53 protein-coding genes (2 of these 53 cut by a window edge) are annotated in these 57,671 nt (G+C 31.0%); 34 read left to right on the plus strand and 19 right to left on the minus strand.

From position 1 onward, the window contains the following. From Q1B05_RS04825 to Q1B05_RS04935, 23 genes are all read left to right on the plus strand, one after another. Positions 1 to 1,005, plus strand: the 3' portion of a protein-coding gene (locus Q1B05_RS04825) for a polysaccharide pyruvyl transferase family protein (RefSeq protein WP_299778160.1). It extends 126 nt beyond the left edge of the window; the window shows 1,005 of its 1,131 coding nt (coding positions 127-1,131); its start codon lies off the left edge, out of view; its stop codon occupies positions 1,003 to 1,005. A gap of 118 nt (positions 1,006 to 1,123) precedes the next feature. Continuing rightward, entirely contained in the window at positions 1,124 to 2,338 is a 1,215-nt protein-coding gene (locus Q1B05_RS04830; RefSeq protein ID WP_299778162.1) for a glycosyltransferase family A protein, read from the plus strand. A 132-nt stretch (positions 2,339 to 2,470) separates the two neighbouring features. Continuing rightward, a complete protein-coding gene (locus tag Q1B05_RS04835; RefSeq protein WP_299778164.1) occupies positions 2,471 to 3,262 on the plus strand; it encodes a glycosyltransferase family 2 protein in 792 nt (263 codons plus the stop codon). Positions 3,263 to 3,266: 4 nt separating this feature from the next. After that, the gene (locus Q1B05_RS04840) at positions 3,267 to 4,391 is read left to right on the plus strand and encodes a glycosyltransferase family 4 protein (RefSeq protein WP_299778165.1); all 1,125 of its coding nucleotides are present in this window, start codon (positions 3,267 to 3,269) and stop codon (positions 4,389 to 4,391) included. After that, entirely contained in the window at positions 4,392 to 5,402 is a 1,011-nt protein-coding gene (locus tag Q1B05_RS04845; RefSeq protein WP_299778166.1) for a glycosyltransferase family A protein, read from the plus strand. Between the two features lie 100 nt (positions 5,403 to 5,502). Next, on the plus strand, positions 5,503 to 6,369 hold the full coding sequence (locus Q1B05_RS04850; RefSeq protein ID WP_299778168.1) for a glycosyltransferase family A protein: 867 nt from the start codon (positions 5,503 to 5,505) through the stop codon (positions 6,367 to 6,369). Then, positions 6,369 to 7,118 carry a DapH/DapD/GlmU-related protein gene (locus Q1B05_RS04855; RefSeq protein WP_299778170.1) on the plus strand — a complete coding sequence of 250 codons (750 nt, stop codon included), beginning with the start codon at positions 6,369 to 6,371 and terminating at the stop codon, positions 7,116 to 7,118. The genes Q1B05_RS04850 and Q1B05_RS04855 overlap by 1 nt, the downstream gene beginning before the upstream one ends. Then, positions 7,118 to 8,092, plus strand: a complete 975-nt coding sequence (locus tag Q1B05_RS04860; RefSeq protein ID WP_299778172.1) for a glycosyltransferase family 2 protein — start codon at positions 7,118 to 7,120, stop codon at positions 8,090 to 8,092. Before Q1B05_RS04855 ends, Q1B05_RS04860 begins: the two co-directional genes overlap by 1 nt. A 10-nt stretch (positions 8,093 to 8,102) precedes the next feature. Continuing rightward, a complete protein-coding gene (locus Q1B05_RS04865; RefSeq protein WP_299778174.1) occupies positions 8,103 to 9,392 on the plus strand; it encodes a hypothetical protein in 1,290 nt (429 codons plus the stop codon). A gap of 11 nt (positions 9,393 to 9,403) precedes the next feature. Beyond that, on the plus strand, positions 9,404 to 10,651 hold the full coding sequence (locus tag Q1B05_RS04870; RefSeq protein ID WP_299778176.1) for a hypothetical protein: 1,248 nt from the start codon (positions 9,404 to 9,406) through the stop codon (positions 10,649 to 10,651). A 5-nt stretch (positions 10,652 to 10,656) separates the two neighbouring features. Continuing rightward, positions 10,657 to 11,817, plus strand: a complete 1,161-nt coding sequence (locus Q1B05_RS04875) for a glycosyltransferase family 4 protein (RefSeq protein WP_299778178.1) — start codon at positions 10,657 to 10,659, stop codon at positions 11,815 to 11,817. 72 nt (positions 11,818 to 11,889) lie between these two features. Further along, entirely contained in the window at positions 11,890 to 12,873 is a 984-nt protein-coding gene (locus tag Q1B05_RS04880; protein WP_299778180.1) for a glycosyltransferase, read from the plus strand. A gap of 3 nt (positions 12,874 to 12,876) precedes the next feature. Continuing rightward, complete coding sequence (locus Q1B05_RS04885; RefSeq protein WP_299778182.1) at positions 12,877 to 13,683, plus strand: sulfotransferase; 807 nt, start codon at positions 12,877 to 12,879, stop codon at positions 13,681 to 13,683. A gap of 220 nt (positions 13,684 to 13,903) precedes the next feature. Then, positions 13,904 to 14,902 (plus strand): acyltransferase family protein, encoded by a 999-nt coding sequence (locus Q1B05_RS04890; protein ID WP_299778184.1) that lies wholly within the window; start codon positions 13,904 to 13,906, stop codon positions 14,900 to 14,902. 78 nt (positions 14,903 to 14,980) lie between these two features. After that, on the plus strand, positions 14,981 to 16,381 hold the full coding sequence (locus tag Q1B05_RS04895) for a hypothetical protein (protein WP_299778186.1): 1,401 nt from the start codon (positions 14,981 to 14,983) through the stop codon (positions 16,379 to 16,381). A gap of 17 nt (positions 16,382 to 16,398) precedes the next feature. Next, positions 16,399 to 17,394, plus strand: coding sequence for a glycosyltransferase family 1 protein (locus Q1B05_RS04900; protein WP_299778188.1), 996 nt, complete (start codon positions 16,399 to 16,401; stop codon positions 17,392 to 17,394). Next, complete coding sequence (locus Q1B05_RS04905) at positions 17,387 to 18,526, plus strand: glycosyltransferase (RefSeq protein WP_299778190.1); 1,140 nt, start codon at positions 17,387 to 17,389, stop codon at positions 18,524 to 18,526. Before Q1B05_RS04900 ends, Q1B05_RS04905 begins: the two co-directional genes overlap by 8 nt. A 10-nt stretch (positions 18,527 to 18,536) precedes the next feature. After that, positions 18,537 to 19,484 (plus strand): UDP-glucuronic acid decarboxylase family protein, encoded by a 948-nt coding sequence (locus Q1B05_RS04910; protein WP_299778192.1) that lies wholly within the window; start codon positions 18,537 to 18,539, stop codon positions 19,482 to 19,484. 1 nt (position 19,485) lies between these two features. After that, positions 19,486 to 20,025 carry a WcaF family extracellular polysaccharide biosynthesis acetyltransferase gene (locus Q1B05_RS04915; RefSeq protein ID WP_299778194.1) on the plus strand — a complete coding sequence of 180 codons (540 nt, stop codon included), beginning with the start codon at positions 19,486 to 19,488 and terminating at the stop codon, positions 20,023 to 20,025. Between the two features lie 4 nt (positions 20,026 to 20,029). Then, complete coding sequence (locus tag Q1B05_RS04920; RefSeq protein ID WP_299778196.1) at positions 20,030 to 20,785, plus strand: glycosyltransferase family 2 protein; 756 nt, start codon at positions 20,030 to 20,032, stop codon at positions 20,783 to 20,785. A 218-nt stretch (positions 20,786 to 21,003) separates the two neighbouring features. Continuing rightward, the gene (locus tag Q1B05_RS04925) at positions 21,004 to 22,152 is read left to right on the plus strand and encodes a glycosyltransferase family 4 protein (protein WP_299778198.1); all 1,149 of its coding nucleotides are present in this window, start codon (positions 21,004 to 21,006) and stop codon (positions 22,150 to 22,152) included. A 60-nt stretch (positions 22,153 to 22,212) separates the two neighbouring features. Beyond that, positions 22,213 to 22,974, plus strand: a complete 762-nt coding sequence (locus tag Q1B05_RS04930) for a polysaccharide biosynthesis/export family protein (protein WP_299778200.1) — start codon at positions 22,213 to 22,215, stop codon at positions 22,972 to 22,974. Between the two features lie 5 nt (positions 22,975 to 22,979). Then, positions 22,980 to 25,370: a tyrosine-protein kinase gene (locus Q1B05_RS04935; RefSeq protein WP_299778202.1), complete on the plus strand. Its 2,391-nt coding sequence runs from the start codon at positions 22,980 to 22,982 to the stop codon at positions 25,368 to 25,370. Between the two features lie 317 nt (positions 25,371 to 25,687). Here the strand turns inward: Q1B05_RS04935 and Q1B05_RS04940 are convergent, their stop codons facing one another. The 8 genes from Q1B05_RS04940 to Q1B05_RS04975 all read right to left on the minus strand — a co-directional run bounded on the left by Q1B05_RS04940 (position 25,688) and on the right by Q1B05_RS04975 (position 35,947). Beyond that, positions 25,688 to 26,275: an outer membrane beta-barrel protein gene (locus Q1B05_RS04940; RefSeq protein WP_299778204.1), complete on the minus strand. Its 588-nt coding sequence runs from the start codon at positions 26,273 to 26,275 to the stop codon at positions 25,688 to 25,690. A 163-nt stretch (positions 26,276 to 26,438) separates the two neighbouring features. Then, positions 26,439 to 27,101 (minus strand): ribulose-phosphate 3-epimerase, encoded by a 663-nt coding sequence (rpe, locus tag Q1B05_RS04945; protein WP_299778206.1) that lies wholly within the window; start codon positions 27,099 to 27,101, stop codon positions 26,439 to 26,441. 133 nt (positions 27,102 to 27,234) lie between these two features. Further along, on the minus strand, positions 27,235 to 28,098 hold the full coding sequence (locus tag Q1B05_RS04950; RefSeq protein ID WP_055435630.1) for a sigma-70 family RNA polymerase sigma factor: 864 nt from the start codon (positions 28,096 to 28,098) through the stop codon (positions 27,235 to 27,237). Positions 28,099 to 28,359: 261 nt separating this feature from the next. After that, positions 28,360 to 30,591 (minus strand): polyribonucleotide nucleotidyltransferase, encoded by a 2,232-nt coding sequence (locus tag Q1B05_RS04955; protein ID WP_299778208.1) that lies wholly within the window; start codon positions 30,589 to 30,591, stop codon positions 28,360 to 28,362. A 147-nt stretch (positions 30,592 to 30,738) separates the two neighbouring features. Beyond that, a complete protein-coding gene (gene rpsO, locus Q1B05_RS04960) occupies positions 30,739 to 31,008 on the minus strand; it encodes a 30S ribosomal protein S15 (RefSeq protein WP_159022689.1) in 270 nt (89 codons plus the stop codon). Positions 31,009 to 31,152: 144 nt separating this feature from the next. After that, entirely contained in the window at positions 31,153 to 32,010 is an 858-nt protein-coding gene (gene accD, locus Q1B05_RS04965) for an acetyl-CoA carboxylase, carboxyltransferase subunit beta (protein ID WP_299778212.1), read from the minus strand. A 233-nt stretch (positions 32,011 to 32,243) separates the two neighbouring features. Then, positions 32,244 to 33,311, minus strand: coding sequence for a class II fructose-bisphosphate aldolase (fbaA, locus tag Q1B05_RS04970; protein ID WP_299778214.1), 1,068 nt, complete (start codon positions 33,309 to 33,311; stop codon positions 32,244 to 32,246). A gap of 134 nt (positions 33,312 to 33,445) precedes the next feature. Further along, positions 33,446 to 35,947: a BamA/TamA family outer membrane protein gene (locus Q1B05_RS04975; protein WP_299778216.1), complete on the minus strand. Its 2,502-nt coding sequence runs from the start codon at positions 35,945 to 35,947 to the stop codon at positions 33,446 to 33,448. Between the two features lie 130 nt (positions 35,948 to 36,077). Between Q1B05_RS04975 and Q1B05_RS04980 the strand changes: the two genes are divergently transcribed. Then, complete coding sequence (locus Q1B05_RS04980; protein ID WP_299778218.1) at positions 36,078 to 36,812, plus strand: RNA methyltransferase; 735 nt, start codon at positions 36,078 to 36,080, stop codon at positions 36,810 to 36,812. Here the strand turns inward: Q1B05_RS04980 and Q1B05_RS04985 are convergent. Next, the gene (locus Q1B05_RS04985; protein ID WP_299778220.1) at positions 36,799 to 37,569 is read right to left on the minus strand and encodes a porin family protein; all 771 of its coding nucleotides are present in this window, start codon (positions 37,567 to 37,569) and stop codon (positions 36,799 to 36,801) included. The two genes, Q1B05_RS04980 and Q1B05_RS04985, sit on opposite strands and share 14 nt — an antisense overlap. 1 nt (position 37,570) lies before the next feature. Next, positions 37,571 to 38,299 carry a bifunctional demethylmenaquinone methyltransferase/2-methoxy-6-polyprenyl-1,4-benzoquinol methylase UbiE gene (gene ubiE, locus Q1B05_RS04990; protein WP_299778222.1) on the minus strand — a complete coding sequence of 243 codons (729 nt, stop codon included), beginning with the start codon at positions 38,297 to 38,299 and terminating at the stop codon, positions 37,571 to 37,573. 137 nt (positions 38,300 to 38,436) lie between these two features. On the opposite strand from ubiE, the gene trkA reads away from it, so the two are divergent. The 3 genes from trkA (at position 38,437) to Q1B05_RS05005 (ending at position 41,657) form a co-directional block, all read left to right on the plus strand. Continuing rightward, positions 38,437 to 39,786: a Trk system potassium transporter TrkA gene (gene trkA / locus Q1B05_RS04995; RefSeq protein ID WP_299778224.1), complete on the plus strand. Its 1,350-nt coding sequence runs from the start codon at positions 38,437 to 38,439 to the stop codon at positions 39,784 to 39,786. A 3-nt stretch (positions 39,787 to 39,789) separates the two neighbouring features. Next, positions 39,790 to 41,283 (plus strand): potassium transporter TrkG, encoded by a 1,494-nt coding sequence (locus Q1B05_RS05000; RefSeq protein ID WP_299778226.1) that lies wholly within the window; start codon positions 39,790 to 39,792, stop codon positions 41,281 to 41,283. A gap of 101 nt (positions 41,284 to 41,384) precedes the next feature. Then, complete coding sequence (locus Q1B05_RS05005) at positions 41,385 to 41,657, plus strand: hypothetical protein (RefSeq protein ID WP_299778228.1); 273 nt, start codon at positions 41,385 to 41,387, stop codon at positions 41,655 to 41,657. Positions 41,658 to 41,709: 52 nt separating this feature from the next. Here the strand turns inward: Q1B05_RS05005 and Q1B05_RS05010 are convergent, their stop codons facing one another. Together Q1B05_RS05010 and Q1B05_RS05015 are read right to left on the minus strand one after the other, a co-directional pair. Next, positions 41,710 to 42,897 carry a pyridoxal phosphate-dependent aminotransferase gene (locus Q1B05_RS05010; RefSeq protein ID WP_299778230.1) on the minus strand — a complete coding sequence of 396 codons (1,188 nt, stop codon included), beginning with the start codon at positions 42,895 to 42,897 and terminating at the stop codon, positions 41,710 to 41,712. 11 nt (positions 42,898 to 42,908) lie between these two features. Then, on the minus strand, positions 42,909 to 44,009 hold the full coding sequence (locus Q1B05_RS05015) for an acyl-CoA desaturase (RefSeq protein ID WP_299778232.1): 1,101 nt from the start codon (positions 44,007 to 44,009) through the stop codon (positions 42,909 to 42,911). Between the two features lie 136 nt (positions 44,010 to 44,145). Here Q1B05_RS05015 and rsmG point away from each other — a divergent pair, with 136 nt between their 5' ends. Further along, positions 44,146 to 44,775: a 16S rRNA (guanine(527)-N(7))-methyltransferase RsmG gene (rsmG, locus tag Q1B05_RS05020; protein ID WP_299778234.1), complete on the plus strand. Its 630-nt coding sequence runs from the start codon at positions 44,146 to 44,148 to the stop codon at positions 44,773 to 44,775. Here rsmG and Q1B05_RS05025 read toward each other — a convergent pair whose 3' ends face one another. The 4 genes from Q1B05_RS05025 to Q1B05_RS05040 form a co-directional block, all read right to left on the minus strand. Continuing rightward, positions 44,776 to 45,897: a lactonase family protein gene (locus tag Q1B05_RS05025; protein ID WP_299778236.1), complete on the minus strand. Its 1,122-nt coding sequence runs from the start codon at positions 45,895 to 45,897 to the stop codon at positions 44,776 to 44,778. Positions 45,898 to 46,013: 116 nt separating this feature from the next. Next, positions 46,014 to 47,642, minus strand: a complete 1,629-nt coding sequence (gene pruA / locus Q1B05_RS05030) for an L-glutamate gamma-semialdehyde dehydrogenase (RefSeq protein ID WP_299778238.1) — start codon at positions 47,640 to 47,642, stop codon at positions 46,014 to 46,016. Positions 47,643 to 47,812: 170 nt separating this feature from the next. Beyond that, positions 47,813 to 48,199: a Co2+/Mg2+ efflux protein ApaG gene (gene apaG / locus Q1B05_RS05035; protein WP_299778240.1), complete on the minus strand. Its 387-nt coding sequence runs from the start codon at positions 48,197 to 48,199 to the stop codon at positions 47,813 to 47,815. Positions 48,200 to 48,305: 106 nt separating this feature from the next. Continuing rightward, positions 48,306 to 49,559 carry a DUF5103 domain-containing protein gene (locus Q1B05_RS05040; RefSeq protein ID WP_299778242.1) on the minus strand — a complete coding sequence of 418 codons (1,254 nt, stop codon included), beginning with the start codon at positions 49,557 to 49,559 and terminating at the stop codon, positions 48,306 to 48,308. A gap of 193 nt (positions 49,560 to 49,752) precedes the next feature. Here Q1B05_RS05040 and Q1B05_RS05045 point away from each other — a divergent pair, with 193 nt between their 5' ends. Genes Q1B05_RS05045 through nqrF form a run of 6 tightly spaced genes read left to right on the plus strand, consistent with a single transcriptional unit; the run spans position 49,753 to position 55,794 of the window. Further along, entirely contained in the window at positions 49,753 to 51,108 is a 1,356-nt protein-coding gene (locus Q1B05_RS05045; RefSeq protein WP_299778244.1) for a Na(+)-translocating NADH-quinone reductase subunit A, read from the plus strand. 2 nt (positions 51,109 to 51,110) lie between these two features. Then, positions 51,111 to 52,310 carry an NADH:ubiquinone reductase (Na(+)-transporting) subunit B gene (locus Q1B05_RS05050; RefSeq protein WP_299778246.1) on the plus strand — a complete coding sequence of 400 codons (1,200 nt, stop codon included), beginning with the start codon at positions 51,111 to 51,113 and terminating at the stop codon, positions 52,308 to 52,310. Between the two features lie 2 nt (positions 52,311 to 52,312). Next, positions 52,313 to 53,065 carry a Na(+)-translocating NADH-quinone reductase subunit C gene (locus Q1B05_RS05055; RefSeq protein ID WP_299778249.1) on the plus strand — a complete coding sequence of 251 codons (753 nt, stop codon included), beginning with the start codon at positions 52,313 to 52,315 and terminating at the stop codon, positions 53,063 to 53,065. A gap of 3 nt (positions 53,066 to 53,068) precedes the next feature. Further along, on the plus strand, positions 53,069 to 53,716 hold the full coding sequence (locus Q1B05_RS05060; protein ID WP_299778251.1) for an NADH:ubiquinone reductase (Na(+)-transporting) subunit D: 648 nt from the start codon (positions 53,069 to 53,071) through the stop codon (positions 53,714 to 53,716). Between the two features lie 44 nt (positions 53,717 to 53,760). Beyond that, entirely contained in the window at positions 53,761 to 54,477 is a 717-nt protein-coding gene (gene nqrE / locus Q1B05_RS05065; protein ID WP_299778253.1) for an NADH:ubiquinone reductase (Na(+)-transporting) subunit E, read from the plus strand. Between the two features lie 6 nt (positions 54,478 to 54,483). Beyond that, positions 54,484 to 55,794 (plus strand): NADH:ubiquinone reductase (Na(+)-transporting) subunit F, encoded by a 1,311-nt coding sequence (nqrF, locus tag Q1B05_RS05070; RefSeq protein ID WP_299778255.1) that lies wholly within the window; start codon positions 54,484 to 54,486, stop codon positions 55,792 to 55,794. Positions 55,795 to 55,842: 48 nt separating this feature from the next. Here nqrF and Q1B05_RS05075 read toward each other — a convergent pair whose 3' ends face one another. The 3 genes from Q1B05_RS05075 to Q1B05_RS05085 form a co-directional block, all read right to left on the minus strand. Continuing rightward, positions 55,843 to 56,292, minus strand: coding sequence for a Na(+)-translocating NADH-quinone reductase subunit F (locus Q1B05_RS05075; RefSeq protein ID WP_299778257.1), 450 nt, complete (start codon positions 56,290 to 56,292; stop codon positions 55,843 to 55,845). A gap of 93 nt (positions 56,293 to 56,385) precedes the next feature. After that, positions 56,386 to 56,778 (minus strand): response regulator, encoded by a 393-nt coding sequence (locus Q1B05_RS05080; protein ID WP_299778259.1) that lies wholly within the window; start codon positions 56,776 to 56,778, stop codon positions 56,386 to 56,388. Then, positions 56,771 to 57,671, minus strand: partial view of a PAS domain S-box protein gene (locus tag Q1B05_RS05085; protein WP_299778261.1) — the 3' portion only. Its footprint extends 572 nt past the window's final position; 901 of the gene's 1,473 nt are visible here — the last part of the coding sequence; its start codon lies off the right edge, out of view; its stop codon occupies positions 56,771 to 56,773. The genes Q1B05_RS05080 and Q1B05_RS05085 overlap by 8 nt, the downstream gene beginning before the upstream one ends.

Raw genomic sequence — 57,671 nt, forward strand, 5'->3', positions numbered from 1 at the left:
CTAATGCCTTTGCCTGAGGTAAGAGAAAAAGGGTTTTATATTTTAAAAGATATAAAAGGCGGAAAATATAATCTTATACCAAATAAACTTACTCATTTTTTAGGTGTTATTAGACCCTCAGATATTGATTTAGTTATAGATGCTGGAGGATTTCAATTTTCTGATCAATGGGAGAAATCTTATTCGAAAGAAAATAACATAATCTTAGATAAATATTATAGTAATTTAAAATCAAAAGGTGCTAAAATAGTCTTTTTACCTCAAGCATTTGGGCCTTTTACGCAACCATTAGCTCTAGAACGAATTAAAATAGTTTTTAAAAACGCCGATTTAATTTATGCAAGAGAACAGGCATCTTATCAATTCTTAGTCGATGTATTTGGCGAAAGTTCGAAAATTAAAATGTCTCCAGATTTTACAAATATTTATAAGCCAAAAGTGCCAATGGTAAATTTATTGGCTAATAAAGAATATGTAGGTGTTATTCCAAATCAAAAAATGATTACGCATACAGATACAAGCCAATCTAACCAATATTTTGATTTTATACTTAAGCTTTGCAAGGCTGTTATTCAGAGAGGAGAAAAATTAATTTTAATTAATCATGAAGGTACTGGTGATTATGAAATAATAAAAAAACTACAAGATCAATTACCTGAAGATGTGGTCGTATTATCAGATTTGAATTCATCAGAAGTTAAGGCTGTTATTAGTAGATTAAAACTACTGGTCTCTTCAAGATTTCATGGTGTAGTTAGCGGTCTGTCTCAAGGCGTACCTACCTTCTGTACAGGGTGGAGCCATAAGTATCAAGAACTGCTTAGAGATTATAAAGTTGAAGACAATTACTTGCTTTTGGATGATTATTTAAATGCTGTTCAAAAAATTGAAAGTGTTCTAGATACTCCAAATAATAATAGTCATATTCAAACAGAAGAAACAATTAATCAATTAAAAGAGCAGGTAGAGCATATGTGGATGGATATTAAAAAGTTGTATTTTTAATATATCGATAGCATAAGATTTTATAGAAAATAACCTTTAGGATTTGCTGCTTTATAAGTTGAAAAAAGATTAATAGTACATAATTTATTGATAAATCAATTTACTTATTAGTTTATAAATGACAGAAAAAATAAACAAAACGGGAAACATAGCAATAGTTATTCCCACCTTTAATAGAAAAATATCATTTCAACGTTTATTACATAGTATTGATAATGCTTTTTTTTCTAAAAACCGGAAAGTAGATCTGATTATTAGTATAGATTACTCACAAGATAATTCTTGTTCTATAATTGCAGAAGAATTTAATTGGGAATTTGGAGAAAAAAAAATAATTAAACATGAATTTAATTTAGGATTAAAAAAACACATATTATTTTGTGGAGATTTAGTTAAAGATTATGATGCAATTATTATGTTAGAAGATGATTTATGGGTGTCTCCGAATTTTTATAATTATGCAACTCAGTCTTACGAATTTTTTAAAGATGATCCTGGAATCGGACAGATTTCACTATACGCTTATCAATATGATGAAAATAGTTTTTCGAAGTTTTTTCCTATAATAAATGGTAAAGATAATTACTTCATGCAAATTCCTAGCTCATGGGGTCAGCTATGGACAAAAAGCCAATGGGAACGATTTAGAAAGTCTTTTGACCAAGGAGAATTAGATATCATGGAAGATGACTTGTTACCTAATAAGGTAATTTATAAATGGTCAAGTGCATCATGGAAAAAACATTTTTATAAGTACTTAGTACAAAATAATCTTTACGTAGTTTATCCATATTATTCATTAACCACCAATTTTGCCGATGCAGGAACAAATTTTTCAGATTCTGTGTCATTTTATCAGACTCATTTAAATTCAAATTTAAATAAATTTGATTTTTGTGTATTGGATGAAAAATCAATAATTTACGATTATAATTTTGAACTATGTTTTAATTCTGTTAAACATTTTGTTAACTTCGATTCGGACATAACTTCTGTTGAGTTAGATTTAAATGGTCAAAAAGATTTATCCAAAGTACAAGCTGAATATTTAATATCTACCAAAAAGTGTAATAAACCTATAAAGAGTTTTGGTAGTTATTTGTTGCCTCAGGAATTAAATATATTTTATAACACGAAAGGAGAATTTTATGTTTTAGCTAAGACTTCTGATTTTGTTAATGAAATTACTTGGGATAAAGTCAATGAAAGAAATATTCAGTTTATCCCAACATCATTAAAGAATTTTATTTCAAAAAAAATTAAATTTAAATATGAGAGTTCATTTTTGATAAGAAATTTTTTAAAAATGAAAACAATTTTAAGAATGAATTAATAAACTAGTTTGATGAAATATCACATAAAAAATAAATGTTGTAATGTGAATATTTAATAAATAGATTGTTAATCAGGTGTTTGCAGTTAATTAAGTTATATCTCATTTTAGAGATTAAATGAAAAGATTTAAATGAAATTATCAATAATCACAATTAATTATAACGATATAAACGGGTTAGAAAGCACCTTTAAAAGTGTATTTAATCAAACATACCAAGAGTTTGAATACATTGTAGTAGATGGAGGCTCTACAGATGGAGGGAAAGCTTTAATCGAAGAACACTCGGATAAGATTAATTATTGGATTTGCGAACCCGATAATGGGGTCTACGATGCCATGAATAAAGGTATTAACGAGGCTACAGGGGAATATCTTTATTTTTTAAATTCAGGAGATACATTTTATAATAAAGATGTATTATCTAACATTTCAAAACTAATAACTAAGAATGCTCCAGATATAGTGTATGGTGATGTAAATGATGTAGATGAAAAAACGGGAGATTCGAAAATTAGACCAAAAAAGCATTTAGATAAGATTGCATTGTTTAATAAAATGGTATGCCATCAAGCTCTATTTTGTAAAAAAACATTGTTCGTAAATAATCTTTTTAATACAGATTATAAGATAAAAGGCGATTACAATTTTTTATTAAAAGCATTTACATTATATCAGCCAATGGTACTACAAATAGATTTAATAATTGCAAATTATTTGATGGGAGGTCTTAGTGATGTTCAATATAATACTTATAGTGTGAAGGAAATTCCTCAAATTAGAAACGCACACTTCTCACAGAAAGAACAGCAATTGTTAAGACGTTATATCTTTAATCCTAAAATTGAAAGTTTACCTTTAGGTCATATTATTAAGAACACATTAAAGTATATTTTACAAATTAAACATCCAAATCTTAGTTAAAATTTTGAAACTTATTATAGTAGCCCGACAATTAGGTATTCAATCAGAGCACTGGTTAAAACGACAAATTGAATTGTTAAAAGATCAAATAGAACTTGTTGTAGTTTTAGGGAAGAGTTCTGTAACTCATGTCTCTGGAGTACCAGTTAAGTCTTTGGCCTTTGAACATGAATTAAAGTATAAGGTTTTAACAAAAATATTTAGTAAAGATATTTTAGAGTATAAGAAAACTAAATTACAACATATTATTGAGCATTCTAATGCTGATTTGGTAATGTTTCATTATATCGATTTTGCTCTAAATTTTAAAGATATCATACAAAACACAAACAAACAATGTTATGTCTATTGTCATGGTTATGATGTTACTTGGGATTTAAGAAAGCATAACAACCCAAATGAAAAAGTCTTTCTTTCAGAATATACAGATAAAGTATTAGAGTTATCTCATGGTGTACAATTTATAGCAAATTCTAAAAGCACTCAAAATAAATTAACTTCAATTGGAGTGAAACATGAAAAAATTAAAACTAAATATTTTGGTGTAGAGAAAAATGAATTTAGACCTATTCCATCTGAATTTACCTTATTATTTTTAGGGCGTTTAGTAGATTTTAAAGGACCGCATTTGGTATTGCAAGCTTTTGAAAAAGCATGTGAACTAGGTATGAAAGGAAACATGATTTTTGCAGGGGATGGCCCCTTAAGAGAGACTATTGAATTATTGCGTCAGAATTCAAAGTATAAAGATAGAATAGAAATCTTGGGAGGTGTTAATTATGATACTGCGCAAGAATTATTTCATAAAGCTTCTGTCTTCGTCGCTCATAATTGTAATGGTCAACTCACTTTGCAAGAAGAAGCTTTTGGTGTTTCAATAATTGAAGCCATGAGTTTTGGTATACCTGTAATTACAGGAGCGTCTGGAGGAACTAAAGAGACTATAGTACATAATGAAACGGGATTTTTATTTGATCCATTTGATGTTGATGCACAAAAAGATTATTTTTTGAAATATTATAGCGATAATAAATTATTGCTTACACATAGTGAAAATGCTCAAAAGTATGTGCGTAATAATTTTAGTTTAGAACAAGAGTATAAATGGTACCAACAAATTTTAAGTTAAATGACTAAAGTTAGTATTGTAGTACCTGTATATAATAGGGCAGACGTAATTTTAGATACTGTAAATTCGATAATAAATCAATCGTATACAGATTGGGAATTGTTATTGATAGATGATGGTTCTACAGATGAGACTAGAAAGGTTCTAGCAGAAATAGACAACAGTGAATTAAGAATACTAAACTTTAACAGAGAGGCGTTTAGAAAAGAAAAAGGTGCACCAGTTTGCAGAAATATAGGCCTTGAGAAAGCATCTGGAGAATACGTTATGTTTTTAGACTCTGATGATCTTTTATCTCCGTCATGTTTAAATGATAGGGTCGCTAAATTAAAAGAATTTCCAGAGACAGATTTCTTAGTGTTTTCAGGAGCTTTTTTTGCAAAGAATATAAATGACTCAGATAGACTTTGGAATAGGTTTACAGAGGAAAACGATCTTGGTCGTTTTTTAAGAGGTGATGTTGTTTGGCAAACCACAGGTCCAATTTGGAAACGGAATTTTTTATTAGATAATCAACATAAGTTTGATGAAGAAGCTAACAGTTCTCAGGACTGGGAATTTCATATAAATATTTTATTAGAGAAACCAAACTATTTTAAGATAGAGGGTAAACCTGATTATTTTGTAAGAAGGGATGAGGATGACTCAGGAAGAATTAGTGGAGGACATAACTCTTACGAAAAATATAAGAATAGAATTGATTTAATACTTAAATTATTGAATTCTATTTCTAGCAAAAATGAATTGAATGCACTACATAAATATTTAGTTAGAGATACTATTTCGTGTCTTAGAAAAGAAGCATCAAAAGATGTTTTAGATCTGTTTTTACTTGTAAATAAGCAATTTCCCAAGAACATTAAGAAATATTGGCCGATATTTATAAAACTAAGTTATTGGAGTTTTAATGTAAAAAGTGATATCGCTTATAGGATTATAGCTAAATTAATAGATTTTGCATATCCTGGATATTTTAAAGGATTCAAAATGAGTTATAGATCTAAGTATTAAATTTTATAAAATATTAAAGAAATTGATGATTTCTTAAATAAATTCATTTTTTAATACAAATGTTGATAAAGAGTAATTACAAATTAAATTTTTTTTAAGCATGGCACCATTAGTTTCCGTTTTAATGACGGTTTATAATAGAGAAAAATACATTGCAGAGGCTATAGCGTCTGTGATGGCTTCTACATACCAAAATTGGGAATTAATAATTGTAGACGATCGTTCTAAAGATACTTCAGTTGAAATTGCCAAATCATTTCAAGTTAAAGATGATCGCATTAAGGTTTATATAAATGAAGTTAATCTAGGAGACTATCCCAATCGAAATCAGGCAGCATCTTATGCTAAAGGTAAGTATATAAAGTATGTTGATGCAGACGATATGATTTATCCTCATGGTCTAGAACTTTTGGTTTATTATATGGAACAATTTCCAGACGCCGGTTATGGCTTATGCTCTTTACCTCAAGATAAAGCAAGAATGTTTCCTTTTCAATTGAGTACTACTGAAGCTTATAAAAGACACTATTTTGAGCAACAATTATTTCATAAAGCACCATTATCAGCTATTATTAACAAGTCTGCTTTTGATAAATTGGGTGGGTTTAGTGGAAAACAACATTTAGGTGATTTTGAAATGTGGCATATGCTATCTCAAAAATTTCCGGTGGTATTAATGCCTCATGGAATTGTATGGTATAGAGAGCATGATGATCAGCAGATGAATGACAATCGTACAGATCCATATGTTCCGTTTAAATATATTTTAGCAGCAGAAGAATTATTAAACAGTGATAAATGTCCTTTAATGGATGAAGATAAATCTCGTGCTATAAAGAAAGTTAGAAAACAACAAGCTGTTTCAATTTTATCTGCCGCTAAACATCATTCCATTGCTAAAGCGATGGAAATGAAAAAAGCTTGTTCTTTAAGTTATATAGATGTTATTAAAAATAAATTAGGTTAATGGGGATTGTTTTAATATTCATAAAATATCACATTAACCAATGTGTGCGTCAATTGTTTTGGTTGTTAAAGCTGGCTAAATCTAATATAGGTAAAGGCGTGTCAATTCAATTTCCTGTTATTAGAGAAGGTAATGGTACATTTAGTTTAGGAGATAAAAGTAAGCTTGAAAAACGTACAAATATTGGAGTTGGAGATAAAGCTATTTTAGACGTGGGAAAAGATGCTCTTTTTGAAGAAGCATCTACAATATTGGTGAATAAACATCATGCATTAAAGATTGGAAACCAATTTAAATTAGGTGCACATGCTCGATTATATGTAAATTCAGATTGGAATTTTGGGAATGCAGTGAAAATTGAAACGCATTGTGCAATTTTTGCTCGCGAATCTGGTTTTGCAGGAAAACTTAGCATAGGAGATCATTCTCATATAGGTGATTTTACTATTATAGATTTGGTAAATGATGTTGTTATAGGTTCAGATGTAGCTATAGGGCCTAATTGCACATTGTACACTCACGATCATGAGTATAAAGATAAAACTGTAGCAGCTTGGAAAGGCGGAATTCTTTCTAAACCGATTACAATTGAAGATGGAGCTTGGATAGGATCTAATGTAACGATATTACCAGGTGTTACTATTGGAGCACGTGCTGTTATTGCAGCAGGTTCTGTGGTTACAAAAGATGTCGAGGCTGAAACAATTGTAGGAGGTATTCCTGCAAAATTAATAAAAACGATAATGTAATGAATGCACTTAAAGTTTCAGTAGTTATTCCGCTGTATAATTCAGTGTCTTTTATCGAAGAGACTTTGCAATCTGTCTTAAATCAATCCTACACTAATATTGAAATTATTATTATAGACGATCATTCTACAGATGATTCTTTTAATAAAGCATTAGAGTTTCAGTCTGATAACGTTATCATTAAACTCAACAAAGGAAAAGGGGCATGTGCTGCGCGTAATTATGGTTTTGAATTAAGTTCTGGAGATTATATACAGTTTTTAGATGCCGACGATATTTTAAGTCCAGATAAAATTGAAAAGCAAGTCGAGGCACTTAACGGTTCAAAAACAGAATTGGCGGTGTGTAATACGGTCCATTTTTTAGGAAAACTAGAAGACGGGAAGTGTGTGGATCAAGCCTATGTGTATTCCTCACCAAAACCAGAGGAGTTTTTTATTAATTTATGGGGAGGTAATCATTTACCGATGCATATGATACAAACCAGTGCGTGGTTAACGCCTAGAACATTGATTGAAAAAGTAGGGTTATGGGATGAAACTTTAGCAAAAGATCAAGATGGTGAGTTTTTTGCACGAGTTGGTTTACAAAGTTCAGGCATTATATATGTTCCTGATGTTAAAAATTACTACAGAAAACATAACACAGGTAAAAATATAGCCTCACAAAAAAATGAAATTCATTTAGATAGTCTTCTTAAAGCTACAAATTTAAAAGCTAAATATTTGTTTTCTAAAACGGAATCTGATGCTTCAAAACAAGCTATTGCAACGCAATATAAACATGTGGCCATAGATGCTTGGCCACAATATAAAACAGTTTATAACACAGCAATTAGTAAATGTAATGCTTTAGGCGGAAGTAAATACAACCCAGTTTTGGGAGGGAGAGCAATAGAATTTATTAAGAATACTTTAGGATGGAGAACGGCCAAGTCAGTTGCATTCTATGGTAGAACATTTTTAAACAGATAATCTAAGTAATTTGAAGCACTTACTATTCCTTACCACCAATAATTTAGCCACTAATCCGCGTCTTGTAAAAGAAGTGCAGTTGGCTTTGCAACTTAAACATCGCGTAACTATTATGATGTTTAAGCTTAATAATTGGAGCGATGCTAAAAGTCTTCAGTTAAAAGATCAATTATTAAAAATTAATAATAACGACGAAAGTTATTTAACTATAGAAGAAATTGAAGCTATTCCTTCAAATAAATTAAAATGGATTTATTTAGGAATTTCAGAAAAGTTAGCTAAAAAAATATCTGGTTTAATTTCAACACATTTTAAATTAAATGCTTTAGCGAATAATAGAAGGTCTTTACAGATCTACGATTTAGCAAAAAAAAATAAAAATATACCCGATTTAATCTGTGCCCATAATATGGGGGCTTTATATCCTGCTCATGAGTTAAGTGAGTTGTGGAACGTGCCTTTTGTTTTCGACGTAGAAGATTATCATCCTGGCGAAATCGTTTCGACAGATGGAGAAACGGCCAAGAACCGTACCGAGTTTTTAATGAAATCATTTTTACCGAAAGCAAAAAGTATAACATTTGCTAGTCCGCTTATAGGTAAGTATACTCTAGATTTAATAGGAGGGCATCCTAGTCATGCTGCCGTGTTAAATGGGTTTAATGATAATGAATTCAGTTTGTTATCGAGTTTAGAACATGATTTAAATAAAAAAGAAACAGCTTTAAAATTGGTTTGGTTTAGCCAAAAGATTAGTTTTGGACGCGGTTTAGAACAGTTATTTAAAGCTTTAGAAGTGATTTCAAAATCAGACACTAACATAGACCTAAGTTTAACGCTTATAGGTGAATTAGATTCAAATTTTGAGACACAAGAACTTTTAAAAATTTGTAAAGAATTAGAACATACAAATTTGAGTATAACCATAAATGAACCTTTAGGACAACAAGAGCTACATGCTACATTAAATCAGTTTGATATTGGTTTGGCACTAGAATTTAATTCTAGAGACCTAAACAGACAAATATGCTTAACCAACAAAATTATAACGTATGCTCAAGCAGGATTATATATTTTAGCAACAAATACAAAAGCGCAAGAACAGTTTATAACGGATTATCCTGAACTAGGTGTTTTGAGCGATCAATCTGAGTTTGAAATTTCAGAAACCATAGTAAAACTGTATCAGCATAAAGATCAAATTAAAGCGAATAAACCATCTAGATTCCAAAAAGGAAAAACTTTAAGTTGGGATGCAGAACAAATTAAAATTCAAGAACTTTGGAATCAAATACTATAAAAAATAACGTTTTGAAAACAGTACTCATTATATATCCGCATTGGGTTCCTGCAAATTTAGCAGGAGTGCAAAGACCACGTTTAATAGGTAACTACTTAAAGCAATTTGGTTGGAAACCCTTATTACTTACCGTAGATTCTAAATATTATGAGGAAACTCCAGATCCGCATATTTCTAAAACAGCTTCAGAAGATATTGAAGTCATATATACAAAAGCATATAAGGTTTCAAAACCAAGAATTATAGGAGATATTGGCTTAAGAGCATATCCTTTTCTTAAAGAAAAAGCGTTACAAATATGTAAAGAGCGTAAGATAGATTGTATTTGGATTCCGATACCATCATTTTATACTGCTATTTTAGGTCGTGTAATACATGATAAAACAGGGATTCCTTATGGAATTGATTATATCGATCCATGGGTTCGTGATATCACAAATCAAAACGATACTAGAGCAAAACTTAGTCAAACAGTGGCTAGAACTTTAGAACCTTATGCTGTTAAAAAAGCAGCGTTTATAACAGGAGTATCTACACCGTATTACTGGCCAGTAATTGAACGTAATTTTAAGACACCACCGGTGCATGCAGGTATGCCTTATGGTTTCGACCCAAACGATCATAAATTGAAATTAGAGGGGTTAAAAATGCCATGGGATGGTATAGAGAATTGTAAGCCTTGGATTTATGCAGGGGCCTTTCTTCCAAATTCACATTTGTTTATGGATTGCTTTTTTAATGCCATTAAAACATTAAAAGATAATGGAAATTGGGATGCAGATATTAAACTGTTTTTTATAGGAACAGGTCCATATCCCGCTAAGCGTATAACGGCTTATGCAGCAGATTATGGACTAGAAGATATTGTTGTAGAGCAAAGAGAACGTCAGCCATTTTTAAATATTTTAAACTATTTATCGCAGGCAGATCGCGTAATGTTATTTGGAAGTACAGAGAAACATTATACAGCTTCAAAAACATTTCAATGTTTGTTAAGCGAACGTCCGTTGTTTACTGTTTTACACGCAGAAAGTTCTGCGGTAAAGGTTATTCAAGATGTTAAAGCTGATGCCTATTTGGTGCCATACCATGAGGGAGATACTAAACCTAAAATTGTAGATGAAATGGTGAAAGTTTTAAATCCATATCAAAATGTTGAATCTTGGACTCCAAAGTTGCAATCTTTAGATCAATATTCTTCAAAACAATCTGCAAAAGTATTAGCTGAAGCTATGGATAAAGTTTTAAACCAAAACTAAATAGTTTGAAAAAATTAGCAATAGTCACGACGCATCCTATACAATATTATGCACCTTGGTTTAGATTAATGGCTGAGAGACAAAATGTAGCCATTAAAGTGTTTTATACATGGTCTCAAGCTGCAGAAGAAGTAAAAGATAAAACATTTGGTAGAACTATTAAATGGGACATTCCATTATTAGAAGGATATACTTACGAGTTTATAAATAATATTTCGGCAGATCCAGGAACACACCATAAAAACGGAATTGATTGTCCAGAATTAAATGATAAAATTAATAACTGGAAACCAGACGCTATTTTAATCTTTGGATGGTACTTAAAAAGTCACTTAAATGCGATGACCTATTTTAAGGGAAAAATACCCGTTTGGTTTAGAGGCGATTCTACATTGCTAGATGATAGCCCTGGAATTAGACAAGTATTACGAAAATATTATTTAACATATATATACAAGTCAATAGATAAAGCATTTTATGTAGGTTCTCAGAATAAAGCCTATTTTAAATCCGTAGGATTAAAAGAGAGTCAATTAATATTGGCCCCTCATGCGATTGATAACGCTAGATTTAATGATTCGGAAAATGATAATTATGAGGGTTTAGCTTTAAATTGGCGTAAAGAGCTAGGCTATGCTTCAGATGATTTAGTCGTGTTATTTGCGGGTAAATTTGAGTCTAAAAAACAACCTGACTTCTTATTAAAAGCCGTTCAAAAGGCTAATGAAACCCGCCAAACCCCATTAAAGTTGTTAATGGTTGGTCACGGTCCTCTAGAAAATGAATTACTGGTTTTAGCCAAAAATGATTCCAATATAAAATTTATACCATTCCAGAATCAGAGTAAAATGCCTATTTTGTATCGTTTAGGAAATGTGTTTTGTTTGCCATCTAAAGGTCCAGGAGAAACTTGGGGACTAGCCGTAAATGAAGCTATGGCATCTTCTAGACCGGTAATTGTAAGTACTAAAGTTGGTTGTGCATCAGATGTCGTGAAAATAGGTGAGAATGGTTATGTTTTTGACTACCACGATGAGCCCGCTTTATTAGATATATTTAATACCTTGTCAATTAGTAATTTAAAAACGATGGGAGAGGTAGCTCAAAAAGATATAAAAAAATGGAACTTTACAGCTATTGTAGAAGCTTTAGAAGATGCATTCTAAAAGTATAATTCTATTTAGGATTATGTATTAATAATTAATAGACCCTATTTACAAAATAATTTGAATTAGTATATGGAAACTCAAAAAGCAGTAGATATTACTGTAATAGTACCCTCATATAAGGGGATGCCTTTATTTAAAGTCTCTTTAGAATCTGTTTTATCTCAAATAGACGTGTCTTTTGAAGTATTGGTTGGTAATGATAGCCCGTCAGATGATGATACTAGAAATTATTTAGATCAACTTCAAAACAAAAATTTAAGAGTTTTTCATAATGAAAAAAATTTAGGACTTTTTGGGAATTTGAATAATCTAATTAAACATGCCAAAGGAGAAATAATACATTTATGGTCTCAAGATGATATTATGAACCCTAATTGTTTAATAGAAACGGTAAAGTTTCATAACGCTCATCCAAATATTGCATATGCATTTTCAAGAGTTGAAGTTATTAATGAAAATGATGTAATTATTGATAAAGCTCCTTTGTCAAATAATGATAAGATGAGTGCTTTAACGCATACATTAACATCTTTGGTAGCAGGGAGTGTTCCTGGGAATATAGCCAATGTTTCAATTAGAAAACATATTTTTGAAAGGTATGGCTATTTTGACGTGAACTTAAAATATTCCGGTGATTTTGAATTTTGGTGTCGTATTACAGAACATTTACCGGTAGGGATTATCCAAAAGTATTTGATTAAATTGAGAAGGCATACAGGGCAGTTAAGTAGAAACCCTAAGATGTGGATTTACAGAATAGAAGAGAATGATGCCATAATAAATACATTATTGAAAAGAGTTCCAGAAAATAATTTAAAATACATTAAGCGAGGTCTTAAATGGCGTGTTTATAATCAATATTTTGGTTTGTATTTAAATCTATTACGAACTGGAGATAAAAAAGAAGCTAAGCATTTTCTTAATGTTATAAAAAAATATAGTACAGTTTCTGGTTATTATTTTAGATATGGGGTTCTAAAAGCGCTAAGTATTGTGAAATTAAATAAGCCTTTTTTAAGGAAGTTATATTATAAAAAGGCATTTAAAAATTAGTTTATGATAGAAAGTAATAATGTTATTTTAATAGCAGGTATGCATAGGTCTGGAACTTCTTTAAGTACTAATTTGTTAAGAGAATCAGGATTGTTTATTGGAGATAATTTGATGGATGGGGGATTTGATAATAAAAATGGTCATTTTGAAGATTATGATTTTGTAAACCTTCATGAAAAAGATTTAAAAGAAAAAGGATATGATAGTACAGGGTTAAAGGGAATACATGATTATAATTTAACGTTTTCTGAAGCTCAAATACCACTAATAAAAAAATTAATCAAGGACAGAGAAAAACATAAAATTTGGGGTTGGAAAGACCCTAGAAGCACATTGTATTTAGTAGAATGGAAGAAAATTATTCCAGATTTAAAAGTCATTGCAATTTATAGGGATTATGATGAGGTTGTAAATTCATTGGATAGGAGATATTGGTATAAAATAAAGAATAAAGTAAATTATGATAAACTTAGGCGTTTTATGCATCTACTCATTTATCCTGTTTATAGCCAGTATTTAAAGTATAATCATTATAACGCATGGAGTGTTTATAATGAAAGTATTTTAAAATTTAAGGAACTTTATCCTCAAGATATTGTGATTTATAATTTAACAGATTTTATAAATAATTACAACACTAATATTGATAATATTAACGAGAAGTTCGATATAAAGTTAAATCATTTTAATACAAATAAAATTTTTGAATCAGATACCATTAAACATAAGACAAATAATGGTATTAAATTTTTTAGTAATAAAAGACTGAAGAATATTATTGAAAAATTAAATCATTCAGCAGATAAATAAAATTCTAAAGAATCTTAAGTCTTAAGTGAAAGTTTTAACGGAGTTCTATTAGTTGCTTCTTTCTATAATCCTTTAGGATTAAGATTATTATTACATAAGCAAATAAATGTAGATGTCTAGTGTTTTATTTTGCTGTTTTATAGGGATTTAATTCTGTTTATTTATAAAATTAAGGAATAAGTTTAATTCAATGTTATTATAGAAGTAAAGTAGTTCTTTTATGAGTTTAGAAAGAGATAAAAGCTTAGATATTATATCCGGAATTATGATAATTTGGATGGTGATTTTGCATGCTTTTCAGTGGGGGGATTTAACAGAGTCAATTATTTATATTTTTCTGTTAAAATGTTTATATTTTTTTATGTCCTGGTTTTATTTTAAGACAGGTTTCTTGCACAAAAAAGGTAAAGGATTAAATGTAACTTTTAGAAAGGGTATAGATCAACTAATTATTCCAATGTTAATTTGGACTGCGGTAGGTTACCTGCTAACAGTACCTGAATTATTAACAGAAGGCTATCCTTTATGGAAAATGCCAATAGCTCCATTGTTTTTCCTAATCTCAAGTGGAGATACAATAGGAAACTCACCACTTTGGTTTTTATTATCTCTTTTTTTTATTAAAATGATATTTCCTTTTATCGCACGTTTAAATTTCAATTTCAAAATAATTATAGCCATCTCTTTATTGTTTTTAAGTTGGGTTCTTCAAAAAAATAATATCAAAATGCTACTGGGGTTACATAGTTTTCCCTTAGGACTTTTTTTTACGTTATCAGGATTATTATGTGGCGAATTTAAAGTGCCAGATAGAATTATTAAAATACGATTATGGTTAGTTTTACCATTTATAGTGATGTCTATATTTTTTGCTAGTTATATAGATTTTCATAATAATAAATTAATGTATGGTAATTATTTGTTATTTATCTTAAGTGCCTTGTTTGCTATAAATCTATGTTTGATGTTTTTTAGAGATGTTAATCTGAAAATTTTATCATGGATAGGTGAAAAATCATTGGTATACCTTGTAATACACTGGCCCATATTTTATTTAATAAAAATTAGCTTTTTATTTTTAAATATTTCTACTGAAACTTATTTATACGTGGTTAGTTTAAATGTTGTTGCCATTTGTATTTCTACACTTATAGCTAAATTTATACCATATAAATATTTAGGTTTGCAATCATCGTTAATAGTAAACTTTAAAACATAAGTTATTTCTTGAAGAAGTACAATACATTAAAGTTAATTATAGTAAAGTAAGATATGCAAAATACAAATCGATATTTAAGTGAATAAAGAAGCATCTAAAATTATAGGCTTTTTAGCAATTCCATGGTTATTGTTAGCTCTAATAGGCCCGCATTTCATGTCCAGTTTATTGGCCTTTTTCTCATTGGCTGTTTTATTTCAATTGTTTTTTAGATTAAGAAACCCAATATATGCAACACTTTTTTTTGCGCTACTTTTTCAATGGTTGGCCATAAATATTAAAATTGTATATGGAAACATTGTTAATATTCCATTAGAAGAGCAGTTTAGTTTTTATCAAAATATTTATAGGTTGTATAATGCTAACACCATAAGTAATATTGGGTTAATTTGTTTTGGCATAGGGCTGTATTGGATGACTAACAAAAAAATGAGTCATTTGACAGTTGATAAAATGATAGATCCGAGTTATTCTGTTCGGAAAATATTAATTTGTTATTTAATATTAACCTTTGGATTTTCATTTTTATTTATATTAAAAAATTATATACCTGGATTAAATACCATTCTAATGGCTTTTTCTAAATTAAAGTGGGGAGTTTTTCTTTGGGCTTATGTTTATGCAAATTATTATAAAAGAGATTTAAAATTATTATACCTTGTTATTTTAGTTGAAATTTTAATAGGTTTTACTGGATATTTTTCATCATTTAAAGATATTATTATTATAACCTTTATTGGTATGTTAAGTGTTGTTTATCAAATTGATACATCAAAGTTGTTGAAGTTTTTTATGCTAGGTATAGTTACTCTAATGCTTGGTCTAGTTTGGACATCTGTTAAGTTTCAGTTTAGAGATTATTTATCTGGAGGTGGAGGACAAAAAGTTATTGTATCGCAATCTGATGGTGTTAACAAAATGATATCTCTTTTAGAAGACTTAACATTAGAAGATATGGACGATGCTGTTGATGATTTATTAGATCGTATTAGTTATATCGAGTTTTTCTCAATTACATTAGATAATGTTCCAGATAAGATACCATATCAAGATGGTGATATTTTTACAAATGCAGTTTCTTTCTATTTTAAACCTAGAATATTTTTTCCTAATAAAGGAATAATTGATGATTCTGCGCATACTAATAAATATACTATGTTAGGCCTAATGGGGGGAGGGAAAGCATCTCATAGTATTGGTTATATGACTGATGCCTATATTGATTTTGGGCCTATAAATATGTTTCCTTTTTTGGTGTTTCTAGGTGCTATATTTGGATATGTTATAAATTTATTTTTTAATAAATCTAAAACTATATTTTGGGCCGTTATTTTTATTATCCCTTTCTATTTTTTAATTAGTGTTTATAGTTTTAATATGATCAAAGTAATGGGGAATATGATCACGTATTTTGTTCCCGTTTATCTTATGAGAAATATATTATATAAGCAGTTTGATAGGTATTTCAGGAATGTTTAATAATGATTAAAGCATAAATGCGACAACGAATAAATTACATCTTCAGAAAACGACTACCACAATACAATAGTATTGAAGAGCTGTTTGGAGCCATTCAAACCAGACTTAAAGATAAGGTAGAAGTTGATACCCAGGAACTAGAGTTTTCAGGAGGCAGTCCTATAGTTATTTTAAAAAATATTTTAAGTTTTAAAAAGAAGTCTCTTAATCAAGTAAATCATATTACTGGAGATGTCAATTATATGGCATTGGCGACAGGAAAAAAATCAGTGTTAACTATTCATGATATTGGTTCCATTTTGAAAGGTAATATTTTAAAACGTACATATCTTAAGCTTGTTTGGTTTACGTTACCCGCTATTTTCGTGAAGAGAATTACTGTAATTTCTGAATTTACTAAAGCAGAACTTTGCAAAGTAATACCCTTTGCAAAGGATAAAATTAAAGTCGTTTATAACCCCGTTAACACGGAACTTAGCTATTCGCCAAAAGCAAAAAATACAATTTGTCCAAATATTTTATTAATAGGAACTAAGCCTAATAAAAATTTAGAACGTACTTTTGAAGCGTTAAACGGAATAACTTGTAAATTAACGATTATAGGAAAATTAACAGAAGATCAATTAAGGCTTTTAACACGGTATAAATTAGAGTATAAATCGATGTTTCAAATTCCTTATAACGACATTATTGAAGCCTATAAAGCCTGTGATTTGGTTTTGTTTGCATCTACTTATGAAGGTTTTGGAATGCCTATTATAGAAGCCCAGGCTGTTGGTAGACCCGTTATTACGTCTAATATAGGAGCAATGAAAGAGATTGCAGGAGATACGGCTTATTTAGTAGATCCATATAATATTGAAGAAATCAGAAAGGCTGTGCTAACGATTACTTCTAATGTAGAGATGCAAAATGAATTAATAAATAAAGGCCAAGTAAATGTCGAAAGATTTCATATTGATAAGATTGTAGAAGATTATTTAACTATTTATAAGGACGTTGTTAATGCCTAAAAAAGAAAAAATATTAATTTTTATAGATTGGTTTCTACCAGGTTATAAAGCAGGAGGACCAATTCAATCTGTAAATAATATTGTATTTCACCTTCATGATGAGTTTGATATATCGATAGTGACTTCAAATAAAGATTTAGGAGAATCTGTTCCTTATGATAATTTAGAATTTAACACGTGGCAAGTTAAAGCGAATTATAAAGTGATGTATTTAGATGAGAATCATCAGAATAGTACACGTTATAAAAAGATAATTGAAGAAGAACATTACGATTATGTGTATTATAATTCTTTGTTTTCTGTAAAATTCACCTTACTTCCTTTATGGACATATAGAAAAACAGCATTAAAACAAGTTTTAGCCCCCAGAGGGATGGTTGGTAAAGGAGCTCTAGCCATAAAACCTTTAAAGAAGAAAATATTTATTTCATTATTTAAATTAAATGGATTGCATAAAAAAGTGGTTTGGCATGCAACGTCCAGTTTAGAAAAGGAAGAAATCGAAATGCAGTTCGGACATGAGTTAGATACTCGTATAGCTCCAAATCTATCTTCTAAAATGGGAGTATATCAGGATAAAGAAAAAAGAGAAAAGTGTCTAAATGTGTTTTTCCTTTCTAGAATTGCACTCAAGAAAAATTTATTAAAGGCTTTGGAATATTTGTCTAAAACTAATTCTGAATATAAAATTAGTTTTTCAATAATAGGTCCGATAGATGAATCTGAATATTGGCAATCTTGTGAAGAATATATTAAAAAAATGCCCAAACATATTGAGGTTTCTTATTTAGGAGCAATTCCTAATTATAAATTAAAAGATACATTAAAAAATCAGCATATATTGTTATTACCGACTATGCATGAGAATTTCGGGCATGTAATCATGGAATCTTGGCAAAATGGGTGTCCTGTAATTATTTCAGATCAAACGCCCTGGGAAAAACTAAAAGAAAAATATATTGGATATTCAGTACCTTTGTCCGAAACAGATAAGTTTGTGGATAAAATCAACCACTTTGCGGAAATGGATAAAGTTAGTTTTAATACATGGTCTAAATCTTCATATGATTTTGCTGAGACCTTTACTCAAAAACCACAACTTGTAATCGATACTAAGAAATTATTTAAATAGAAAATATAAAATGAAAAGAATACTAATAACCGGAGGAGCAGGTTTCGTAGGTTCGCATTTATGTGAACGCTTATTAAATGAAGGTAATGAAGTTATCTGTTTAGATAATTATTTTACAGGAAGTAAAAAGAATATTGAACATTTAATGGATCATCATTATTTCGAGTTGGTTCGTCACGATGTTACTCAACCTTACATGATTGAGGTCGATGAGATTTACAATATGGCTTGTCCAGCATCTCCAGTACATTATCAATACAATCCTATAAAAACGATTAAAACGTCGGTTATGGGAGCTATAAATATGTTAGGATTAGCAAAACGTGTTAAAGCTAAAATATTGCAAGCTTCTACAAGTGAAGTGTATGGAGATCCAGCTGTGCACCCACAACCAGAATCCTATTGGGGAAATGTAAATCCAATAGGATTACGCTCTTGCTACGATGAAGGAAAGCGTTGTGCAGAAACGTTATTTATGGATTATCATTTGCAAAACGAGGTAGATATTAAAATTATTAGAATTTTTAATACGTATGGTCCAAATATGAATCCTAATGATGGGAGAGTTGTGTCTAATTTCATTGTTCAGGCATTAAAAGGTGAAGATATTACGATGTTTGGAGATGGAAGTCAGACGCGTTCTTTTCAGTATGTTGATGATTTAGTAGAAGGATCTATTCGTATGATGGGCAGTCGCGATGGTTTTACAGGACCAGTAAACATTGGTAATCCAGTAGAATTTACTATGATGGAATTGGCAAGTAAAGTTATAGAAATGACTAATTCTACGTCTAAAATTATTCATTTACCATTACCTCAAGACGATCCTTTACAACGTAAACCGGTAATAGATTTAGCTAAGAAAGAATTAAATGGATGGGAACCAAAGATTCATTTAGAAGAAGGTTTGGTAAAAACAATCAGTTATTTCGATAATTTACTTAAAGCTGAACACTAATTTGAAAACGGATTTATCAACTTATAATAATAATTGGTATCAGCCAGGAGGTAAACTTAAAATCTTACTCTGGTATTTTGTTAATGTGTTGTTTTTTATAAATCCTTTAAATCCTGTTTCTAGTATAAAAGTGTTTCTTTTGAAACGTTTTGGAGCTAAAATAGGAACAGGAGTAGTCATAAAGCCTGGCGTGAATATAAAATATCCATGGTTATTAACTATTGGTGATTATTCATGGATAGGAGAGAAGGTTTGGATCGATAATTTAGCAAAAGTGACTATAGGTAATCATGCTTGTATATCTCAAGAAGCCATGTTATTATGTGGGAATCATAATTATAAAAAATCGACTTTCGATTTAATGGTTGGAGAGATTCTAATTGAAGATGGTGCTTGGTTAGGTGCAAAATCTGTGGTTTGCCCTAATGTAAAAATTGAATCTCATGCTATTTTAACAGTGAATTCTGTTGCAACAAAAACATTAGAAGCTAATTACATTTATCAAGGAAACCCAGCAAAACAAATACGAAAAAGAAAATAGACTAATGAAAGTTTCAATAATCACGGCCACATATAATAGTGAAAAAACTATAGAAGATTGCTTAAAATCTGTTTTAAATCAAAATTATAATAACATAGAATACATTATAATCGATGGCGCATCTACAGATGACACGTTAAGCATAATTGAAAAGGCTAAGCTTAAGCATGAAAATATAATTAGTGTGTCAGAAGCCGATAAGGGCATCTACGATGCATTGAATAAAGGAATAGAAAAAGCGACTGGTGATGTTGTAGGCTTTTTGCATTCTGATGATTTTTTTGCTTCAAATGAAACCATTAATCATATTGTTGAAGCATTTAAATCTAATAAAGTAGATGGGGTTTATGGTGATTTACACTATATAAACTCAACAAACTCAGATAAGATTGTTCGAAACTGGAAAAGTCAACCATTTTCAGAAAAATTATTAAAACAAGGTTGGATGCCCGCTCATCCAACTTTATTTTTAAAGAAATCAGTCTATTTAAAACATGGTTTATTTAATTTAAATTTCAAAATAGCCGCAGATTACGATTTAATGTTGCGTATTTTTAAAGATGCTTCTCTTCGGTTTAATTACCTTCCTGAGGTGATTACTAAAATGCGTGTTGGAGGAGCAAGTAATAGAAGTTTGAAGAATATTTGGTTAAAAACAAGAGAAGATTATATGGCTGTAAAAGGTAATAAAATGGGAAGCCCAGTGTTAGTGATTTGTTCTAAAAACTTATCTAAGATTCCTCAATTATTTAAAAAGTAAAATCTATTTTTGCAAAACAAACTCATAGGGATGCTTAAACGTGTTTTTTTTAAAGAAGTTTTGTATATTACTATATTAAATAGAAATTTATATCAATAATAAAAATTATTGATAATAAGTCATTGATATTCTATGTTATAGAATTTTATTTTTTTATTAAACCAACCCCAAGTTGTACGATTTTTTAAAGTTGTATAATTATATTTAAATCGCTATTAATGAATTTATTAACCTCAATTATTGACAGTGGAAATGGAACTGTTTTATTATTATTTCCTTTCTTATTAGCATTAATTACTGCTTTTTTAGCTTTCCCAACAATCATTTTTATAGCTCATGCCAAACAATTAGTAGATGTTCCGGATAAACGTAGTGTGCATTCTAAGACAGTGCCAACACTAGGTGGAATTGGGATATTCTTTGCCGTTGCTATAGTCTTAACATTATCAGGAGCCTTTTTAGATGCTAAATTATTAATGCCAGTTGTTGGAGCTTTAATCATTTTGTTTTTTTTGGGAGTAAAGGATGATATCTTGATACTTTCTCCGAAGAAAAAAATGCTAGGACAAATTATAGCTGCATTGATGGTTATTTTAATTACAGATCTAAGAATTATAACCTTTTCAGGTATTTTAGGTCTAGGTGAATTACCTTATTTCTTATCTGTTGGATTTACATTGTTCGTGTTTATTTTAATTATAAATGCTTATAATTTAATTGATGGATTAGATGGTCTAGCTGGTTCAGTCGGACTTTTAGTCTCTTTGTTTTATGGTTTTCTGTTTTTTAAAATGCAGGAGATGTCTTTAACGGTTGTTTCTTTGGCTTTAGTAGGGGCTTTAATTCCATTTCTATATTTTAATTTTTCAAAGGTTAGAAAGATTTTTATGGGCGACACTGGGTCAATGGTTGTCGGCTTTTTACTTGCATTTCAGTCAATTGCATTTATTCATATTAATCAATTAAATGTAGCGGCTCAATTTCATTTGAATGCGCCTTTATTAGTCTTAGCAATATTGTTTTTTCCTTTATTAGATACGCTACGTATTTTTTACGTTCGAGTAGTTATATATAAAAAACACCCTTTTAGTCCCGATAAAAATCATATTCATCATCAGATGTTACAATTAGGTTTAAAGCATTGGCAAGTAACAATTGTTATTGCAATTGCTTCAACTTCTGTGTTAATTATAGCTTTATTGTTTCAAAATTTAAATGTTAATTTATTATTATCAATAGTTATTGTTTCAGGTATATTTATGTTTTGCTTACCTTTTTTTATTAATTATAGTGTGTTCAACAAACGAATTAAGATGAATAAATTACTTAAAAAGCTACATTTAATTAGTTTTTCTAAAGCAAAATAAAACATTTGTGATTGAGTGTATTACGCTTATATTTGTAAATCAAACTAAAATAAAGTTTAAATGAAATTATTTAGATTGCTAGGAGTGTTCTTAGCTTTTCTTTTTGCAACCTCTTGTGCTACTAAGAAGGAAATTTTATATTTTCAAGATTATGAAAATATACCAGAAGAAGTTATTCTTAATACAACCAAAATTCAAATTAATGATATATTAAGTATATCGGTTAAGTCTTTAGTTTCTGAAGCTGCAGAACCCTATAATAGGAGTAATACGACAGGTTCTAGTAACAATTCAGATATGATGAAATTGCAAGGATATTTAGTCTCTTCTACAGGTGAAATTACATTTCCTATTTTAGGTAAACTTCAAGTGAAAAATAAATCTACAAAAGAACTTGAAGATTATATTAGACAAATTTTAATTGAGGATGGCCACTTGAAAGATCCTACTGTGATAGTAAGAATCGTGAATGCAAAGTTTACTGTTTTAGGGGAAGTAGGTAGTCCTGGTACTTATGATTATAATGAAGAAACAATAACGTTACCCCAAGCATTAGGTATGGCAGGAGATTTATCTATCAATGGTGTTAGAGAGGATGTTATGATTATTAGAGAAGTTGATCAAGTACGTACAGTAGCACACATCGATATGACAAAAACAGATTGGTTTACTAGCCCGTATTATTCAATAAAACAAAATGATATAATTGTTGTCAACCAAAATGGACCAGGGGTTAAAAAAGCAGGTTATATTACAAGTCTAACAGGAGTCTTTAGTGTTGTTTCTTTTGCTCTAACCTTAATTTTATTATTAAATAATTAGAAGTAATGGCAGAAGAGTTTTTAAATAATAACTTAGAGGAGAGTAACTCTAGTATAAATATAAAAGAAGAAATTTTAAACTATTTACATTATTGGAGATGGTTTGCGTTATGTTTAATAATTGGAGTTATATCTGCATTTATATACTTAAGGTATACTCCAGAAATATATAGTTCATCTGCTCAAATTAAGATTTTAGATGAATCTAAAGGATTAGAATTATCTCCTAAAGGTGGAGCAATGTTCTCTGACACTAAGAGTTTAGAAAATGAAATTCAAATTATTAAGTCTAAACGTTTATTAGCTAAAGTTGTTGATAGTTTAGATTTACATATTAGATATTTTATTGAGGGACAATTTACAACTAAAGAACAATGGAAAGGGCCATTAAAAATAGTGTATTTAAAACCCAATGATCAAATCCTTGGTGCGACTTTTAATATTGAGATAAAAGAAAATGGTTTAACTATAAGTAAAGGTGAAGATCATTTAGATGAATTTTCTGTCAATGGTTATAATTTAAACTCTCCAAGAGATGGGTATCCTTTTTTAGTTCAAACTGAAAATTGGATTAAACAACATATTGGATTAACTTATATAGTGACTGTTCAACCTATATCATCAGCGGCTAGTAGTTTATCTAATTCAATTTTAATAAGTAAAGTTGGATTAACAGATATTTTACAAATATCCATTGCAGGAGAAAACAAAAAAAGATCTGAGGATGCTTTAAATAAGATTGTAGAACAATTTAATGAAGATGGAGTGATTGATCGTCAATTAGTATTTCAGAGGACTATTGATTTTGTTGATGATCGTTTTATTTATCTAGCTGAAGAATTAGATTCTATTGAAGTAGGTAAAAAGGATTTTCAACAAGATAATAATTTAGTCACTTTCAGTTCTGATGTTGGGTATAGCATGGCAAAACGTACTTCCTCAGAAAATGCAGTATTTGAATTAGAAAATCAAATAGCTTTGGCTAAATTATTAGCAGAACCTTTATCTAGTAATGATTTAAGTTCTTTAATGCCTGAGAACTTAGATTTGCAAAGTGCTAATACAAGTGGTATTATAGATCAATATAATAAAATCGTTTTACAACGCGAAAATTTAATTGCTAGTGCTGGTATTAAAAATCCTAAAGTTGTGGCTTTGGATGCTCAGCTTTTGGATTTGAGAAGTAATTTAAAAACGTCTTTAGAATCTTATTTTATACAATTGAATACGTCGTTGAACCGTTTACAAAATGAAGAAAGTAACGCCAAAGGTTTAGTTAAGAGTATGCCTCAAAAAGAAAAAGTGCTACGTTCAATTGAAAGACAACAGAATATTAAGGAAAACTTATATCTATTGCTACTTCAAAAAAGAGAAGAAGCTGCTATTAACCTAGCCATTACTTCTCCTTCTGTAAAAGTTGTAGAGTATGCTTCAAGTTCTGGTAGACCGGTAAGTCCTGATGCTAAGGGTATCTATATGAAAAGTATTTTAGGAGCATTATTGTTACCCTTCGGTATTTTGTTTCTTATGTTTAAATCTGATACTAAAATTCATGATAAATCGGATGTTTTGAAGCAATCAAAACGTATTCCAATAATTGGAGAAATACCTGAAGTCAAATCAGAACATAAATTATTTGAGAATCCGCATGATAGAACGATACTTGCAGAATCATTTAGAATTTTAAGCGCTAATTTAAAATATGCGTTAGCTCGTAAACCAAATGATGAAGCTCATATTGTTTATGTGACTTCGACTATAAAAGGAGAAGGGAAAACTTTTGTTTCGGTTAATTTATCGTTAGCTTTTTCTAGTATTAATAAAAAGGTTTTGTTGATCGGTGCCGATTTAAGAAATCCAAAAATTGCAGTAACGGATGGGCCAAAAAAAGCAAAAGGTCTTTCAAATTATCTTTTTGATTCAGATGTTAATTGGAAAGATAATTTACAAAAAAGTAGTTATAATGTAAATTATTTAGATGTTTTAACTGCAGGTACAATTCCTCCGAACCCAACGGAATTGTTATCTAATGGTAGATTAGAAGGTTTAATAGATGAAGCAAAACTGTTGTATGATTATATAATAATTGATACAGCTCCAATTATTCACGTTTCAGATACTTTGTTAATTTCTCAATATGCTGATGCTACTGTTTATGTGACTAGAGCTGGATTCACTGAAAAAAAATTATTAGGTTTTTCTAGTGAATTATACGATAATAAAAAACTTAACAATATGGTTTACGTAATAAATAATATTAGTGAATCAAAAACATCAAGAGGTTATGGCTATAATTACGGTTATGGTTATGGTTATAATAAGGAAAAAGCTGTTCTTAAAAGGTTCTCATGGAACTGGTTTAAAGAGGGAATTAAACAGAAAATAAGAAAGTTATAGTTTTTATATTTATAAAGATATATATGTTTATTAAACATCCTAAGCTAACAAACGTTTAGGGTGTTTTTTAGTAATTATCGAGAAGAAAGATGAATTATATTCAGATTTATTTTGAATAGTCTTAAAATTAGCTAAAAGCCTTTTTATTTACCTAAGTATGTCTGTTAGGTTGTTATTATATTAAAATTTATAGATTATGTTATCTCACAAAATATAGTGATGATAATCGTTTTTTTATGAAACTATTTTAAATACAAAAGAGATAGCTTATTAATAAGCTATCTCTTTTGTTGTATATATAAATTGTATTCTTGTAACTAGAATCTAAGTAGAAATTCTAAACTATGTATAAAATTATTATTTGCATATACTTTATCATTATCAAAAGCAAATTTAGCCATACTCTGTAGTCTTACACCATATTGTGGAGTAAACCAAAATCTTAATCCTAAAGCAAAGTTTCCAGAGATATTAGATTCACTTGACACATTAAAATAACCTAAACCTAAACCAGCATAGGCGTCTATTTGGTCATTTCTAGCAATTAGTTCATCAAAATAAAATTTACCATTAACATCGAAAGAAAAATATGTACCACTTTCTTCCAACCAGCCATGTTCTAAACCTGTATCTATAGCTTGAGAAGCGTCTACATAAAATCTATCAATTTTATTTAAAGATAGCATAGGACTTAGAGACCAATATTCATCAAATTTGTATTCAATACCCACTGTAAAAGGAGTACTAAAGCTCCAGTCTTCAGATCCTTTTAGAGGATCTTTATAGGCACTATTATCTACTATATTTATCCCTACACTTGCAACCCATTCATCATAACCTCTAAATTGGCTATAGGCGAATGATGTACACATTAGAAAAAAAAGTATGGCTGTAATCTTTTTCATATTAATTTTTTTGTTAAAAATAATGTTTAAATATTTATTAATGAAGTTTATTTTCTTTATTTAGATAATAAACCTTTTTTTTAGTTTAATGGTAATCAATCAATTCGAGTACTAGTATAATGAAAATTAATTACTTGTAAAAATATTAAATATTTAATATTGATTAAGAATTCACAAGGTCCTTTAGTTCGGAAATTGTTTTCATTTGTTCAGAACTTTTAAATACATAGCTTCCTGCTACTAAAATATCGGCACCAGAATCAGTCAATAGTTTTGCATTTTTGTTTGTAACACCTCCATCTATTTCAATTTTAGTATGTGCTCCTTTGCGTGTAATAAGTTCTTTTAATTGTTTTATTTTATTATATGTGTTTTCAATAAAACTCTGTCCACCAAAACCGGGGTTAACACTCATTATCAATACCACATCAATATCGTTAATAGTGTCTTCTAATACATTAATATTTGTATGTGGATTAAGAGCTACTCCAGCTTTCATTCCTTCAGATTTGATTGCCTGAAGTGTTCTGTGTAGATGTGTGCATGCTTCGTAATGTACCGTTAGTACATCACTTCCTAAATCTGCAAAAGTTTTAATATAGCGATCAGGGTCAATTATCATTAAATGCACATCGATTATCTTCTTTGCATGTTTAGTAATTGCTTCTAAAACAGGCATACCATAAGATATGTTGGGTACAAAAACACCGTCCATTATATCAATATGAAACCAGTCAGCCTCACTATTATTAACCATTTCAATATCTCTTTGAAGGTTACCAAAATCTGCTGCTAAAATAGATGGGGCAATTAATTTTGAACTCATTGTTATAATTTTTGCGCTAAAGTAATACAAAAAAATGAACCCTTGGTAATCAGCCAAGGGTTCTTTCATCAATCAAAAAACGAACAGTTATTTTTCTCTTTAAAGAGTTAAACTGTTTGTTACTGTTTAAGGCTTAGCCTAAATATGTTTTTAATATTTTGCTTCGCGATGTATGTTTTAATCTACGTATTGCTTTTTCTTTTATTTGTCTAACACGTTCTCGAGTAAGATCAAATGTTTCTCCTATTTCTTCAAGTGTCATAGGATGTTGATTCCCTAATCCGAAATATAAACGAATTACATCAGCTTCTCTAGGTGTTAATGTTTCTAAAGCGCGTTCGATCTCTGTACGTAAAGATTCATGTAATAATTCACGATCTGGATTCGGAGATTCACCACTATTTAATACATCGTATAAGTTTGAATCTTCTCCTTCAACTAAAGGTGCGTCCATACTAACGTGACGACCAGAATTTTTCATAGACTCTTTAACATCGTTAATTGTCATGTCTAATTCTTTAGCAATCTCTTCCGCACTTGGTGGGCGTTCATGAGCTTGTTCTAAGAATGCAAACGTTTTATTAATTTTGTTAATAGAACCAATTTTGTTTAAAGGTAAACGTACAATCCTAGATTGTTCAGCTAATGCTTGTAAGATAGATTGACGGATCCACCATACAGCATATGATATAAATTTAAACCCACGCGTTTCATCAAAACGTTGTGCAGCTTTAATCAACCCTAAATTACCTTCATTAATTAAATCTGGTAATGTTAGACCCTGATTTTGATATTGCTTTGCTACCGAAACCACAAAACGTAAATTAGCTTTTGTTAATTTTTCTAAAGCGATTTGATCACCAGCTTTAATGCGTTGTGCTAATTCTACTTCTTCGTCTGCGGTAATTAAGTCAACTTTTCCAATTTCTTGAAGATATTTATCTAGCGAAGCTGTTTCTCTGTTAGTAACCTGCTTCGTAATTTTAAGTTGTCTCATGTAAACTTCTTCTGTAAATAATTAAGTGAATACTCCTTTGTATGTAGTTATACGTAAACGTTGTTATAAATGTTACAATAAAATTGAGTTTTTTATAAAAAATAAACGATATAATTAATTTATGTTTTTTATACGATTTATAAAATTGTTAATCAGGCTAGTAATATTTTTTTATCTATTATAAGTGTCTAGACTTAGAAAGATAAAAGCCAATCTTGAATGAACAAGATTGGCTTTTATTATTACTATAAGATTATATAATTAATCTCTTTTTTCTCTAGGTTTTCTATCGTCACGTCTGTTGTCACGATTTCTGTTGTCTCTAGGTTTTCTATCATCACGTTCGCGTGGTGGTCTTGCTACATAACCTTCTGGTTTTGGCAAAATCGCTTTGCGAGATACTTTTTCTTTACGTGTTTTTGGATCTGTTCCGAAATATTTCACATCAAATACGTCTCCCATATTTACAACATCAGAAACATTTTCTGTGCGTTCCCAAGCTAATTCGCTTACGTGTAATAATACTTCATTTCCTGGTGCATCCATATATTCAACTACAGCTCCAAAATCCAACATTTTAATAACTTTTACTTCGTAAACGCTACCAACTTGTGGCTTGAATAATAATGAATCTATTTTGGTTTGAACAGCATCAATCCCTTCGTTACCAACACCTAATATTTCAACAATACCTTCTTCTGTGATAGGGTCTTCGTTAATAACAATTGTTGTATTTGTTGTTTTTTGAAGTTCTTGTATTACTTTTCCTCCAGGTCCAATTAATGCTCCAATAAATTCATTAGGGATTCTTCTAGTAATCATTTTTGGAGAGTGAGGCTTCACATCTTCATTAGGTCCAGATATAGTATCTGTTAATAATCCTAAAATATGTAAACGACCATCTCGAGCTTGTTTTAAAGCATTTACAAGAATTTCGTAAGATAATCCTTTTACTTTAATATCCATTTGGCAAGCCGTAATACCATCTGCAGTACCTGTTACTTTAAAGTCCATATCTCCTAAGTGATCTTCATCACCTAAAATATCAGATAATACAGCATATTTTCCAGATTCAACATCTGTAATTAAGCCCATTGCAATACCTGAAACTGGTTTTTTTAATTGTACACCGGCATCCATTAATGCCATTGTTCCAGCACAAACAGTTGCCATAGAAGACGACCCGTTAGATTCTAGAATTTCTGATACTACACGTACAGTATAAGGACAGTCTGTAGGAATCATGTTTTTTAAAGCACGTTGTGCTAAGTTTCCGTGTCCAACTTCACGACGAGACGTTCCTCTTAAAGGACGCGCTTCACCAGTAGAAAAAGGAGGGAAGTTGTAATGTAAATAGAAACGTTCTTCACCTTCAAAAGATGGCATATCTATTTGATTAGCTTCTCTAGATGTTCCTAAAGTTACTGTAGCTAATGCTTGAGTTTCTCCACGAGTAAATATTGAAGAACCGTGTGTAGATGGTAAGTAATCTACCTCACACCAAATTGGTCTAATCTCGTCAGTCTTACGGCCATCTAAACGCAAACCTTCATTTAGAGTTAAATCTCTAATTGCAGTTTTTTCAGCTTTATAAAAATATTTAGACACTAAGTCTCCAAATTCTTCTAATTCTTCTTCTGTAAAAGAAGCTTTAACTTCTGCTTTAATCTCATCAAAGGCAGCACTTCTTTCGTGTTTTGCAGATGCTTTTTTAGCAACGGCATACACTTTATCGTAAGTTAATTCTTTAACTCTTTTTTCTACAGCTTCATCTTCTCTTTCTGCATCGTACTCACGTGTTTCTTTTTTACCGAAAGCTTCTGCTAATCTTACTTGAGCAGCACATTGTACTTTAATTGCTTCGTGAGCAAATTTAATTGCTTCAGCCATTTCTTCTTCAGAAATTTCTAACATTTCACCTTCAACCATCATAACAGAATCAGCAGATGCTCCAATCATCATATCGATGTCAGATTCTTCTAATTGTGCTCTTGTTGGGTTGATAATAAATTCGCCATTAATACGACCTACTCTAGCTTCAGAGATTGGTGTTTCAAAAGGCACGTCAGATAACTGAATAGCTGCAGAAGCGGCTAAACCAGCCATAGCATCTGGCATAACTTCAGGGTCATGAGACATTAACTGAATCATAACTTGAGTTTCTGCGTGATAATCTTTTGGAAATAATGGACGTAAAACACGGTCTACAAGACGCATGGTTAATACTTCTCCGTCACTTGGTCTAGCTTCTCTTTTGAAGAAACCTCCAGGGTAACGACCTGCTGCAGCAAATTTTTCTCTGTAATCTACCGTTAATGGTAAAAAGTCTACATCACTTTGTTTGTAATTTGAAACTAATGTACATAATAACATACATTTTCCAGATTTTACAACTACCGATCCATGAGCTTGTTTCGCTAATTTTCCGGTTTCAATGGAGATTTCTCTTCCATCACCAAGGTCAATGACCTCTTTAAAAACTTTTGGAATCATAAATTTTTTTATTCTAATTAAACAATGGTCGTTGTGTTGTAGTTGTTGTGTGTGTGGTGACCAATGAAAAACTATGTAACAGCTTTTTATCTTATCTCTTAATGAGACGTATTTAATTTAAAAAAGAGGCATAAAGCCTCTCTTTTATTATTTTCTTAATCCTAATTCTTTAACAATTGCACGATATCTTAAGACATCTTTCTTTGTTAAATAATCTAGTAAGCTTCTTCTTTTACCTACTAACATTACTAAAGAACGTTCTGTATTATAATCTTTACGATTATTTTTTAAGTGTTCTGTTAAGTGATTAATTCTTTGTGTAAACAAAGCAATTTGTCCTTCTGCAGAACCGGTATCGTTTTTTCCTTTACCGTGTTTAGCAAACATTTCTTGCTTTTCTTCTTTTGATAAATACATTCTAATATTATTGTAAATGATTGTTATGTACACGAAAGCCTATCTTTCGAGCTGCAAATATAGCAATATTATATCATTTAAAAATGTATTAGTAGTCTTTTATATAGGTGGTTAAAAAAGAGAAATATTATTTCTTTTTAATTCTTAAGCTCTTAAAGGCTGATTTGTTATTAAATCGATATATAAGTTTACTTTATTTTTTAGATCTTTACGGTGTGTAATGAAATCTAAAAAGCCGTGTTCTAATAAGAATTCTGCGGTTTGAAAGCCTTCAGGAAGTTCTTTTCCTGTTGTATCTCTTACAATTCTTGGACCAGCAAATCCAATTAATGCTCCAGGTTCGCTTATATTAATATCTCCTAACATCGCAAAAGACGCCGTAGTTCCTCCTGTTGTTGGATCTGTGCATAACGAAATATAAGGAATACTGGCATCTGCTAATTGTGCTAATTTTACAGAGGTTTTAGCCATTTGCATTAAAGATAATGCAGCTTCCATCATTCTAGCTCCTCCAGATTTAGAAATAACCATTAAAGGAATTTTATTTTTTAAAGAGTAATTTGCTGCGCGAGCAATTTTTTCACCAACAACACTTCCCATAGAGCCTCCAATAAAACTGAAGTCCATACAAGCAATAACTAAATCTTTTCCTTTAGATTTTCCAACGGCAGTTCTTACAGCATCTTTAAGATGTGTTTTTTCTTGTGCTGCTTTTAAACGGTCTGGATATTTTTTTGTGTCGACAAATTTTAATGGATCTTTAGACGTAAGATCCGCGTCTAATTCTTTAAATGTATTATCGTCGAAAAGTATTTCGAAGTATTCTTTACTTCCTATTCTAACATGATATCCATCTTCTGGACTAACATAGAAGTTTTGTTCTAATTCTTCTGTATCTACTATTTTACCGGTTGGAGATTTATACCATAGTCCTTTCGGAGTATCTTTCTTTTCATCGGTAGTCGTTGTAATTCCTTTTGTTTTTCTCTTAAACCAAGACATATTGATTCTTATTTTTTATATTCTGAAGCGTTAAAAATATTTCAGAATAGTTTTTTAGCGTTAAACAAACAGACATAAAAAATATACTTTCTTATGTCTGCCTGAATTAATTTAATGTAAATATAGTAGAAATGTAAACACAATGTTGTTAAATACATTTCGTTTTTATTAAACTATAATTATTGCCAAAATTAAAATTTTGTTTTTAATATCAGCATAACGCTACGATTTTTTTATAATGTGTTCACATTATTTAAATCTTCAAAAGCTTTTTTCAATCGAGCTACAAAGGTTTCTTCACCTTTTCTTAACCAATTTCTTGGGTCGTAATATTTTTTATTTGGAGAATCACTTCCTTCAGGGTTACCTATTTGAGACTGTAAATATGCTTCGTTTTTCTTCATGTAATCGCGAATACCTGTCATAAATGCATATTGCATATCAGTATCGATATTCATTTTAATTACACCATAACTAATTCCTTCTCTAATCTCTTCAACAGTAGAACCAGACCCACCATGGAAAACAAAATCGATATGATTATTTTCTACACCGTATTTTTTAGAAATGTATTCTTGAGAGTTTTTTAAGATTTTTGGAGTAAGTTTCACGTTTCCTGGTTTGTAAACCCCGTGTACATTTCCAAAGGCTGCAGCAATTGTAAATTGGTCGCTAATTTTGCTTAATTCTTCATATGCATAAGCAACTTCTTCTGGTTGTGTGTATAGTTTAGAATCGTCTACATCAGAATTGTCTACTCCATCTTCTTCACCACCTGTAATACCTAATTCAATTTCTAAAGTCATACCCATTTTGCTCATACGCTCTAGGTAAGATTTACAAATTTCCATGTTTTCTTCGATTGGTTCTTCAGAAAGATCAATCATATGAGAACTGAATAATGGTTTTCCTGTTTCTGCAAAATGTTTTTCACTCGCATCTAACATTCCGTCAATCCAAGGTAATAATTTCTTAGCACAATGGTCAGTATGTAATATTACAGGCACACCATAAGCTACAGATAATTCGTGTACATGTTTTGCGCCAGCTACAGCACCTGCAACAGCTGCTTTTTGATTTTCGTTACTTAATCCTTTTCCTGCATTAAATACAGCTCCACCGTTAGAGAATTGAATAATTACTGGTGCATTTAAAGACGCAGCAGTTTCTAAAACTCCGTTAATAGTATCAGATCCAATTACATTTACAGCTGGAAGAGCAAATCCTTTTTCTTTGGCAAGTTTAAAAATTTCTTGTACTTCTTTTCCGGTAGCAACTCCCGGTTTAATATTGTGTCCCATAATATTGTATTTATTATTGTGAATGTTGATTATTACCAAAAGTAATACTTTTTAAGTATTTTTTTAGTGTTTTAAGCGCTTTACTGAAGCAAAAAACAGCGAAAACGATATAAATCTTGAAGTCTAGAAATAAGTTAGAAGGGATAGTTAATTCCTACATTATAAACTGCATTTCCAAAATTATAATCTTTAAGCCAACGATCGCCTTCTGTGTAAGATGGATCGTAAGTTTTAAAGCCAATATCGAATCTAAATACGAGGAAACTAAAATCGTAACGGAGTCCAAATCCTGAGCCTATAGCGGTATCTTTTAGAGAGCTTAAATCGTTAAAAGTAGAAGCGTCGTCATCTATATTATCAAACACATTCCATATGTTTCCAATATCTACAAATACGGCGCCGTATAAATCTTCGAACACATTAAAACGGTGTTCGATATTTAAAGCGAGTTTTAGGTTGGCTTCATTAAAATCATCGTTACTTTGCGAACTTCCTGGTCCTAAATCGTAAGCAGTCCATGCTCTATTGTCATTAGCTCCTCCGGCAAAGAAACTCTTAGAAAATGGTATGTTGTCTGAGTTTCCGTAAGGTATTGCTATTCCGAAAAAACTACGAATGGCAAGTATGTTTTTGTGCCCTAAGTCCCAGTGTTTGGTATAGTCAAACTCTGTTTTTATGTATTGCGAATAAGCTACATTAAATAATTCATAATGGTCGTCGTCGTTTTTCGGACTATTAAACAACTTGGAGCCTAAAGCCATTAGGTTTCCTGCAGATTCAAGTTTAAATCTGAAAATATAAAAGTCTTCATCGGTAACCGATTTACGATTGTCTTTTACAAAACTGTAAGCCGTAGATACAATAAGATTGTTTTCTGTTAATCTAATTTTACGCTCTTCAATATTATTAATGGTTTGGATATCGTCATCAGAAATATCGTTTGGCGGATTGTCGCTTAAAACTTCAGTAATAAATTCTTCAGTACCGTCAGGGATGGATAAATCATCATCACTTGTTATGTACCCAATATCTTGAGCGATGTCGTTTAAAGTGTTGTAGGATGTACTGTAAACATTAAAATAATTATCTGGATTTAAATTTCTAACATATTGTGAATTAAATAAATCTACAGCTTGCGTTATACCTCGTTTAGGTTTCCAATTGTAGTTTAAATTTGCTGTAAGGGAACGTTTATCTAATCCTACATTTTTTTGGCTTGCTATAGAAAGTCCTATTTTAGTAGTAGGAGACATGTATTTAGGGATTAAACTGTCTGTTTTAAAAGGAAAGAATACTCTAGGGATGGTTAGTTTTAAATCGGCACCAATTTCGTTAATATCAAAGAACACATCTTCATCATTACTCGCGTCGTCTGAAGCTCCAATAGATGCAAATCCAGATAATTCTAAGGTTTCTGCGCCTCTAAATATGTTTCTGGCAAATAAACTAGGATTAACAGAGAAGCCTATTATTTGAATGTTACTTGTAGATACATCTGTAGCAAAACCTAAATTGAATTTTTTTAACGGTGTTAAATGTATATTTGCAGTAAGTGTAGTGTCTGGGTTTTCTACATACTTAATGTCTGGATATTTAAATGTCTTTAATTCACTTAAATGATTATATGTACGCGTGCGATCTAAATCACTATAAATTCTTCCTGGACTAATAAAAAGAGCATCGGTTAATGCTTTTGGTCTAAATGCAAGCTTTCTTGTGCTATATAAATTGTACCCATTATAAGTTACTGAGTCCTGAATGGTATCGTCTCTGCTTTCTATAGTGGAGTTTGTAAATACATTAACATCTTTAATTTTATAAACTTTAAAAGGTTCTCTACGAGACGAATCTTGATTTCTGATCTCTAAATCCTTAATCTGAACTTCTACATTAACCTTTTTATTAGTCCCAACAGTATCTACCTGAAATATTACATAATCTTGACTAAATTGATATACACCATTATTTCGTAATGATGTTGTGATTCTATCGCGTTCTGCCTCAAAATTGTTTGTTGTATAACGTTCTCCTATTTTTATTTTCGATCTATTTTTAGATCGGTTGTAGATTGAATCTACCATAGGTGACGAGATTTTTGAAGAAATACTGTCTATTTTAAAAGCCTTTCCTAAATTAACATGATATTTTATTTCTGTTTTATTTTTAGATTTCTGAATGGTGTCGTAACTCGCAGAGACATCAAACCAACCATTATTGGTGTAATAATCTTCTAGTCGTTTTACAGATTTAACTGCACGAGGTTCGCTAACAATTGTAGGTGCTTCTCCTGTTGTTTTTAACCAAGCATTCAACCCTTTTCTGTAATTTATGTACTGTAAAAGTTGCTTTTTTGATAGAAATTGTTCTAGATTCTTCCGGTGTTTTTCAGATTTGTTTAAATGAGCATCTATTATAGAATCTATATTAGGTCGTGCTAGATTGTATATATATAAACGGATGGGCAGACCAAGCATTGTTTTGTTTGGATCTTGGTAGATTAAGTTGTCAATCTGTTCTGAAGTATTTCTAACACTATCTACATAAATTGTGTTTTTTACTAGAAGACGTTCGTTCTCTCCAACTCCCTTTATAGAATTACAAGCCGTAATTAAACCTGTTATTAAAATAAATAACACTATTTTTGATAACCTTTGTTTCAAGTATATTCTAGGAATTAAAAACGTTTAAAAGACTTGTTTTATCTTTGCAATCTTAATGCAAGCATACAAAATAAGTCGATTATAAAATCAAAAATACATTATTTGAATGTTATCAAAAAATCAAATAAAATTAATTAACAAATTAAAACTTAAAAAGCATAGGGCAGAGTCGAAATTGTTTGTTGCAGAGGGGGTTAAGACAATTAAAGAATTGTTGCAATCCGACTTAAAACTTCAGCATTTATACACGACCGAACTTTTTAATATTGAAACGGATTTAGAAACACTTATTTCTGAAGCCGATTTAAAGCGTATTAGTTTTTTAACAACGCCTAATAAAGCTCTTGCTATTTTCGAAATTCCAAATTCAAATCCTATCGATTTATCTCAACTTTGTATTGCTTTAGACGATGTACGTGATCCTGGAAACTTAGGAACTATAATACGTTTATGCGATTGGTTTGGTATTCAAAACGTAATTTGTAATGTAGGAACTGTAGATTGCTTTAATCCTAAAGTAATTCAAGCCACAATGGGATCTATTACGCGAGTAAATATTAATTATTTAGATTTAGAATTGTTTTTAAAAGATGTAAATGTTCCTGTTTTTGGAGCCTTTATGGAAGGAGAAAATGTATATACACATCGTAAACTTTTAGATTTAGGTGTTCTGGTAATGGGGAATGAAGCTAATGGCATTTCTAGTGCTATAGAATCTTTAATTACAGAGAAAATAACCATACCAAGATTTGGAGCATTAAAAGCAACAGAAAGTTTAAATGTTGCTACGGCAACGTCTATTTTGTTAAGTGAGTTTAAGCGTCGGACTATTGAAAAGTAAAGTTTATAAAGATACCTTGTGTTTTCATACTTGCAATATTATCTGTCCATGGGCTAGCGCCTTCTTCGGGATCGTCAGGAACTAACTCGTCACTTAAAGCAAAGACACCACGAATAGAAGGTGTGAATTTAAAGTATTCAAGATAGAAATCTATACCAAGACCAATTTCATAATAGTAGGTGTTTTTCTTCATTCTAAACTGACCATTATGATTATCGCTTTCATTTTTTTCGTTACTATTTAAGTTTAAAGACATAGACATACCTCCAACAATAAAAGGCTTGAAATTGTTTATACGTTTAGCCGAGAACTTTACTAATAAAGGTAAATGTATGTAAGTTGATTTTATTTCGCGTTCTAAAACATTATCGCTATCTGTTAAAAAATCATAACCATTATATGCTCCATAAGCAGCAAAGTGATATTGATTATAATGCAGTGTTCTATTTGTAATGTATAGTCCGGGTTCAAAACGTAAATCGAAATAATCGTTAATTCTCATATTTCCTAAAAGCCCAACACTAAAGCCAATACCTTTTTCTATCTGAATATCTGTAACATCTCTACCCGTTCCATCGTCGATTTGATTATTATATTCAAAATCAAAACCATAATTATTAAATCCTAAAAAATAGCCATAACTAAATCGGTCTTTATCAAAATTTTCATTATTTAAAATCTTTTCGCCTGTAAAAAGCTGAGCAAAACCGGATTGGGAAATCAGAATAAAAAATATAATTACAACTAATTTTTTCATATTACTGTTTAGATGATGTGTATATGGTAGCGACTCCAAATGTTTGAGGGAAATCTTTAACATTAGTAAACCCAATTTTCTTTAAAATATTGTTCAAAGCTTCTCCATGAGGAAAAACAGCAGCAGAATCGCTTAAATATTTATAGGCGCTTTTGTCTTTAGAAAACAGTTTACCTATAATTGGCATAATGTTGTTTGTGTATAGTTTATACCCTTGTTTGAAAGGGGTTTTGGCAGGAACAGACGTTTCTAAAATAACAAAAATACCATTTGGTTTTAATACACGAAGAATTTCTGCAAGACCTTTTTCAAGTGTTTCAAAATTTCGTACTCCAAAAGCAACAGTAATAGCATCAAAAGTATCATTTTCGAAAGGCATATTCTCAGAATCGCCTAAAATCATTTCAATGGTACCTTCTAGTTTCTTTGCTTTAATTTTTTGTTTTCCAACATCAAGCATCCCTGGACTAATGTCTAATCCTATAATTTTTTCAGCATCGGTTTCAGCTAAGTTTATTGCTAAATCTCCCGTCCCTGTTGCAATATCTAGAATAGAATCAGGATTGGTGTTTTTAACAAGTTCTACCACTTTTTTACGCCATTTAATATCAATTCCAAAAGAAATTACACGATTTAAATCGTCGTAAGTGCCTGATATATTATCAAACATTTTAGTGACTTGTTCTTTTTTACCTAAGTCGCTGTCTTTATATGGGTTTACTTTTATCAAATCAAAAAATTTTAGGCAAATATAAGTTATTAGAAATGTATTAGGAAACTTGGAAACAAATAATTATATTAATTACAAAAGTCTACATAAATTATAAATTCGATTATATTTGTTTCACTTTTTACAACATACCACACATGAAAATTATCATTGCAGGCGCTGGTGAAGTTGGATTTCATTTAGCTAAACTTTTATCTTACGAAGCTCAAGAAATTACATTAATAGATGTAAATAAGGAGAGTTTAACAAATGCAGATACGCATTTAGATATTAAGGTAATTAAAGGAGATTCTACATCTATTTCTATTTTAAAAGATGCGCGAGTGTCTGAAAGTGACCTTGTTATTGCAGTAACTTCTTCTGAAACGACCAATATTACAGTTTGTGTTTTGGCTAAACAGCTAGGAGCAAAGAAGACTATAGCAAGAATTTCCAATACAGAGTTTATTAATCATAAAGATGAAGTTGGGTTTACCAAATTCGGTATTGATGAATTAATTTCTCCAGAGGCTTTAGCGGCTTCAGAAATTAAGTTGCTTTTAGATCAGTCTGCTTTTAATGATAGTTACGAGTTTGAAAACGGAGCGTTAACTATGGTAGGTTTAAACTTATCTAGTAGAATGACTTTTGTGGGGAAAACAGTAAAAGAAGCTGCCGAAATTTTTCCAGAAATTCGTTTTGTACCTATAGCAATTCAACGTTTTGGAACACAATATACAATTATTCCTAGAGGAGATACTGTATTTAAACAGGGGGATAATGTAGTGTTTATTACTGCTGAAGGTGGTGCAGAAGAACTTTGTAGACTTACAGGTAAAACATATACCGAAGTTAAAAATGTAATGATTTTAGGCGGTAGTAAAATCGGGTTTAAAGCTGCCCGAGATTTAAGTAACTCGTCTACACGTGTGAAGTTAATTGAAAAAGATAAAGAACGCGCTTTTGATCTTGCCGATGAGTTACCTAAAGTTTTAGTAATTAATGGAGATGGACGTAATGTAGATTTGCTAGAAGAAGAAAATCTTAGTGAAATGGATGCATTTATTGCGGTTACAGGAAATTCTGAAACAAATATTATGTCTTGTTTGGTCGCAAAATCTAAAGGGGTAAGAAAGACGATTGCTTTAGTCGAGAATATGGATTATTTCGAGTTGTCTCAATCTATAGGTATCGATACGCTTATTAATAAAAAACTTCTTGCAGCCAATAACATTTTTAGATACATTAGAAAAGGGGAAGTTGTAGCTATGACTAAACTGAATAATATGCATGCCGAATTGTTAGAGTTTAAAGTGAAATCTAAATCTATTATTAGTAATAAATTAATAAAAGATATAAATTTTCCGCGTTCAGCAATTATTGGAGGTATTATTAGAGATGATAAAGGTATTATAGCACTTGGAGATTTTAGAATTACTCAAGGCGATCGCGTGGTTGTGTGTTGTTTGCCACAATCTATTAAGCAAGTAGAAAAACTCTTTCTCTAGTATATGAAATTAAATCATAAAATTATTTTTTATTTCTTAGGATCTCTATTGTTATTCAATGGTGGTTTTATTTTGTTGTCGGCTATTGTTAGCTTGTTTTATGATGATGGTGTTATCCTTAAATTATTTATTTCAGGATTCATTCCTATCGCTTTAGGTGCTATTATAATGTATAGTACTCGAGATCATAAAAAAGAAATAAATAAACGAGAAGGTTATATTATTGTCACTTTTGGCTGGTTAATCATGACATTATCCGGCACGCTACCCTATATTATTACACAAAGTATTCCTAATTTTACCGATGCTTTTTTTGAAACCATGTCTGGTTATACCACAACGGGGTCGTCTATTTTACATGATATTGAAATTATTCCGCATGGTGTGCTATTCTGGAGAAGTTTAACACATTGGATAGGTGGCATGGGAATTATTGTATTGGCAATTGCTATACTTCCATTATTAGGAATAGGAGGAATGCAGTTATTTGCTGCTGAAGCTCCAGGACCAAGCGGAGATAAATTACACCCAAGAATTACAGATACCGCTAAACGTTTATGGCTAATTTATTTTGGTTATACAGTTGCCGAAACCATATTATTATGGGCTGCAGGAATGACGTTTTTCGATGCTATAAATCATGCTTTAGCAACTCTGTCTACAGGAGGGTTTTCTACCAAAAATGCAAGTGTAGCCTATTGGAATCATCAACCAATTATACAATATATCATTATTGTTTTTATGTATCTGGCTGGTGCTAATTTTGTACTTAGTTATTTTGCTTTTAAAGGGAAGATTCAAAAGATTTTAAAAGATGAAGAATTTAAACTGTATACTACATTTATAGCCATTTTTACAGTAATTGTAGCTTCTATTATTTATTTTAGAGCAGATTTAGGAATGTCTACTATTGGGCATCCAATGGTTTGGGGACAGGCAGAAAGTGCTTTTAGGCATGCCTTGTTTCAAGTTTTGTCTATTATTACAACTACAGGATTTGTTTCTGCAGATTATACGTTATGGACACATTTTCTAGTGGTGTTTTTCTTTGGTTTAATGTTTTTAGGAGGATCGGCAGGAAGTACATCTGGAGGTGTAAAAGTCGTGAGACACTTAATTATGATTAAAAACGGATTCATGGAATTTAAACGTTCGCTTCATCCTAACGCAGTATTGCCTGTGCGCTATAATAATAAAGCCGTTTCAGGAGAAATTGTATTTAATGTTTTAGCTTTTTTTATACTATATATGTTGTCCTTTATTATTGGAGCCTTAGTGTTTTCTATGCTTGGTATTAATTTTGAATCAGCAGTCGGATTATCAGCCTCAAGTTTAGGAAACGTAGGTCCAGCTTTAGGAAACTTTGGCCCAGTAACAAATTATGCAGCATTACCCGCTTTTGGGAAATGGTGGTGTAGTTTTTTAATGCTTATCGGGCGTTTAGAACTGTTTACTGTACTGGTGCTGTTAACGCCTTTCTTTTGGAGGAATCGTTAGTCGATTTTGTTTTGATCTTTTTTAAGTATAATGATTTTACTATGAGTTTATTATATTGAAATAATTTCTTATTTTGTATAGTAATTTTTAAATATCATTAGATGAGTTTTGGAGGTGCAACACAGACAATGATAACAGCTTTAAAGAACAATAAGAAATTATTGCATAAAAGGAAATCGTTAAAAGATAATATGGGAGGCTATTCTGATGGTCGTAATCCTGTTGAATTTAAAACGCCAAATGCTAATAATTTCGAATTAAGTAAGTTAAGGCGTGAACTTCAAAAAGAAAATAATCAAGTTTTTAATAAGAGAATAACTTTGTTAATCACTTTTTTAATTATTTTAATAAGCGTACTTTATTTTTTTGCATAAAAAAGCCACTATCCTAAAATAGTGGCTTTTTTCAATAATTATAAATGTATTATTAAGCAGTAACAGCTTCTTTAATACGTTTTAGAGCTTCAATAATAGTGTCTTGAGACGCTGCATAAGAAATACGGATACAGTTAGAGTTTCCGAAAGCTTCTCCAGTTACAGTTGCTACGTGAGCTTCTTCTAATAAATATAAAGAGAAGTCTGTAGCGTTATTTATTGTTTTTCCTCTTAAAGTTTTTCCGAAGTATTCAGAAACGTTAGGGAATACATAAAAAGCACCTTCAGGAATATTTGTTTTAAACCCGTCGATGTCGTTCAATAAATCTAAAATTAAATCACGTCTAACTTTAAATTCATCTACCATAAATTGAATACGTTCTGGAGATTCGTTTAATGCTGTAATTGTAGCACGTTGTGCAATACAGTTTGTTCCAGAAGTAATTTGTCCTTGCATTTTAGTACACGCTTTAGCAATCCAGTCTGGAGCGCCAATATATCCAATTCTCCAACCTGTCATGGCAAAGGCTTTTGCAACACCATTTACAGTAATTGTACGATCGTACATACTTGGAATAGCAGCAAAACTAAAGTGTTTTGTACCGTAGTTTATGTGTTCGTAAATTTCGTCTGAAAGGATAAAAATATTTGGATATTTTTCTAAAACTTCAGCTAAAGCACGGTATTCTGCTTCTGTGTAAATTGTTCCGCTTGGGTTGTTAGGCGAGTTAAAGAATACCATTTTCGTTTTAGGAGTAATGGCAGCTTCTAACTGTGCTGGCGTAATTTTAAAATCGTCTTCAATAGATGAAGGGATTTCTTTATAAGTCGCTTCACATAACGTTGCAATTGCAGAATAGCTTACCCAGTATGGTGCAGGTAACAATACTTCGTCTCCAGGGTTTAATAAAACCTGAGCCACATTTGCAATAGATTGTTTTGCTCCTGTAGAAACTACAATTTGAGCAGGTGTGTATGTTAAGTTGTTATCACGTTTAAATTTTGTAATTACAGCTTCTTTTAATTCAACATAACCATCAACTGGAGAGTATGAATTATAATTGTCGTTAATCGCTTGTATAGCAGCGTCCTTAATATAATCTGGAGTGTTAAAGTCAGGTTCTCCCAAACTTAATCCGATAATATCAATACCTTGAGTTTTTAATTCACGTGCTTTTGCTGCCATGGCTAATGTTGCCGATGCAGGCAGACTTGTAATTCTGTCTGAAAGTTGATTCATTTAATTAGTAGTTAAGATTGTAAAGCTGGTTTTCTACCCATTTCTCGTAAATAGTTAAAGTGTGCAGCAATAGCTTTACGGGTCGTTTTATATTCGTTGTAAGGTAAATTAAATTCTGTAGCAGTTTCTTTCACTATTTTAGCAATTTTAGAATAGTGAATGTGGCTAATGTGAGGGAAAATATGATGTTCCACTTGGTGGTTTAATCCTCCAGTGTACCAATTAATAATAGCGCTTTTTGCTCCAAAATTAACGGTTGTTTTAAGTTGGTGAATAGCCCATGTGTTTTTCATTGTACCATCTTCTTCAGGAAGTGGCATTTCTGCTTCTTCCATAACGTGTGCTAATTGAAAAACAACACTTAAAATTAAACCAGCAGTATAATGCATAATAAAAAAGCCAATTAAAATTTTCCACCAAGCCAAATCTAAAACTACCATTGGTATAATAATCCAGATACTAACATAAATAATTTTTGAGATTACTAATTTGCTCCAATTCGCTATTGGGCTAGGGAATTTTCCATATGATAACTTACGTTTCATATAGCTTCTCATTTGTTTAATATCAGTAGTAATGGCCCAGTTTATAGTTAGTAAACCATATAGCAAGACAGAATAGTAGTGTTGAAATTTATGATGCCATTTCCATTCAGAATGTCGGGAAAAACGCAAAACACGTCCAGCTTCTAAATCTTCATCATGACCGTGAATATTTGTATAAGTGTGGTGTAATACATTGTGTTGTACTTGCCAATTGTAAACATTTCCAGCAAGAATATATATACTACTTCCCATTAATCGGTTAACCCAGTCTTTATTAGAGAAGGCTCCGTGATTTCCATCGTGCATTACATTCATTCCAACTCCAGCCATACCAATTCCCATTACAATGGTTAGAAGTAATTGTGCCCATTGTGGGATGTTTGTTGTTAAAATTAAAAAGTAAGGCGCTAAAAATATGGTAAACATGATTATGGTTTTTACCCATAATTTCCAGTTACCAGTTCGTTTAACATTGTTTTCTTTAAAATACTCATTAACGCGTTTGTTCAGTGTTCTAAAAAATTTAGCCGGATCCTGACGTGAAAATGATAATACTTGTTTAGTCATAAAATATTTATTTAACAGCAACTAAATTAGGAGGTTGCTATTTTGGACAAATATAATTAATAAAGCAGCGCAACTTATTATTTAAATCATAAAAAAATGTTGTTAAAATGTATATTTTTGCCAAAAATTAAATGAAATGGACCTTATTTTAAAGTACTTCCCGGATTTAACAGACGATCAGATTTCTAAGTTTCAGAAATTAGAAAGTTTATATCAAGATTGGAATTTAAAGATTAATGTGGTGTCTAGAAAAGATATTGATGAATTGTACTTACGTCACGTGTTGCATTCGTTGGGTATTGCAAAATTAATTTCATTTAAAGATGGCACTAAATTGATGGATGTTGGTACTGGCGGTGGTTTCCCTGGAATTCCTTTGGCAATTCTGTTCCCAGAATGTTCTTTTCATTTGGTAGATAGTATTGCTAAAAAATTAAAAGTAGTTTCTGATGTTGTTGAAGGTTTAGGATTAACCAATGTGAAAGTAACCCACAGTCGTGTAGAAGAGATTAATGATAAGTATGATTTTATTGTAAGTCGTGCTGTTGCTGCTATGCCTACTTTTGTGTATTGGACTAAAGGAAAAATAGCCAAAGAACAACGAAATGACCTTAAAAATGGAATTATCTATCTTAAAGGTGGTGATTTAGCAGACGAGCTTCAAGACTATAAAACAGCTACAATATATAATTTAAGTGATTATTTTGAGGAAGATTTTTATGAAACTAAAAAAATTGTTCATCTTCCCCTTAAGTATAAAGGTTAATTATTCAAATAAAATACAAGACGGTGTTGGCGCTTTAATTTCATCTACAAATGTTAATAGCCCACTGTCTTGATCTCTTTTGTACGATATTAAATTATCTGAATTTCGATTAGCAACTACTAGAAAATCTTCATTTGGAGACAATGCAAAATTTCTAGGTGTTTTTCCTCTTGTAGATTCATATCCTATTGCTGTTAATACACCGTTTTTACTATCGACTTTAAAAATGGTGATGCTGTTATGTTCACGATTAGAGGCGTATAGAAATTTACCGTCGGACGAAATATGAATGTCTGCACAATAAGAGTTACCTGTATAATCTTTAGGTAGCGTTGTTATGCTTTCTTTTGTAACGTATTTTTCATTTGCTGAGCGTTCTACTTTAGTTATGGTGTTATCTAATTCATTTATCACATAAATCCATTTATTATTTGGGTGAAATGTTAAATGTCTAGGTCCTGCGCCTTTAGGCATAAGTAATGTGTCTTGTAAGCTAGCTTTAAGTGTATTTGTATTTTTATCAATTTTGTAAAACCATAAACTATTTGTACCTAGATCTACTGAAATAATGTCGTCGCTATTAGGAACACTATATACAGAATGTGCATGCGGACCTTCTTGTCTAGATGTTGTTCCCTTTCCTATGTGTTGTTTTATATTTAAGGTGTCGCTTAAATGTCCGTTGTCGTTTAATTTTAGAAGACTTACGCTTCCGCTTCCGTAGTTTGCAGCTAAGACGTAGTTGTCTTTGTTTGTTGTTACAAAGCAAGGATTCATTCCGCCAGAAGGCATTGTGTTATTTAAGATTAACGAATCTCCTTTAATATTAAAAGATGATATTGTACCTTGTTTTGGATCTAATTTGTTAGCCGCTATAAGGTGTTTTTTGTCTGCTGAAAAACTTAAAAAAGAAGGACTTTCTGTGATTGCTTTAAGTCCTATTTCTGTAAAATATCCCTCTGAATTTAATTCGTATTTATAAATACCTTTACTGTCTTTATTTGTATAAGTTCCTACATAAAAAGGAATGCTTTCAGGTTGTATTTCTGGAGTTGATTTTTTTGAGTTACAACTTGTAAAAAGGCATAAGGAAAGACCTAAAATAGATAAAAACGTTTTCATGTTTTGGGTTATTTGTTTGTGGCACTAATTTAAGAATAATTCTGTCCAAGAAAAAATGAGATAAAAAAACCTGTCTAATTTTTTAGACAGGTTTATAATGTAAATTTTAAAATAACTTATTCACCTAAAAATGGGTAACGGTAATCTGTAGGTGTTACAAATGTTTCTTTTATCATACGTGGAGAAATCCAACGCAGTAAGTTCTGAGCGCTTCCTGCTTTATCGTTAGTTCCAGAAGCTCTAGCACCACCAAATGGTTGCATTCCAACAACTGCACCTGTAGGTTTGTCGTTTATATAAAAGTTTCCTGCTGCATTTTGTAAAGCTGTAGTTGCTTCTATAACAGCATACCGGTCTTGAGCTAAAATGGCACCAGTTAGTGCGTATTCGCTAGTTTCGTCAACTAATTTTAAGGTTTCGCTGTAGGCGTCATCTTCAAATACATAAATAGTCATTACAGGGCCAAATAGCTCTGTACTCATTGTTGTGTATTTAGGATTTGTTGTTAAGATTACGGTAGGTTCTACAAAGTATCCTTTACTCTTATCGTATCCACCTCCAACTATAATTTCAGCATCAGTATCTGCTTTAGCTTGGTCTATATATTTAGCTAATTTATCGAAAGAACCTTCATGGATAACAGCTGTTACAAAGTTGCTAAAATCTTCAGGAGATCCTTGTTTAAATGAGTTTACATCTTCAATTACGTAAGCTTTAACTTCTTCCCAAATACTTTTAGAAATATAAGCGCGAGAAGCGGCACTACATTTTTGTCCTTGGAATTCGAAAGCTCCTCTTACAATAGCTGTTGCTACTTGTTTCGGTTTCGCTGTTTTATGGGCAACAATAAAATCTTTACCACCTGTTTCTCCTACAATTCTCGGATATGTTTTGTAGTTGTGAATATTGTTACCAATTTTTTTCCATAGCTCTTTAAATACATATGTAGAACCTGTAAAATGTAATCCAGAGAAATCTGGACTAGATAACACAACATCGGTAATCATTTCTGCATCTCCAAAAACCACATTTATTACTCCTGGAGGAACACCTGCGTCTTTAAAAACATCCATAATTACTTTTGCAGAAAATACTTGGCTATCACTTGGTTTCCAAACTACAACATTTCCCATTAAAGCCATGCAGGCAGGTAGGTTTCCAGCAATAGCAGTAAAGTTAAATGGTGTTACTGCATATGTAAAACCTTCAAGAGGTCTGTATTCTACTTTATTCCAAGCGTCGCTTGTGCTTTCTGGTTGTTCATGATAGATGTCTGTCATGTACTGCACATTAAAACGTAAGAAATCTATCAATTCGCAAGCCGAATCAATTTCTGCTTGGTGTATTGTTTTAGATTGCGCAATCATAGTTGCAGCATTTATTTTATCGCGGTAAGGTCCTTGGATAAGTTCTGCTGCTTTTAAGAAAATACCAGCACGGTGTTCCCAAGGCATTTGAGACCAGGCTTTTCTCGCTTCAAGAGCTGTAGCTATGGCGTCTTCTACATGCGATTTTTCTGCTAAATGATATTGACCAACACTGTGTTTGTGGTCGTGAGGCGGAGACATTGTTCTGGTATTTCCAGTTTTTACGTCTTTTCCGTTAATATATAAAGGTACATCAACTTTACTATTAAAAAGTTCCTTGTAGGCAGCTTGTACAGCTTCACGTTCTGGAGTTCCAGGCGCATAACTTCTTACAGGTTCGTTAATGGCAATTGGTGTATTAAAAAATCCTTTTCCCATAATGCAATTGAGTTTATAAATATGTTAGATTCAAACAAAGTTACATTTTTTTAACGGGAATAGTAGTGCGATAAATTCCTAAAAAGCCGTTAAATATTGGACTTTTAAAAATTTTAAAAGTGAAGGATTGAAAGATTGATAAAATTTTATAAAATTAAGATGTCGGACTTTTAATTTATGGCAAACGGCGCACTAAGCTTGAAACTAGGTATAATAACTTTAAATGTTTTTGCATTGTTTAAGTTTATCATGTTGTAATATCCAGACATGGCTCCAAACGGAGATGTTAACATGCATCCAGATTTGTAAGCGTGAGTTTCTCCTGGTTTAAGTATAGGTTTGTAGCCAACAACACCTTCACCAGACACTTCTTCTTCCTTATTTAAAGCATCAAGTATGCTCCAGTGTCTTGCGTATAATTGTACGGTGTCTTTACTTTGATTTTCAATAGTAATCTTATATTCAAAAGCATACTGTATTCTATAGTTATTATAGTACGTGCCTTTAAAAGATGTCTCTACAGATATTTTAATCCCTTTTGTTACTTGTTGAACCATATACTTGACTGATAAATAGCGTGTTTAGCTGCGCAAAAATACAAATTTAAAGTGTTAACTTGTATTTAATACGTTTTAAACAACAAAAGTAATCAATAGATAAATACTAATTTGAAATGTTTACAGAACTTGCTTCTCCAACTCCAATTATTTTATCGTAACGCCCACCAAGATCTCTGTAGTATACAATTACTTTATAATCGTTTTCTGTTTGGTAATAATTTCCGCTAATTTCTCCTTCATCTATAATGTTATTTTCGTCTTGAGTAACAAATTTATAATTGTAGAATCCTTGTTTTAGTAATAAAGGTATTTCGTAGATGCCTTTTTTTGTATTGTATATCATTTCTGTACTTTTGTTTACGGCGTAATTATTAAAATTTCCGTAAACATGCATTGTTTTGTTAGGTGGTAACTGTTCTGATTTTAAAGAAAAATGTATCCATGCGTAATCTGCTTCTATATTAGGATCTGTTGCGTCTATATTATTAATTACAAAATTTCCGTTAATATCAGGGTTATATGTATATACTGAGTTTTTTTGAGGTACATTAGTAAATAAGTAGCTGTTATATAGTTCTTGTAAACTCACAAAATTTATACCACTATTAGCGACACGAATATCTTTGTTTTCAAAATAAAAGTATTCGTTTCCTCCCCAAAAAGTAGTTTCTTTATTGTATTTGTATATCAAACTATGTCCCATAGTATACGTCGGTTTTACGTTATTTATGGCTGTGTTTAAATTGTTGTTTTTAATAATTGTGGTTTTTACTGTTTGTAATGGGTTCTGAAATTGAATAGCACTTGAATTAATAACCAAATCGACCGTTTGTTTTTCGTTTATAAATTTTACATCTCTAGAAATTTTTATAGATACACCAACGGTTGCGCCACCTTCATTTATCATGAATTTTCTAGAAAACATAAGATTATCACTTTCATCAAAAACTTTCATCATATAATTTCCAGATAGTTTTAAGCTACGCACTTGTTCATTAGGAATAGAAAGCGTGTAATGCGAATACATTTGGTAGGTGTTATAAGAATTCTCGTAAGTTGTAATGCGTTGTTTGTCGAAGCCATCTATATATTCAGAACGCATTAAACTTGAAGGTGTCCAATCGTAATTATAATGTTCTATAGAGTAATAAAAATCGTCTTCATTACCGTTAAGTACATCAAATTCTAGTTGTAAATTTTCACCAAGATCTAAAATAGGAAGCATGCTAATGTCTGTATTTCCTTTAAACATAATGGTCTTAATGTAATCTGGAGGACTTATTTCATGTTGTACTTGAGCAAAGCAGAAACTTTGAATAAAAATTATTGGGAGATATAAATATGATTTAATATTCATTTTTGTACATTTAAAAGGTAAATATAAGGAAAAATAAAAGCTAGTATTGTTTTTTATTTAGAACAGATATAAATAAATAAGATATATGCTAATTCGAACTATTTTATCTTTTTATTCTTAAATTTGCTCGGATTTTTCAATCGTATCAGCATTGAAATCAGTATAACTATTATTAATACATAGATTTATAAATATGTCAAACGACATTAAGATTACAAAAGGTCTAGACATTAAACTCAAAGGTGAAGCTGAAAAGGCTTTAGAAAGTGCTGTAATAAGCAATACCTACACCTTAAGGCCTGAGGACTTCCACGGAGTTATTCCCAAATTAGTTGCAAGAGTTGGTGATAAAGTAAAAGCAGGTAGCCCTGTGTTTTACGATAAAACTAACGAAAATGTTCAATTTGTTTCGCCTGTTTCAGGAGAGGTTATTGATATTTTACGTGGTGAAAAACGTAAGATTTTAGCCATTAAGATTCAAGCAGACAAAGAGCAAGCATATCAGGAAAACGAAAAAATTAATGTTAATTCTGCAACTGCTGAAGCTTTAAGTTTATACTTACAAGCAACAGGGTGTTGGCCGTTTATTAAACAGCGACCATACGATGTTATTGCAAACCCAACAAAACAGCCAAAAGCTATTTTTGTTTCAGGTTATGATAGCGCACCTTTAGCAGTAGATTTAGATTTTGCTTTACAAGGCAAAGGCGCGGAATTACAAGCTGCAGTTACTGCTCTCGGAAAATTAACGTCAGGACAAGTTCATGTGTCTGTTAAAAACGGATCAAATTCGCCATTAGCAGGTTTGTCAGGAGTTTCTGTTCATAAATTATCTGGTCCACATCCCGTAGGTAATGTTGGAACTCAGATTAATAAAATAGACCCTGTAAATAAAGGAGAAGTGGTTTGGACAATCAATCCACAAGATCTTGTTATTATCGGAGAATTATTATTAACAGGTAAGTTTAATGCCGAGCGTATTGTTGCTTTAGTAGGATCTGCGGTTAAAAAACCAAGATACTTTAAAACTAAAATAGCAAGCGAAATAGCTACTATTATTTACGATAATGGTATCGAACAAGACGGTAATAACCGTGTTATTGTTGGTAATGTGTTATCAGGTAAACAAGTAAAACCAGATGGAAATTTAGATTATTACAGCAATTTAATTTCTGTGATTCCTGAAGGTGATGATTATGAGTTTTTTGGATGGAACAAACCAGTATTTAACAAGATCTCAACGTCAAGAGCTTTAACGTTCTCTTGGTTAAGTCCAAATAAAAAATACGATTTAAATACAAATACAAACGGAGAGCACAGAGCTTTTGTATTAACAGGTAATTATGAAGAGGTTTTTCCTTTAGATATTTATCCTATGCAAATTCTTAAGTCTTGTATGTATAAAGATTTAGACGAAATGGAAGCACTTGGTATGTACGAAGTTGCTCCTGAAGATTTTGCGTTAACAGAATTTGTTTGTGTATCTAAACAACCACATCAGGAAATTATTAGAAAAGGTTTGGATGTAATGATTAAAGAAATAGGGTAATCATGGGTTTAAAAAGTAATTTACATAATTTAAAAGAAAAGTATAAGGGTACCAAGATGGCACCAGCGTTTAATGCATTGCATACGTTTTTATACTTGCCAAATGATACCACACATAATGGTACTCATATAAAAGCAGCCGACGATTTAAAACGTACAATGAATACGGTAATCATGGCTATGATTCCATGTTTAATTTTCGGAATGTTTAATGCAGGATATCAACATTTCTCTGCATTAGGTACTCCAGTAGATTTTTTATCTTGGGATGCATTTTACATTGGTTTAATTAAAATTTTACCATTAGTAGTCGTGTCTTATGGTGTTGGTTTAGGTATCGAGTTTATTTTCGCTACTATTAAAAATCACGAAGTAGAAGAAGGTTATTTAGTAACAGGTATGTTAGTACCTTTAATTGTACCAATTGATATTCCTTTATGGATGCTAGCAGTAGCAGTTACTTTTGGAGTTGTTATTGGTAAAGAAGTTTTTGGTGGAACAGGGATGAATATCTTAAACCCTGCATTAACAATTCGTGCATTCTTATTCTTCGCCTATCCAACTTGGATGTCTGGTGATAAAGTTTGGATTCACGGCGCTGTAGAACGTACAAAAGAAATCGCTGCAGGAGCAAATATTGATGCTATTTCAGGTGAAACCATATTAGGAAGTCTCGCTCAAGGGCATCATATAGATTATTCGATTTCAGATATGTTCTTTGGATTTATTCCAGGGTCGGTTGGGGAAACATCCACATTCTTAATTATTTTAGGAGCTTTATTTTTAATTTTCACTAAGATTGGAAGTTGGAGAATCATGCTGTCTGCTGTAGTAGGAGCTTTAACAATGGGATTAATTTTTAACGGTGTTGTCTCTTCAGGATGGATTACTGAAACAAGTAAATTCTATACCTTAATGAGTACAGAATTCTGGCATCATTTAATAATTGGAGGTTTTGCTTTTGGTGTTGTGTTTATGGCAACAGATCCAGTAACGGCATCTCAAACAAATAAAGGGAAATGGATTTATGGGTTCTTAATTGGATTCTTATCTATTATGATACGTGTTTTCAACCCTGCATATCCAGAAGGTGTAATGCTTGCAATTCTATTAATGAATGTGTTTGCACCAACTATTGATCATTACATCATTAAAGGTAATGTGAAGAAAAGAATGAAACGTTTAAAAGTAAAAACGGCTTAACAATGGAAAATAGAACAGATAAAAATTCATATACTATTATATTTGCTATAGTAATGGTTTTTGTTGTAGGTGCTTTATTAGCCTTTACAGCATCTTCATTAAAACCTAGAATTGCAGAGAATCAGCGTATAGAAAAGCAGCAAAATATTTTGTATGCTATGGGGGTTAATGATAATACAGAAGGAAGTGCCGTTTTTGTTTCGACAACAGATGCTCCTGAATTATTTGAGAAATACATCACTAAGCAATTAGTTATTGAGAATGGAGTAACTAAAGAAGATAGTGAAGCGTATTTAATGGATATTAAAAAGGAAAAAGCAGCAGCTGTTTCAGATCCTTCTAAAAGACGTTTACCATTATTTATTGGTGAAAAAGATGGTAAAACACTATACGTAATTCCAATCTATGGAAAAGGATTATGGGATGCCATTTGGGGATATGTTTCAATGGACGAAAATATGATAGTTCAAGGTGCTTATTTCGATCATAAAGGTGAAACTCCTGGTTTAGGAGCAAATATTAAAGAACGTTTCTTTATGGATGATTTTATTGGTGAACATTTATTAGATGCTTCGGGTAATTTTAAAGGAATTACTGTTGCTAAAGGAAATGCAGATCCAAAAAATGAAGATAAAACAGATAATGAGGTTGATGCAATTGCCGGTGCTACTATTACAGGAAATGGGGTAACTGCAATGATTAAAAGTGATTTAAAACTTTACAAACCTTATTTCGATAACTTAAAAAATAATTAATTTATGGCACTTTTATCAAAAAAAGACACAAAATTAATCACTGATCCATTATTGGATAATAACCCAATTACCATTCAGGTATTAGGTATATGTTCTGCTTTGGCTATTACAGCGCAATTAAAAGCTTCAATAGTAATGGCTCTGTCGGTAATGGCTGTGCTAGCAATAGGAAATGTTGTAATCTCTTTAATGAGAAACATTATTCCTTCAAAAATTAGAATTATTGTGCAGTTAGTAGTTGTAGCTGCTTTAGTAATTATAGTCGATCAAGTATTAAAAGCATTCTCTTACGAGTTAAGTAAAACACTTTCTGTATTCGTAGGGTTAATTATTACCAATTGTATAATTATGGGACGTTTTGAAGCTTTCGCTTTAGCAAACGGACCATGGAAATCGTTTTTAGATGGTATTGGTAATGCTGCTGGTTACGGTTTAATTCTTGTAATTGTTGGTTTTTTTAGAGAGTTATTAGGTTCTGGTACATTATTAGGATTTAAAGTTTTAGGAGATCCAATCGAAAAAACAGGATTATACGCTTTAGGTTATGAAAACAACGGGTTTATGTTGTTGTCTCCAATGGCTTTAATTGTTGTAGGGATTATAATTTGGGTTCAACGTAGTAGAAACGAAGCATTAATAGAAGATCATTAATCAGTATAACGTTTATTTTAAACGTAACTGAAATCTAAAAGAATATGGAATATATAGAATTATTTTTTAAGTCAATATTTATAGATAACATGGTATTCGCTACATTCTTAGGAATGTGTTCTTACCTTGCTGTTTCTAAAAAAGTATCTACAGCAGTTGGACTTGGTGCAGCAGTTGTATTTGTAATGTTAATTACAGTCCCTTTAAACTGGTTGTTAGACCAGTATATACTTCAGCCTGGAGCATTAAAATGGTTAGGTGCAGAGTATGCAGATTACGATTTAAGTTTTTTATCATTTATCTTATTTATTGCAACTATTGCAACAATGGTACAATTGGTAGAAATAATTGTAGAGAAGTTTTCACCTTCATTATATAATTCACTTGGTATTTTCTTACCACTTATTGCTGTAAACTGTGCCATCTTAGGAGGGTCTTTGTTTATGCAATCTCGTGAGATTCCTACTTTAGGTCTAGCAACTGTTTACGGTGTTGGATCTGGAATTGGATGGTTTTTAGCGATTTTAGCTATTGCAGCTATTCGTGAAAAAATTAGATATTCTAATGTACCACCTGCATTACGCGGATTAGGAATTACATTTATTATCACAGGTTTAATGGCTATCGGATTTATGAGTTTCGGTGGAATGTTAACTGGAGGTGATGAAGAAGGAGCTAAAGAAGAAAAAACTGTAAAAGTTGAAACTCCTGAGGCAGATAACGTAAAAGAGTTAGCGAATAATACAAAAGAAATCAACTAAGATATCATGACGATTTTAGCAGCAACAACAACAGGAACAATAATCGCGACGGTAGTAGCTTTTTTAGTTATTACTTTAGTTTTAGTGAGTTTATTATTGTTTGTGAAACAAAAATTATCACCATCAGGTCCTGTAAAGATTAAAATTAATGGTGAAAAAGAAATAGAAGTAGGTTCTGGAGCAAGTTTATTATCTACTCTTGGAAACTCAAAAATATTCTTGCCATCTGCTTGTGGTGGTGGTGGTACATGTATTCAGTGTGAGTGCCATGTATTATCTGGTGGAGGTGAAGCTCTTCCAACAGAAACACCTCACTTTACAAGAAAAGAGTTAAAAGATGGTGCACGTTTAGCTTGTCAAGTAAAAGTTAAACAAGACATGGAAATTACAATTCCTGAAGAAGTTTTTGGTATTAAAAAATGGGAAGCAACTGTAGTTCGTAACTTTAATGTGGCATCATTTATTAAGGAATTTGTAGTTGAGATTCCTGAATTAATGAACTATAAAGCTGGTGGATATATTCAAATTGAAATTCCAGAATGTGAAGTGAAATTTTCAGATATTGATATTACAGCGCATCCAGAAGAACACGAAACTCCAGATAAATTTCAAGCGGAATGGGACAAATTTAAACTTTGGCCTTTAACAATGAAAAATACTGAAACTGTAGAACGTGCGTACTCAATGGCTTCTTATCCTGCAGAAGGAAGAGAAATTATGTTGAATGTGCGTATTGCAACTCCTCCTTTTGACCGTGCTAAAAATGGTTGGATGGATGTTAATCCAGGGATTGCTTCGTCTTATATTTTCTCAAGAAAGAAAGGTGACAAAGTTACTATTTCTGGACCTTACGGTGAATTCTTTATTAATGAATCTGAAGCTGAAATGTTATATGTAGGTGGTGGAGCAGGTATGGCGCCAATGCGTTCTCACTTATATCACTTATTTAAAACCTTAAAAACAGGTAGAAAAGTAACATATTGGTATGGTGGTCGTTCTAAACGTGAATTGTTTTACCTAGAGCACTTCTACGAATTAGAAAGAGAATTTCCTAACTTCAAATTCTATTTAGCATTATCTGAACCAATGCCAGAAGATAATTGGAAAGTTAAAGAAGATATAGATTCTCCTGGAGACGGTTTCGTAGGTTTTGTACACAATGTTGTTATAGACAATTATTTAAGTAAACACGATACTCCTGAAGATATTGAATTATACTTCTGTGGACCACCATTAATGAATAAAGCTGTTCAGAAAATGGGAGAAGATTTTGGTCTTGCAGACGAGAACATAAGATTTGATGACTTTGGAGGTTAATCTAAAGTATATTATATAAAAAAGCCAACTCAATTGAGTTGGCTTTTTTTATGCTTTTAAATATTCTGTTTTTGTTATCTCATATTTAAACAATTTAGAACAATCCATAATATCTGGACTATCATCTAGTTTACATAAATAACTAACAACAGCACTAAGACCTTTAAATAATATATATTTATCGCTAGAATTTATTGGTTTTTTGTTTGTATGATGAAGCGGAATCGTATAACCACAAGCTTTTAGAAATGTGGCTTCAATTTGCAACAGTTCTAATGGCGTATAACCATTAAAACGTCTCCCTAAAGTTTGATGCACTTGTCCTAAATAATTTAATTGAGTAGAACCGTGATTATCCGTTAGGTGTTTCCATGCATCTTTATGGTCTAATATATTACCAACAGCACATTGTTTTGAACATTCAGGATGTAATGTGTCTGCATGAAATGCGTGGTATAATTTGTTAATAGCCAAGTTAAATCGTGTTGTTGTTTCCATTATCGTTAATTAATAATATTAAATTACAAAAAATGAATGGAAATAAAAAAGCCAACTGATTAGAGTTGGCTTTTTTATGATATATTATTATGATTAGATTTCTTTTAGAATATTTTTTAAAGCATTTACAGAAATTGGTTTTATTAAATAATTAGATACATTTTCATAACGTTTTGCACGTCGTATATCTACTGGATCAATAGATGAACTTACAATATAAATCGTGATTTTTTTATGAAATTCTATTTTACTAAATTCTTCTAGAAATTCCCAACCATCCATTATTGGCATATTTATATCCAATAGTATAATTTCCGGTATATCTAGACCTTCTAAAATTTTAGTCTTTAATTTTGTGATTGCTTCATGGCCATTTTTAAAAATCATGAATGAATTACAAAAATTAGAAATTTCCATCATTCTTTTTGCTCCAAAAATAAAAATGGGATCATCATCAATGATACAAGCTATGTTTACTTTATTCATGCTTTTTTAAGTATGTATAGAAGGTTGTGTATTCATTTACGGTGCTTTCAACTTTAATTTTGCCACCAATAGCTTCGACTTGATTTTTTGTTATAAATAGGCCTAATCCACGAGATTCTTCATGTTTGTGAAATGTTTTATACATTCCAAATAATTTCTTACTATGTTTCTTTAAATCTATACCTTGTCCGTAATCTTTAATAATTAAAATAACAAAATTATCTTCAGTTTCTGTTTTTATTTCAATTTTAGCAGGTTCATTTTGTTTTTTATATCTAATCGCATTAGTTAAAAAGTTTAATAAAATACTATCTAAATACGCAGGGATTGCTTTAACAGATAATGTTTTATCTATATCTACAATAAGGGTTGTTTTAGATTCTATAATTAATGCACTAATGCTAGACAATGCTTTATTAAAATGGTCTAATAAGTTTAACGATTCAGTCTTTAAATCTTTTTTTAAATTTATTGTAGCGACTTCATTTAAATTCTCTAAAGTTTCACCCAAATGAGTTACCGCTTCTTTTATTAAAGGGAAGATTTCATTTTTTGTAGATTCTGGTCTGTCTATTTTTAATATATCTAGCAACATATCTAGATTGCTGTAATGAGATCTAAGGTTATGAGAAACTATTTGTGCAAAATTTAATAATCGTTTGTTTTGGTATTCTGTTGTTTCCAGAAGTTGAACAACCTCAGAGTTACTTTTCTTTATTTGTGTACGATCATTAATTTGAGCTACAATATGTAATGGTTTACCATCGTCATCTCTAATGATAGATGTATATATAATTGCAGAAATTGTTTGACCATTTTTTCCAATATATCTTTTTTCAGCTTCAAAATCTTCAAGATTTCCATTTATCATGTCTATCATAGATTTGTATCCA

This window comes from uncultured Formosa sp. (assembly GCF_947500765.1).
Lineage (GTDB): Bacteria > Bacteroidota > Bacteroidia > Flavobacteriales > Flavobacteriaceae > Formosa.

What these genes read in the sequence shown, in the direction of transcription:
- rpe (WP_299778206.1), bottom strand. Translation starts at nt 27,101, where the DNA reads ATGAGTTCAAAATTAATTGCCCCATCTATTTTAGCAGCAGATTTTGGT.
- Q1B05_RS04845 (WP_299778166.1), top strand. Translation starts at nt 4,392, where the DNA reads ATGACTAAAGTTAGTATTGTAGTACCTGTATATAATAGGGCAGACGTA.
- Q1B05_RS05045 (WP_299778244.1), top strand. Translation starts at nt 49,753, where the DNA reads ATGTCAAACGACATTAAGATTACAAAAGGTCTAGACATTAAACTCAAA.
- Q1B05_RS04855 (WP_299778170.1), top strand. Translation starts at nt 6,369, where the DNA reads ATGGGGATTGTTTTAATATTCATAAAATATCACATTAACCAATGTGTG.
- Q1B05_RS04980 (WP_299778218.1), top strand. Translation starts at nt 36,078, where the DNA reads ATGTTATCAAAAAATCAAATAAAATTAATTAACAAATTAAAACTTAAA.
- Q1B05_RS04910 (WP_299778192.1), top strand. Translation starts at nt 18,537, where the DNA reads ATGAAAAGAATACTAATAACCGGAGGAGCAGGTTTCGTAGGTTCGCAT.
- fbaA (WP_299778214.1), bottom strand. Translation starts at nt 33,311, where the DNA reads ATGGGACACAATATTAAACCGGGAGTTGCTACCGGAAAAGAAGTACAA.
- pruA (WP_299778238.1), bottom strand. Translation starts at nt 47,642, where the DNA reads ATGGGAAAAGGATTTTTTAATACACCAATTGCCATTAACGAACCTGTA.
- Q1B05_RS05050 (WP_299778246.1), top strand. Translation starts at nt 51,111, where the DNA reads ATGGGTTTAAAAAGTAATTTACATAATTTAAAAGAAAAGTATAAGGGT.
- Q1B05_RS05010 (WP_299778230.1), bottom strand. Translation starts at nt 42,897, where the DNA reads ATGAATCAACTTTCAGACAGAATTACAAGTCTGCCTGCATCGGCAACA.
- Q1B05_RS05015 (WP_299778232.1), bottom strand. Translation starts at nt 44,009, where the DNA reads ATGACTAAACAAGTATTATCATTTTCACGTCAGGATCCGGCTAAATTT.
- accD (WP_299778212.1), bottom strand. Translation starts at nt 32,010, where the DNA reads ATGTCTTGGTTTAAGAGAAAAACAAAAGGAATTACAACGACTACCGAT.
- Q1B05_RS04880 (WP_299778180.1), top strand. Translation starts at nt 11,890, where the DNA reads ATGGAAACTCAAAAAGCAGTAGATATTACTGTAATAGTACCCTCATAT.
- Q1B05_RS04930 (WP_299778200.1), top strand. Translation starts at nt 22,213, where the DNA reads ATGAAATTATTTAGATTGCTAGGAGTGTTCTTAGCTTTTCTTTTTGCA.
- rpsO (WP_159022689.1), bottom strand. Translation starts at nt 31,008, where the DNA reads ATGTATTTATCAAAAGAAGAAAAGCAAGAAATGTTTGCTAAACACGGT.
- Q1B05_RS04850 (WP_299778168.1), top strand. Translation starts at nt 5,503, where the DNA reads ATGGCACCATTAGTTTCCGTTTTAATGACGGTTTATAATAGAGAAAAA.
- Q1B05_RS04925 (WP_299778198.1), top strand. Translation starts at nt 21,004, where the DNA reads ATGAATTTATTAACCTCAATTATTGACAGTGGAAATGGAACTGTTTTA.
- Q1B05_RS04860 (WP_299778172.1), top strand. Translation starts at nt 7,118, where the DNA reads ATGAATGCACTTAAAGTTTCAGTAGTTATTCCGCTGTATAATTCAGTG.
- Q1B05_RS04885 (WP_299778182.1), top strand. Translation starts at nt 12,877, where the DNA reads ATGATAGAAAGTAATAATGTTATTTTAATAGCAGGTATGCATAGGTCT.
- Q1B05_RS05025 (WP_299778236.1), bottom strand. Translation starts at nt 45,897, where the DNA reads ATGAAAACGTTTTTATCTATTTTAGGTCTTTCCTTATGCCTTTTTACA.
- Q1B05_RS04830 (WP_299778162.1), top strand. Translation starts at nt 1,124, where the DNA reads ATGACAGAAAAAATAAACAAAACGGGAAACATAGCAATAGTTATTCCC.
- Q1B05_RS04890 (WP_299778184.1), top strand. Translation starts at nt 13,904, where the DNA reads ATGAGTTTAGAAAGAGATAAAAGCTTAGATATTATATCCGGAATTATG.
- Q1B05_RS04835 (WP_299778164.1), top strand. Translation starts at nt 2,471, where the DNA reads ATGAAATTATCAATAATCACAATTAATTATAACGATATAAACGGGTTA.
- Q1B05_RS04940 (WP_299778204.1), bottom strand. Translation starts at nt 26,275, where the DNA reads ATGAAAAAGATTACAGCCATACTTTTTTTTCTAATGTGTACATCATTC.
- Q1B05_RS05000 (WP_299778226.1), top strand. Translation starts at nt 39,790, where the DNA reads ATGAAATTAAATCATAAAATTATTTTTTATTTCTTAGGATCTCTATTG.
- Q1B05_RS05040 (WP_299778242.1), bottom strand. Translation starts at nt 49,559, where the DNA reads ATGAATATTAAATCATATTTATATCTCCCAATAATTTTTATTCAAAGT.
- Q1B05_RS05080 (WP_299778259.1), bottom strand. Translation starts at nt 56,778, where the DNA reads ATGAATAAAGTAAACATAGCTTGTATCATTGATGATGATCCCATTTTT.
- Q1B05_RS04905 (WP_299778190.1), top strand. Translation starts at nt 17,387, where the DNA reads ATGCCTAAAAAAGAAAAAATATTAATTTTTATAGATTGGTTTCTACCA.
- Q1B05_RS05005 (WP_299778228.1), top strand. Translation starts at nt 41,385, where the DNA reads ATGAGTTTTGGAGGTGCAACACAGACAATGATAACAGCTTTAAAGAAC.
- rsmG (WP_299778234.1), top strand. Translation starts at nt 44,146, where the DNA reads ATGGACCTTATTTTAAAGTACTTCCCGGATTTAACAGACGATCAGATT.
- nqrE (WP_299778253.1), top strand. Translation starts at nt 53,761, where the DNA reads ATGGAATATATAGAATTATTTTTTAAGTCAATATTTATAGATAACATG.
- Q1B05_RS05075 (WP_299778257.1), bottom strand. Translation starts at nt 56,292, where the DNA reads ATGGAAACAACAACACGATTTAACTTGGCTATTAACAAATTATACCAC.
- trkA (WP_299778224.1), top strand. Translation starts at nt 38,437, where the DNA reads ATGAAAATTATCATTGCAGGCGCTGGTGAAGTTGGATTTCATTTAGCT.
- Q1B05_RS04935 (WP_299778202.1), top strand. Translation starts at nt 22,980, where the DNA reads ATGGCAGAAGAGTTTTTAAATAATAACTTAGAGGAGAGTAACTCTAGT.
- Q1B05_RS04950 (WP_055435630.1), bottom strand. Translation starts at nt 28,098, where the DNA reads ATGAGACAACTTAAAATTACGAAGCAGGTTACTAACAGAGAAACAGCT.
- Q1B05_RS05055 (WP_299778249.1), top strand. Translation starts at nt 52,313, where the DNA reads ATGGAAAATAGAACAGATAAAAATTCATATACTATTATATTTGCTATA.
- nqrF (WP_299778255.1), top strand. Translation starts at nt 54,484, where the DNA reads ATGACGATTTTAGCAGCAACAACAACAGGAACAATAATCGCGACGGTA.
- Q1B05_RS04900 (WP_299778188.1), top strand. Translation starts at nt 16,399, where the DNA reads ATGCGACAACGAATAAATTACATCTTCAGAAAACGACTACCACAATAC.
- Q1B05_RS05060 (WP_299778251.1), top strand. Translation starts at nt 53,069, where the DNA reads ATGGCACTTTTATCAAAAAAAGACACAAAATTAATCACTGATCCATTA.
- Q1B05_RS04985 (WP_299778220.1), bottom strand. Translation starts at nt 37,569, where the DNA reads ATGAAAAAATTAGTTGTAATTATATTTTTTATTCTGATTTCCCAATCC.
- Q1B05_RS04920 (WP_299778196.1), top strand. Translation starts at nt 20,030, where the DNA reads ATGAAAGTTTCAATAATCACGGCCACATATAATAGTGAAAAAACTATA.
- apaG (WP_299778240.1), bottom strand. Translation starts at nt 48,199, where the DNA reads ATGGTTCAACAAGTAACAAAAGGGATTAAAATATCTGTAGAGACATCT.
- Q1B05_RS04955 (WP_299778208.1), bottom strand. Translation starts at nt 30,591, where the DNA reads ATGATTCCAAAAGTTTTTAAAGAGGTCATTGACCTTGGTGATGGAAGA.